The organism is Leifsonia sp. Y862, from assembly GCF_057669585.1.
In genome coordinates this window covers 399,247-455,812 of sequence record NZ_JBYHFR010000003.1, presented here as the reverse complement: position 1 = coordinate 455,812, position 56,566 = coordinate 399,247, and the positions used below count along the sequence as shown (strand labels likewise).

Here is a 56,566-nt window from a genome sequence, read left to right as displayed (position 1 = left end):
ACACCCTGCAGCACGATCACCACGGGCAGCAGGCCCTGCGGGAGCCAGCCACCGTTGTCGGCGAGGATCGAGATTCCGGTCGGGCCGACATCCGTTGGGAAATTGAAGGAGAGAAACACAATGCCGACGATGAGGAATGCGACGAGGGCCGTGACCTTGATGATGGCGAACCAGAATTCCATCTCGCCGAAGACCTTCACAGAGACCAGGTTCAAGCCCAGCACGAGGGTGAGCGCGATGAGGGCAAGCACCCACTGCGGCACCGAGGTGAAGAACGACCAGTAGTGCACGTAGAGCGCCACCGCCGTGACGTCGACAATGGCCGTCATCGCCCAGTTGAGGAAGTACATCCATCCAGCGATGAAGGCGGCCTTCTCGCCGAGAAATTCCCTGGCGTATGAGACAAATGAACCGGATGACGGGCGGTGCAGCACCAGCTCGCCGAGGGCGCGCAGGATGAGATAGGCGAAGAATCCGCAGAGCGCGTAGCTGAAGACCAGGCCGGGACCCGCGATGGCGAGCCGCCCGCCGGCGCCCAAGAAGAGCCCGGTGCCGATGGCGCCGCCGATGGCGATCATCTGCAGCTGCCTGGATTTCAGTGCCGTGTGGTAGCCAGCCTGTTCGGACGAGAAGTCCTGCACTGCCATGATCTCGTCACCGAGATGCTCCCTGGGGTTCTCGAGGAGTTCGGCAGCGTCGTGCGGGTCGGGCTCAGGAAGGTGTGGATCGAATTGTTCGTCGTCTGGGCGGCCCGGCCCCGGCGGATTCTGGTCAGCCATGTGCCCTCCGATGCTGGGTCTGGTGGCGGAACGTCAGATCACGAGACTACGCCCGGCCAAGAGCGGCGGCCAGAGGTGTGGCCGCCGCTGAGCATCGACATCCAGCATCCGTTATGTGATCACTCGACCGGATCGAAAACCGGTGCCGGTTCGGAGTCGACGGCCAGGCCCTGTCCCCCCGGCGCCAGGTCGACCCGCACCAGTTCGCCGTCGTGCACTGTTCCGGAGAGGAGCGCCATCGCCAGCTTGTCGTCGATCTCTTTCTGCATGAGTCGACGCAGTGGACGCGCACCGTAGATGGGGTCGTAGCCGCGCTCGGCGAGCCAGGCCCTGGCATCCGGTGTCACCGCGAGCTGCAACCGGCGGTCGGCGAGCCGAACCTGGAGGCGCTCGATGTACAGCTCAACGATCTGGCCGAGGTCCTCCATCGACAGCGGCGAGAACATCACGATGTCATCGAGTCGGTTGACGAACTCCGGCTTGAACGCCTGGCGCACCAGCTGCTGCACCGAGTCCTCGCGCTCGGCCTGCGTCAGCGATGGGTCGACCATGAACTGCGAACCCAGGTTGGACGTGAGGATGAGGATGGTGTTGCGGAAGTCGACGGTGCGGCCCTGGCCATCGGTCAGACGGCCGTCATCGAGCACCTGCAGGAGCACGTCGAAGACCTCTGGATGCGCCTTCTCCACTTCGTCGAAGAGCACCACGGAGTACGGTCGGCGGCGCACAGCCTCGGTGAGCTGGCCGCCCTGCTCGTAACCGACATAGCCGGGAGGAGCGCCGACGAGGCGGGAAACGGCGAACTTCTCGCCGTACTCGCTCATGTCGATGCGGATCATGGCCTTCTCGTCGTCGAACAGGAAGTCGGCGAGCGCCTTGGCCAGCTCCGTCTTCCCAACGCCGGTCGGGCCGAGGAACAGGAACGACCCCGTTGGACGGTCGGCGTCTGCGATGCCGGCACGGCTGCGGCGCACCGCGTCGGCGACGGCGTGCACCGCCGCCTTCTGGCCGATCAGGCGGTGGCCGAGTTCAGCTTCCAGGTTGACGAGCTTCTCGCTTTCGCCCTGCAGCAGCCGACCAACGGGGATGCCGGTCCACGCTGCGATCACAGCAGCGATGTCTTCGGCAGTCACCTGGTCGTTGACCATGAGCGGTCCGCTCGCTTCGGCCCGCTCGGCATCCTGCAGCTCGCGCTCGATGACGGGGATCTCGCCATACAACAGGCGTGATGCCTGCTCGAGGTTACCTTCGCGCTGCGCACGCTCTGCGCGACTGCGGGCGTTGTCGAGCTTTTCTTTCAGCTCACCAATGCGGTTGAGGGATGCGCGTTCCTTGTCCCAGCGGGCCTGCAGCTCGGCAAGCGTCTCCTGGCGCGTCTTGAGGTCTTCGCGCAGCTTGACGAGGCGCTCCTTGGAGGCGTCGTCCTTTTCTTTCTTGAGCGCCAGCTCCTCGAGCTTGAGCCGATCGACGCTTCGACGGAGTTCGTCGATCTCCACAGGGGCGGAGTCGATCTCCATACGCAGTCGGCTGGCGGCTTCGTCAATGAGGTCGATCGCCTTGTCGGGCAGCTGGCGTGACGGAATGTACCGATTCGACAGCGCGGCCGCGGCGACAAGCGCTTGGTCGGCGATCGCCACCTTGTGGTGGGCTTCGTAGCGCTCCTTCAACCCGCGCAGGATGGCGATGGTGTCTTCCACAGACGGCTCACCGACGTAGACCTGCTGGAAGCGGCGCTCAAGCGCGGCATCCTTCTCAATGAATTCGCGGTACTCGTTGAGCGTCGTGGCACCGATCAGGCGCAACTCACCCCGTGCCAGCATCGGCTTCAACATGTTGGATGCCGCGACGGAACCCTCGCCGCCGCCCGCGCCCATCAGCGTGTGCAGCTCGTCGACGAAGGTGATGATCTCGCCTTCTGCGTCGTTGATCTCCTTGAGCACGGCCTTCAGCCGCTCTTCGAATTCACCGCGGTACTTGGCACCGGCGACGAGGGCGGCGAGGTCGAGTGAGACCAGCTGCTTGCCCTTGAGCGAATCGGCGACGTCGCCGGCGACGATGCGCTGCGCGAGCCCCTCGACGACCGCAGTCTTTCCGACGCCCGGCTCTCCGATGAGCACCGGATTGTTCTTGGTTCGGCGTGTCAGCACCTGGCTCACCCGGCGAATCTCGGCGTCACGGCCGATCACCGGGTCGAGCTTGCCGCTCTTGGCGACATCGGTCAGATTGATGCCGTACAGCTCCAGGGCGGACTTGGCCTCTTCCTGGGGTGGTTGTTGTCCTGCTTGCATCGAACTTCCCTCCAAAGTTGAGTCTGCTGGACTCAATTTTAGCCGCAGCACCGACATACTGCCAAGGGAGCCGCCGAAAGCGGATGCCCCGTGCAGGACTGCGCATTGCACACCAACGGCCGCCAACGCCACAGCGGCGCCACCCGAGAACCGAGTGACGCCGCTGGACGAACTGCGAACCCTACTTGGCCGCCCGCTGCAACACGATCAGACCGGTGGGGAACCTGTCCCTCGCTGAGACATAGACCGTGCCGAGCTTCGGATCCACCGACACCCCGTAGACCTTGTTGCCGTAGGCGGTCGCCGTGTAGTCGTGGATGGTGCTGAGATCCGTCGACGACAGGATCAGCACGCCGCTCGCCTCGAACGCGTCGCTCTGGTGGCCCAGGTATAGACGGTGAGCCACCGGATCGACGGCGATCGACCGCAGGTCAGGGGCAGCGGATGTCGCCACCTCGGCGACCACCGCGTAACTCGCGTCGTCGTATGCCCGGACTGATGCGGTGGCATCAGTGACGTCCGAGTTGCTGACGAAGATCCGCTTGGCGTGCTGGTCGTACGCAACACCGTGTGACTTCCAGTTCGCACCGGTTGTCGTCACCGTGGTGATGAGCGCGCCCGTCGTGGCGTTGAGCACGTCGAACCCGGTGGCACGGGTTGTGCCGAAGACCCGATTGCCGGCCAGGTCGACATCCATGCCGCGCACGTTGCCGCTGAAGGCGAACGGCCCGCGGAGCACCGCGTCGGTCTTCACATCGATCACCACAAACGACGCTCCATAAGCCACGTAGAGCTCACCCTTCGCCGAGTCAAGGGCGACATCGCGCACCCCTTCAGCCGTTCCGCCCGGGATGAGGTGGGTGGCGACGAGGGTGTCGGTGACCGGGTCGATCTCGAGCACCCGAGCCGGGCGCTGCTCGTTTCCGACGAACACGTGACCGGTCACCGAGTCGACGACCGAGCCGACAGGCTTCACGTCGAGGTCCGCGTTCGACTCCATCGACGGGATCACCTTCAGTGACGATGCCGTGTACGTCAGGCCGACCGGCGGAGTTGTCGCCGGGTCGGTCGGTGCGGGCGTCGGCGTGGGTTCAATTGTCGGGGTCGGGGTCGGCGTTGGCGTTGGCGTTGGCGTTGGCGTCGGCGTGGGTGTGGGCGTGCTTCCACCCTTCGTGACGCGCTTGCTCACCGTCACCGCAGCAGCCGTGAGCTCTGATCCGGGCGGATTGAGCCTGAAGTCCCGGTTGGAGACGAACACGCGCTGGTGCTCCTCGTCGACGGAGATCCCATAGCCGTCCTTGCCGTAGGCCGGATCGTTCATATCGGCCAGCATCGCCCCGGTGTGCACATCATGCACCGAGAACCCACCGGTTCCCGCCGCGGTGCCGGTGTACCCGACATATACGAGGCCGTGGGTCGAGTCAACGTCAAGCTGACGCGGATTGGCCCTGGTCGTCTTCTCCCACAGCGTGGTGAAGCTATTCTTCAGATCAAACGCAGCGATGTTGATGGCATCGGGGACGTCCTCGAAATAGGCGGCCGTCACGATGTCGTTCTCGGGGTCAGCGGCCACGTAGTACGCACCGACTGTGCCGTTGATGACACCGATGGATTCACCGGTGAGCGCGTTCAGCACCTCGATGCCCCTGGACGGCACTGCGCCATAGACATAGCCGTTGACCGGGTCGACATCGATCGACCTGTTGGACTCGATGAACGGGAACGGGCCGCGCACGATCTGGCCGAAGGTGGCATCCGCAATCGACACGACAACCCAGTTGCGGTTCTGCTGCCCCACGTAGAGCAGCTGGTTCTTGTCATCGATACCCAGGTCACGGATGTTCTCCGGCAGGGTGATCTCTCGCGTCACAGTGTCGGTGTCTGGGTTCATCTCGAAGATCTTGCGTGAGTTCTGGTCGCCCAGATACAGCAGGTCCTTGCTCTCCGAGTACGCGGAACCGGCCGGGAGTTGGGCGGTTCCCTTCGCCACCGAGGTGAGGCTGGCCTCCTTCGCGTAGTCGTAACTGTCATCGAGCACACGCTCGCTGATCGTCACGGCAACCGGGGTGAGTTCTGATCCCGGCGGGTTCAACCGGAAGTCGCGGTTCGACACGAAGACCCGCTGGCTCTCTTCGTCGACCGAGATCCCGTAGCCGTCCTTTCCATATGACGGGTCTGCGAAGTCGCCGAGCACTGTCCCGGTCTTCGGGTCGTGCACCGAGAATCCGCCGGATCCGACAGCGGTGCCGGTGTAACCGACATAGAGCAGGCCGTTCGTCGAGTCGTAGTCGAGCTGACGCGGGTTCGCCCTGCTGGTGGTTGACCAGACTGAGGCAAAGTCGTGGTCGACATCGAAGGTCTCGATGTTGGTCGCGTCTGCCGCATCGCTGAAGTACACGGTCGAGACGCGGCCGCCTTCAGGGTCTGCCGCGACGTAGTAGGCGTCGGCAGTGCCGCTCACGACACCGATCGACTCGCCTGTTTCAGCGTTGAGCACCTCGATGCCCCTCGACGGAACCGCCCCATAGACATAACCACGCACCGGGTCGATGTCGATCGACCTGTTGGACTCGATGAACGGGAACGGGCCGCGCACGATCTGGCCGAAGGTGGCATCCGCAATCGACACGACAACCCAGTTGCGATTCTGCTGGCCGACGTAGAGCAGTTGCTTCGCGTCATCGATGCCCAGGTCACGGATGTTCTCCGGCAGGGTGATCTCGCGCGTCACCGCGTCGGAGTCTGGATCGACTTCGAAGATCTTTCGCGAGTTCTGGTCACCCAGGTACAGCAGGTCTTTACTCTCGGAGTATGCAGAACCGGCCGGGAGCGTGGCGTTGGTCTTGTTGACCGACTCCACACCGCCGATGACGGTGTAGTCGACGGTCTTTGCCGGGGTCTCAGGATCGGTGGTGCCGGGATCCGGGTTCGGGTTGCAGCCCAGGCACGGACCGGCATCGCCCGGCTTGATGACCTGCGGCACCGTGTCGTCAGTCACTGCCTTGCCTGAGGCGTTCTTGACGATGGTCAGCCCGTCATAGTATTCGCCGTCGGCCGTGCGCGACTCGTAGCGCAGCTCGTCTCCCGACACATCGATCAGTTGGTAGAGCTCGATGCCGCCACCGAGCTTCTTGAGGTGTGCGTCGTTCGAGGTCCACAGGCGCGGACCTGCGCCCGAGTACATCTTCGAGCCCACGACAGAGACCGCGTAGACCGGCCCGTTGTAGTTGAGCTCGGAGTTCCAGTCGGCCGGGTTGCCCTGTTCTGCGGCGTTGGTGTTTCCTCTGCCGTAGTTGTGGTCGTGGCCCTGCAGCACGAGGTCGACGTTGTTCGATTCGAACAGCGGCAGCCACGCTTCGCGGATCGCCCGGTTGTTGCGCCCCTCGTCCAGCGAGAAGACGGGGTGGTGGAAGAACACCACCGTCCACTTGTTCGGGTTGTTCTCGAGGGTCGACTTGAGCCAGGCGGTCTGCACGGCGAGCGCGGGGGCATCCGTGATGTTGCTGTTCAGCGAGATGAACCGCACACCCTGGTAGTCGTTGTAATAGACGGTGCCGTCGAGCAGCGCTTCGATCTCGGCAGAACCCGTCGGTCCGTTCTGGGGGTAGGAGAACTGGGCCTGCCACTGCTTCGAGAGCTGTTCACCCTCATACTCGTGGTTTCCGGCTGCGGCCAGGAAGTTCTGCGTGCCGAAGTTGTAGCCGGCGGCATCGAAGACTTCACCCCACTGGGTGTCATCGTTGGCGTCGTCGATCAGGTCGCCGGCCTGCAGCACGATGCTCGCGTCAGGGCGATCCCTGAACGCATTGCGGATGACGCGCGAGGCGTCGGACTTGATGCCGTTCTGCACGTCGCCCAGGTAGATGAATGAAAAGTCCTCCGCCGTCGCTGCCGCAGTGGTGAAGTGCTGCCACTCGCTGAAGTTGGTGCCGTCACCCACCCGGTACATGTACTGGGTGGCCGCCTTCAGGCCGGTGAAATTCACGCTGTGGAACAGCTCTGAGTAGCCGAGGGATGTCGAGACAGTTTCGCTCTTCGACGCATTCACCGTCGAATAGTCGGTGCGATACGGCTCGGCGGTCGCGACCCGGATCTGCGCCTGGGCCGTGGTGACCCCCATACTGGTGCGCCAGGTCACTGCCTGCGAGTTGGACAGGTCGCCGGCCGGAGTGAGGACTATTCGGTCCGGAATCCGGGATGGAGCGTGTGCGACCGAAGCGGGAACCGTCGCGGCCGAAGCCGGTGCGACATCTCCCAGCACGGGTGTGGCCAGCGCGCCGGCCACCGCCATCGCCGTGAGCACGGCGATGAGTCGGGGTCGTCGGCTGCGCCGTGATGACGGATGCGTCATGGTGAAACGGCCTTTCCTGGAGCTGGACGGTGTGGCTACGGGTAGGGAAACGGTCGCTGCGTTGCCGGGCAGACGGATCATGCGCGGTCACCGGCTGCGGGGCGACGGATGCGACGTGACACGATGAGCGCCATCATTCCCGCGAGCAGGGTGAGCCCGGCGATGGCGAGAGAGACGCCGAACCAGGCGAATCCGGTGCTGGCGAGGTCCCGCACCCCGATGCTTGCCGCACCGACGGGCAGCACGGTGATCGACGCCGTCACCACCACGCCTGACTCGAGTCCACGCGCGATAACCGTGTGCTCACCGGGCGTGATTCCGGCGGGGATGTGGGCGGCGAAGCTGAAGTTGCCCGTGTCATCCGCGGTCGGGTAGCCGAGAACCACCGGGTCCGAGTGCAGGATCACCTCGATGTCTTCGTTCGCTGCGAAGCCAGATCCCTTCATCTGAAGCGTGCCGCCTGCCGCGATGCCCGTTGCAGAGAGCTGGAGAGGACCTGCTGCCGGAGCGGTCGGGGTCGAGGTGGGGGTTGCCGTCGGAGACGAGGTGGGAGTTGCCGTCGGCTGCGTCGTGGGAGTTGCCGTCGGCACCGTCGTGGGTGGGGTGGTCGGCTCAGGCGTCGTGGGTGGGGTGGTCGTTGGTGGCGTCGTCGGCTCAGGCGTGGTGGGTGGCGTGGTCGGCGTACTTCCTGGCACGACGACATCCGGTCGTGCAGGGGCATTGATCGTTTCCCGCGTCGATCCGGGCCCGGATGCCCGGGCGACGGTCTCATCGGTCACGAGCTTGGCGCCGTCGTCCGACTTGGTGATGGTGAACGCGTCGAACAGCTCGCCCGTCACTTTGTGGCTCTCGACGTGGATCTCGTTCGCCGTCACATCGACCGTCTGGTACATCTGGGTATCGCGGTTCATGCTGCGCAGGTTCGCGCCGTTGGTGATCCAGTTGTTGGTGGCAGGGTCGTCAGGGATGTACATCTTCGGGCCGGCAACGGTGACCATGTACACCGGACCGGTCTGGCTGGTTGCCGGATCAGCACCCGCCGGCAGGTTCTGCTCGTTGGCAAACAGGTTTCCGCGGCCGTATGCATGGTCGTGGCCCTGCAGCACGAGGTCGACGTTGTGTGCCTCAAAAATGGGCAGCCACGCCTCCCTGATGGTCTTGTTGTCGCGGCCAGAGGTCACAGAGAAGACGGGCTGGTGAAAGGAGACGACCGACCACTTATTGGGATTCTCGGCCAGCACTCGGTCGAGCCAGTCTGTCTGTGCCTTCAGGTCGGCCGGGTTGATCTGCGAGGCGTTCAGCGAGATGAAGCGCACGCCCTGGTAGTCGGTGAAGTAGGTGTTTTCGCTGAACTGCGCTTTGATCTGCGGGGTGTCTGCCGGGCCGTTCTCGGGGAACTCGAACTGGGCCTTCCAGTATCTGGTCAGCTGCGGCCCCGGGTAGTACTCGTGGTTGCCCGGCGTTGCCATCACGTTGAGGTAGGCGTTTTCGTAACCGGCTGCTGAGAACCACTCTCCCCACTCGGCATCTGCGACATCGGTGTCGATGAGGTCGCCGAGGTGCACGACTGCCTTCGCGTATGGACGCGCCTCGTACGCCGCCCTGAACGCGCGAGAGGCGTATGACTTCACGTCGTTCTGCGCATCGCCCTGCACCAGGAAGGAGAACGGCGCGATGCCGGCCGCCGCTGACTCGAACTCGAACCACTCGCTCCATGTCTCGCCGTCACCGACTCGGTAGACGTAGCTGGTCGATTCACTCAAGCCGGTGAGTACAGCGGTGTGGTACTTGATCGTGTAGCCCAGGTCGGTGGCGAATTCCGTGGTCGACGTTGCGGTGAACGTCGACGCCGGGGTGATCGGTCCGTCGGTCATCGCGGCGAGCTGTGCCTGCGGAGCCGTTACGTCGGTCGAGGTGCGCCACGACACGTTCTGGCTCGTCGCGGGAGTCGTCGTCGGGGTCAGAATCACCCGGTCTGGGATGGCAGAGGCGAGGTGAATCGTCGCCGGATTGACCGGGGGCGGAGCCAGGCCGCCCGCCGCGTATGCAATGCCACCGCCGACGGAGGTGAGGGCGAGCGCCGCCACAATCCCGCAGGCCAGTACGGCAGTGCGCTTCTGTGGTGATTTCACCATGTTTATCAATCGATCGCCGATCATGCCTCTGAAAGCCCCTTTTGAGTGGTGTGGTTCATGAGTGCGCTTGTCCTGCCGTACACATTCCGGAACCCGATTTCAGGCGCGACAGATCGGCCGACTGAGACGGGAGGAATGAGTGTGCTGCGAAACGCGACGCGAGCGCGCAGTCAGACGCGACAGTTCGGCGGCCGACAAGGTCAAGCTATCGCGACGCTTCATCGCATCCGGGTTGGTTGGCAGGAACTTCAACAGAAGTTCATAGAAGCCCAACAGGATTCAGGTCGCCGTTACTGCTCCTGAACGCGGGCGTCACTTCGTGTCTATCTGCGGAATGGGCCGACCCACATCGGGCAGGCCGTCGCCGTCGCGCAACTAGTTGATGGAGCACGCAACCGCCCTAGGCTTGCACCGTGGACCACTCGACGCCAAACGACTGCACAGCCCTGGGGCGCTGCCCATGCTGAGCGCATTCTTCAGCGGTATTGGCTTGCTGCTGCGCGGCTTCGGTTTCTGGGGGCGCCGGCCACGCGCCATGATGCTCGGCCTGATCCCAGCGGCCATCGTGTTCGCACTGGTGCTGGCTGCACTGATCGCCCTCGGATTCAACCTGCAGGCGATCGTGGACTGGCTCACTCCCTTCGACGAGAGCTGGCCGCGCCCGTGGCAGAACATTGTCACCACGGCAACCTCGGCCGTGCTTTTCGGTGCAGCCATAGTGCTGTCGGCCGTCACATTCACCGCCCTCACGCTCGCCGTCGGCGACCCCTTCTATGAGCGGATCTGGCGCGCGGCCGAAGACGCGGCCGGCGGCCCCATTCCCGAGGAGGGAGCCGGCTTTTGGCGGGCGGTGCGCAGTTCGCTCTGGCTGCTCTGCCTTGGCGTGGTCACCGCGCTCGGGGTCGGGGTCGTCGGGTTCGTGCCGCTCGTCGGCGGAGTGCTCGCGCCCGTCCTTGGCGTCACTCTCTCCGGGCGATTGCTCGCCGTTGAGCTGAGCTCGCGGGCTTTTGAGGCACGCGGAATACCGAGTGCGACTCAGCGGATGCTGCGCCGCGGCATCCGCTGGCAGTTGCTCGGCTTCGGGGTTGGAACCCAGTTGCTGTTCATGATTCCGTTCGGCGCCGTTTTCAGCATGCCAGCCGCCGTTGCCGGATCGACGTTCCTCGCTCGCCTGGCGCTCGACACCGCACGCGTGGCGGGTGCGACGGCAGTGGGCCAGGCACCAGCAGCGGCGCCGCGCGCCACCCTTCAGGAGCCCCTTCAGGAGCCGCGAAACCTGTAAGGAACGGCTGAGAGCACTCTCAGGGCAAACCCCATATCGTCGGATACCGGCCATGTGCTTTTCACCTCTGGCTCTTAAACTCCACGGTGTGGCCGCTGGTTGCCACAGTCGTCGGCTGAAAGGCACGCTATGTCCGCTTTCTTCGATCGTGTCGACCGAAGGATCAATGGTTCCCTCTCCGCGGAGCAGCGCACCTGGCTGCACACGCCGCGCGGTCTTGTCTTCGGATTCACCGCCGTTCATGTTGTCTTCCTGGTTGCCCTGCTGCCGGTCATCCTCACCGGGCACGAACTCGGCGACCTGGTGCTCTACCGAACCTGGGCCGAACAGGGCCTGAACCTTGGCGTCTGGCAAGGCATCAACACGGAGTGGGTGTATCCCATCGGGGCGCTGGTTCCCATCGTCTTTGCGGCACTCGGCGGGCCGTACCTGTACCAACTGCTCTGGTTTCTGCTCACGACGGCGCTGAATGCCGTCGCCGTCGCCGCGCTCACGAATTGGGGGCGCAGCGTCCGCGGCTACACGGCGGCCTGGTGGTGGCTGGGCTTCACCTTCGTGCTCAGCCCGGTCGGCCTGCTTCGACTGGAAGGCCTCACCGCCCCGCTCGTCATCCTGGCCCTGGTCCTCGTGGCCAGGCGCCCTGTCGTGGCCAGCGTGATTCTCACCATCGCCACCTGGATCAAGGTATGGCCGGCGGCCGTCATCCTCGCCGTCGTCGTCGCGTCGAAGCACCGCCTCACGGTCATTGCGACCGCGATCGCCGTCACCATCCCGATTGTCGGGTTTGTGTGGGCGGCAGGCGGCATCCGTTTCATTGCCGGCTTCGTCACGATGCAGTCCGGCCGTTCGCTGCAGCTGGAAGCGCCCATCGCCACGCCGTGGGTGTGGCTGGCCGCCTTCGGGCAGCGGGACACGTATATCTATCAGAACTACGCCATGGCGACGCGGGAGATCGCGGGGCCAGGAGCGAATGCCGTCGCGGCCGCCATGACGCCACTCATGTTCGTTGCGATCGCCGGGATCTTCGTGCTCATGGTGCTGGCCGCCAGGCGCACGGCCGCGCGGTCTGAGCTGCTGCTGCTCGGTGCCCTCGCGCTCTCGGGGGCCTTCGTCGTGTTCAACAAGGTCGGGTCGCCGCAGTACATGCTCTGGATTGCGCCGATCGTCGCCGTCGGCATCACCCAGAACTGGCGCCGCTGGCGCACCCCCGCCTACCTGATGTTGGCGATTGGCGTGCTGACCACGCTCATCTTCCCCGTCTTCTACCTGCCGTTGGTCGACGGCGACCCCTTCGCGGTGGTGCTGCTCACGGTGCGGAACGCGCTTCTAATCGCCGTCTTCGTCTGGTCGGGCGGGAAGATCTGGCGGCTGATCACGGCTTCCACACCCACATCCGCACCGGTGATGGCGCAGCAATCACCGCAGATGACTAGGCGCGCTTCGACACCGTGACGGTGAACTTCGTGTTGCGGCCCACCTGGTGCGTCGGCCCAACGATGCGCGTGAGCGGTGACCGATAGCCGAGATGGCTGTTCCACACGGTCCACAGTTCGCCCCCTGGCCGCAGCACCCTGGCCGCGTCCTCAAACAGCTTGAGCGCAATGCCGGCGTGCACCGATGAGCCAATGTGAAACGGCGGATTCAGCACAATCAGGTCAGCGGATGCGTCAGGCTGGCTACTCAGCGCGTCATCCTGCACGACCTCCACGCGCTCAGACACACCGTTCGCCGCAGCGGTCGCCTGTGCCGACAGCACGGCGGCTGCCGACTGGTCGCTGGCGATCACGTGAACGTCAGGACGTGCCCGCGCAATGGACACGGCCAGTACGCCGGTTCCGCAACCGAGATCGATGACGGATGCCGCATCAGACGTCATCCGGTCGATGAACTCGAGCAGGTAGCGCGTTCCAATGTCGATGGACGTGCCGGCGAAGGCGGCGCCGTGCGCGCAGACCGTGAGGTCGAGGTCGGCGTGGTACTCGCGGTGCGGCCACGCGGAGGGAGCAGCATCCGTCGTGGTGGTGGCGGCGGCGGCCTCGTCGTCGGCGGCGGTCGCGGGGCTCAGCGGGTCACTCGCGATGAGCACGCGGGACTTCTGCCTGGCCAGCGACGCCGTGACGCTGCCGAGATGCCGGGCAAGCACGGTGTTCATGGCCGGGGTCATATGCTTGAGGCGTCCGCCGGCGAAGACACGCACGTCTGGAGCGGCGAACCTGGCGATCGATTCGGCGATCTCGTCGAGCGCCCCCAGACTGCGCGGTAGCTGGAGCAGCACGACGCGGGCGCCTCTGAGCAGGGCGGCGTCCAGAGGGAGTGAGCGGTAGGCATCCGTCAGCGTGGCTGCAGCGGCGTTGGCCGCGAGGGCACGTTCGCCGGAGAGACCGTCCTGGTGCACCCGGATGCCGGTGGCACCGTGCAGCGCTGCGGCACCGAGGGTGAGCGCGCCGTAGTGGTCTTCGAGCACCACGACCTCGCCGCTGGCGGCATCCGCCAGCGCGGCGGCGGCCTCATCGAGGATCAGCCGGTCGCTGGCGTCGAACGCAAAGAGGTTGTCTGCTTCGACGTCTGGCCATCGGCGGAGCTGCTCGAACGAGAATTCTGTCACTTACGCAACGGTACCCGAGCCGGGCGCCGTTGCTGATGCCCCGAGCGTGCCTCGACACCCGAAGCACCCGCTGCGCGGGTCCAACGCAGCTTTGCGGGTGTTGTAACTACAGCGCGGCTGCGTTCGACCCGCGTGGCTCGATTTCGAGAGGCGGCCTCGTTCCTCGGGCGCTCCTCAATCAACGAAAGAGGAGCGAGTTCGCAGATGCTACCTGTGGTCGAGCGGGCGCCAGATCGCCACGGCGTTCGACCGCCGCGTGCGCGTGCCGGCCCGCATCGAGATGACGTCGCCCGCTGAGCCCGCCGCGAACACGCGCCGACCAGGGCGGTTGAGCAGTTCGTCGGCCAATGCCGATTCGAGCTCACCCACCCTGGCCCGCAGACCGTTCACTTCGTCTTCCAGGTTGAGAATCCGCCGGATGCCTTCCAGACTCACGCCCTCGCCACTCAACTGGGCGATCTCGCGCAGTTTCGCGACATCGCGCATGGAGTATCGGCGCGACTTACCGAGCGTGCGGCCTGGGCTCACCAGCCCGATCCGGTCGTACTGGCGCAGGGTCTGCGGATGCATCCCGGCCAGTTCGGCCGCCGTCGAAATCACGAATACCGGCGAATTCTCGTCCACGTCAGCCTCTGGCCCTCGCCAGGAGATCCTCTCGAGGATTCTCCTTCGGCAGAGCCTCGACGAAGGCAGCGAGTTTCTCCTCTGCCTCCTTCGACAGGTGTGATGGCACGGCAACCTGAACCACCGCGAGGAGATCTCCGGTGCCCTTTGCAGAACTGACACCGCGGCCCTTGACCCGCAGCACCCGACCGCTCGGCGTGCCGGGAGCAACCCGCAACTTCACGGGGTCCCCGCCGAGGGTGGGCACTTCGATGGTTGCGCCGAGTGCAGCCTCAGCGAACGTCACGGGAACGGCCACCCGAAGGTTCAGCCCGTCACGTTCGAACACGGGATGCTTGCGCACATTGACGGTCAAGATGAGGTCTCCGTTCTCGCCGCCATCCGGACTCGGCTGGCCCTTGCCACGCAGCTTGATCTTCTGACCGTCGGCAACGCCAGCCGGAATCTTCACCTTGAGCGGGTGACCATCCTGCGTCTGCAGGGTGATGGTGTCACCCTTGGTCGCCGTGATGAAATCAACCGTTGCGGATGCCACAACGTCGCGTCCGCGACTCGGCCCGCCATAGCCACGGAATCCGCCGCTGGCGTTTCCGTAGCCGGGGTTGCCGCCGCCGAACATGCCACCGAGGATGTCGTCAAAACCACCCTGCTGGAACGAATAGCTCTGTCGCCCGCCGGTGCCGCCGCCGAACATTCCGCCGAAGACATCGTCGAAACCGCCCTGCTGGCCGCCACCGCCACCAGGGGCAGTGAAGCGTGCTCCACTGCCCATGGCGCGAACCGCGTCGTATTCCTTGCGCTGTTCTGGATCGGAGAGCACGGAGTGCGCCTCGCTGATCTCCTTGAACTTCGCTTCGGCTGTCGCATCTCCCGAATTGGAGTCCGGGTGATACTTACGCGCGAGCTTGCGGTAGACCTTCTTCAACTCGGCCGGGGTGACGTCTTTCGAGACCCCAAGAACCTTGTAGAAGTCTTTGTCGAACCAGTCCTGGCTAGCCATCGCTCGGCACCTGGACCACGACCTTGGCCGCGCGAAGCAGAGTGGAACCGAGGCGGTAACCCGTCTCAGCGACATCCGCTACGGTCTCAGTGCTTACGTCAGCGCCTGGCAGCTGGAAGATCGCCTCGTGGATGGTGGGGTCGAATGGCTCCCCCACTTCACCGAACGAGGTGAGTCCGAGCTTCTCGACGCTGCTGCGCAACTTCGCGGCGATGGTGGCGAATGCCGAATCGCCCTCGAGGTCACCGTGCTTCTCAGCGCGGTGCAGGTCATCGAGTACCGGCAGCAGTACCTTCACGACGTCGCCTACAATGCGCTCCCGCTCAACCTCACGGTTAGCTTCGGTGCGCTTGCGGTAGTTGGCGTACTCAGCCGTGATGCGCTTGAGGTCGGCAAGGTGCTCGTTCGAGGGATCTGCAGCCTCGATGTTCGCCGCGTCCAGGATGTCCTGAACCGTCAACTCGTCTTCTTCGATCCCGTCGGCCGTCGCCTCGGGGGCGCCAGACTCTGGCGCCCCTTCGGCCAACGACTCATCCACGGGCTCGTTCACGGGCTCGTGCTCGTGCTCATGGCTGTTGTCAGTCATTACTTCTTCGCTTCGTCTTCGTCTTCAACAACTTCGGCGTCAACCACGTCCTCGTCGGAGGAAGCGGATGTCGGCTGCTCGCCTGCATCGCCGGCGGGAGCCGAAGCGCCCTCAGCCTGGCTGGCAGCGTAGATCGCTTCGCCGAGCTTGCCCTGGCTCTCGTTCAGCTTGTCGAACGCGGTCTTGACTGCGTCATCGTCGTCACCGGCGAGCGCCGACTTGAGCGAGTCGACATCAGCCTGGACCTCAGACTTGACGTCTGCGGGCAGCTTGTCGTCGTTGTCCTTGATGAGCTTGTCGATCGAGTACGCGAGCTGCTCGGCGCCGTTCCGAACTTCAGCGGCCTCACGGCGACGCTTGTCTTCTGCAGCGTTCTCTTCACCCTCGCGAACCATGCGCTCGATGTCTTCCTTCGCCAGCGCGGTGCCGCCGGTGATGGTCATCGACTGCTCCTTGCCGGTGCCCTTGTCCTTGGCGGACACGTGCACGATGCCGTTGGCGTCGAGGTCGAAGGTGACCTCGATCTGCGGGATGCCGCGCGGAGCCGGTGCGATACCGGTCAGCTCGAAGGTGCCGAGGTTCTTGTTGTCACGCGTGAATTCGCGCTCACCCTGGAACACCTGGATCGCCACGGACGGCTGGTTGTCATCCGCTGTGGTGAACGTCTCGCTGCGCTTGGTCGGGATGGCCGTGTTGCGCTCGATGAGCTTGGTCATGATGCCGCCCTTGGTCTCGATACCGAGAGACAGCGGGGTGACGTCGATGAGCAGAACGTCCTTGCGCTCGCCCTTCAGCACGCCGGCCTGGAGTGCGGCGCCGACGGCGACGACCTCGTCAGGGTTGACGCCCTTGTTGGGGTCCTGTCCACCGGTCTCCTGCTTCACGAGCTCTGAGACGGCGGGCATACGGGTCGATCCACCAACGAGAACGACGTGTGAGATGTCGCCGACCTTGATGCCGGCTTCACGGATGACGTCCTGGAACGGCTTCTTGGTGCGGTCGAGCAGGTCCTGGGTCATCTGCTCGAACTGTGCGCGCGTGAGCGTCTCGTCGAGGTTGGCGGGGCCGTTCTCGGTGAGCGACAGGTACGGCAGCTGGATGCTGGTCGACATGCTGCTGGAGAGTTCCTTCTTGGCCTGCTCCGCGGCTTCCTTCAAACGCTGCTTGGCGATCTTGTCGTTCGAGACGTCAACGCCGGTGGTTTCCTTGAACTTCTTGATCAGGTAGTCAACGATGCGCTGGTCCCAGTCGTCTCCACCGAGGCGGTTGTCACCGGAGGTGGCGCGAACCTGGATGGTCGAGAAGTCGTCGTCCTTGCCCACTTCGAGGAGGGAGACGTCGAACGTTCCACCACCGAGGTCGAAGACCAGGATGAGCTCGTCTTCCTTGCCCTTGTCGAGGCCGTATGCGAGGGCTGCAGCGGTCGGCTCGTTGATGATGCGCAGAACGTTGAGGCCCGCGATCTCACCGGCTTCCTTGGTGGCCTGGCGCTCAGCGTCGTTGAAGTAAGCGGGAACGGTGATGACGGCATCCGTCACCTTGTCGCCGAGGTACTGCTCAGCGTCGCGCTTCAGCTTGGCGAGGATACGTGCCGAGATCTCCTGCGGGGTGTACTTCTTGTCGTCGATGGCGACGGTCCAGTCGGTGCCCATGTGGCGCTTCACGGAGGAGATGGTGCGGTCGACGTTGGTGACGTTCTGACGCTTGGCGGTCTCGCCAACGAGCACCTCGCCGTCCTTGGTGAATGCGACGACAGACGGGGTGGTGCGAAGGCCTTCGGCGTTCGCGATGACGGTGGGTTCTCCACCCTCAAGAACGGCAACCACCGAGTTGGTGGTTCCGAGGTCGATACCTACTGCACGTGACATATGTGCGTCTCCTTCATTGCTTTCGGTTGTGGTGCTGTATTTCAAACTTGTGCGGCGCTTCAAGACTTGAGCGCTGCTGGCTCAAGTATTCCATCGCGGAGATTTTGTTGTCAAGACGGCCAACTGAAAGTTGAGTGTGAATGGCTCAACTTTGAGCGAATGCCGGTCAGAGGTGTTTTCTGCCGGTTCCTGGTACGGGGGCCAGCGATCGTCCCTATGCTGTGCACATGCAGCGATCTCGAGGCATTCTGACCACGCTCCTTCTCGTTACCGCCACCGCGCTCACGCTCAGCGCGTGCGGTGCGACGCCCGACGTCCCTCCAACGTCGAGTGCCACGGCTCCGTCGCCAGCCCCTGCCAATACCCCTGTGTTCTTGGGCCCTGGCACACCCGTGCCCACCGGGGCTGCGGCGCCCACCTGCGACACCGCGCTCGAGCCGGCCGCGTACGACGATTTCGCGGCATCCGGCCTGACGCCGAAGGAGTTCACGCAGTGGTGGAGCACCGACCTGCAGTTCATCCTCGACGACGGCGGCATGGTCTGCCTCTGGGGCAACATGGGAGACGTGATGGTCGTCTTCGGGCAGCTCGCCATGTCTGACGCCGAGTGGGACACCTTCAGGGCGTCGCTCCTCGACACCGGATATGTCAGCGACGACGCGTCATTCTCTGGCTACTTCAATGAGCCGGACACCGATCCGAACTACGTCGACGGTGGCTTCGTGCATCACGACGGCCAGCTGTACTACGCCAGCTTCCCCGACATGCTCGAGTGGGTGCCCGGGCTCCCGTCCTGACTCTGCTTCGGCGGCTTTCCGCGCCGGGTTTCCGCGCCGCGTTCCTTCGCCTCGTTTCTGCGCCTCGTTCTCCCCATAATTGGGGCCAGCTCTAGCCCGCGCCGCGCTGCGCAGCGCCGCTAGCCTGTGCCTACATACCTACATAAGGGGACTTCAACGATGTTTGCCGCAGCACGCGCCACGCCTGCCCGTTTCCAGCACACACCAGTCGGACGGACAGCGGCAACTCTTACCGTCACCGCAGCACTGCTCGCGTTCGGTTTCACCGCTGCCCCTGCGCAGGCTGCATCGGCTGCCACCACGGTCACCGATGCCGCTGGCCTGATCGCGGCATTCGCCGCGGGTGGAACGGTGACCCTCGGCGATGACATTGACGTTCCGTCAACGGGCCCCGCCCTGAAAGTGGTCGCCGGACACCCGGTGACGCTCGACCTGAACGGGCAGGAGCTGTCGGCAGCCGGCGCGCTTTACCTGGCCGGGGTCGGGGTGCCCGCGGGTACAGAGTTGGTCATCGGCGACAGCGGAACCGGCGGTTCGCTCGACGCCACCGGCGGCGAGTTCGCCGCCGGGATTGGTGGCGATGCCGGAGTAGCCGGCGGAACCATCACCATCAACGGGGGAACCGTCACCACCCGCGGAACATCTGACTCCTCTGGCCTCACCGGCGGCGCCGGAATCGGCGGCGGCTTCCTCGGAGCCGGCGGAACGACCACGATCAGCGGGGGAACTGTCACGGCGCAGGGCGGTGACTCGGCGGCCGGAATCGGCGGCGGCTACGGCGGTAGCGGCGGAACGACCACGATCAGCGGAGGCACCATCACCGCATCGGGCGGAGATCTGGGCGCGGGAATCGGCGGTGGCAACGGCGGACCCACCGGCGGAACCACCACCATCACCGGCGGCACCATCACAGCGCAGGCAGGCACGTACGGCTCCGGAATCGGCGGCGGCTGGGCCGGCACGGGCGGAACCACCGCCATCACCGGCGGCGTGGTGACGGCCAACGGCGGCATGGAAGGCACAGCCATCGGTGGCGGACACCTTGCCGACGGCGGCGCATTGACCATCGGAAGCGGCGCGCAGGTCACGGTCTCCGCGTCATCCGCTCCCGGCTCGTTCCTGATCGGCGGCGGCGACAGCACAGCTGCATTCGGTTCGCTCTCGAACAACGGAACCCTGACAATCACGCCCGGCAGCACCCTGAGCATTCCGGCAGGCACCACCGTGCAAAACTCCGGCACCATCGTGAACAATGGCGCGATCGGCGGGGCAGGGACGATCACCAATACCGGTGCGATCGTCAACACCGGCTCCATCGGCTTGACGGGCAACATCGACTCCAACAGCTTTGAGCTCACCTTCGACACCACGGGCGGCTCCGGCGCTACGCCAGCGGCCGTCCCTCCGCTGCGCGTATATGCCAGCACGCTTGCCGCGGCCCAGCTCACCCTTCCGACGCTGGCCGCGCCCCTGCACTACGGGTTCAGCTGGTCAACGGATGCCGCGCGCACCACCGCCATGACGCCGACGACGGTCCTGACCCGCGACCTCACCCTGTATGCCACGTGGACCCTCGACCGCCATGTGATCAGCTTCGACGCGCAGGGCGGCAGCGCCGTCGCATCCGTCACCACCGACTACGGCACGACGATCGCCGCGCCTGGCGCGCCGACTCGCACAGGGTTCACCCTCAACGGTTGGTACACGGCCGCGACCGGCGGCACGAAGTGGAACTTCGCGGGCACCGTGACCGGCGACGTTGTCCTCTACGCCCAGTGGACCGCCGTCGCAGTAGTCACGCCGCCCACGAGCACCCCAACGCCGACCGTCACACCCAGGGTCACGCCGGCGTCAGTCGACCCGAAACTGGCATCCACCGGTTTCGACGGCGGTGCGGCAGGGCTCGGAGCGCTCATTCTCCTCATCGCAGGGCTCGCCGGAGTCCTCGTGCGCCGGCGCCGCGCCAGCGCGGTCTAAGCGCCACATTTGGGCCTCGTCATCACACGAAGGCGAGGCCCCGGACGTCCGTCCGATCGGCTAGCGGCCGATTGTGTCCAACTCGGCGACGTCGTCTGCCGAGAGCGTAATCCCTGCGCCAGCGATGTTCTCGCGCAGGTGCGTGACCGACGATGTTCCGGGAATCAGCAGGATGTTTGGTGACCGCTGCAGCAGCCACGCCAGGGCGACCGACATCGGCGTCGTGCCCAATCGCGACGCCACGGCTGAGAGCGCTTCGGACTGCAGTGGGCTGAAGCCACCGAGCGGGAAGAAGGGCACGTAGGCAACGCCCTCGCCCGCGAGCATGTCGATCAGCTCGTCATCATGGCGGTGGGCGAGGTTGTACATGTTCTGCACGCACACGATCGGCCCGATCGCCATGGCCTCTGCCACCTGCTCAGCCGTCGCGTTGCTCACGCCGAGATGCCGGATCAGGCCCTCCTCCTGCAGCTCGACGAGCGCTTCGAACGACTCGGCGATCGAACCAGCCTCTGGCCCCTCAGCGTTGCCGAGCCGGAGGTTGACGAGGTCGAGCGTTTCGAGGCCGAGTGCTTCGAGGTTCTCATGCACAGCACGGCGCAGGTCTTCGGGTCGACGGGCCGCAGGCCAGCCGCCCTGCTCGTCGCGGTTCGCACCGACCTTGGTCACAATGTGAAGGGATTCGGGGTACGGGTGCAGCGCTTCGCGGATGAGCTGGTTGGTAATGCGCGGCCCGTAGGCGTCGCTCGTGTCGATGTGTGTGATTCCGAGTTCTACGGCCTCACGGAGCACGGCGAGTGCTCCATCGATGTCAGCGGGCGGGCCCATGACCCAGGGGCCGGCGAGCTGCATAGCGCCGTATCCGAAACGCGAGACCGTCAGGTCGCCGAGAGACCAGGTGCCGCCGGGAAGTGTGGTTGAAAGCGTGGTCAAGTTTTTGCCTTTCCGTGGAATGGGGCTGGTGCCGAATGGCTCCTTGCCCCAGTATGAGGAAGTAACTTCCCGTCGGGAAGTAGGCACTTTCAGGTGCGTTAGTTACCCGCGGGTGGAAGGAACCATCGATGGCAACCATGACCGCCGCCGCACAAAAGGCGCAGAACAAGACGAACTACGACGCCTTCCTGGCCGTCTGCCCGAGCCAGAAGCTGCTGGACCGGATCTCCGACAAATGGGTCACGCTGATACTCACCGCGCTCGGAAGCGGCCCCGACTGCATCGGCGAGGCCGGGCCGATGCGCTATTCGGAGTTGTCCCGCACGCTGGCCGGAGTCAGCCCGAAGATGCTCACCCAGACGCTCCGGTCGCTGGAGCGCGACGGATTAGTCAGCCGCACCGCGACACCGACGGTTCCCGTCACGGTCACCTACGAACTGACAGATCTTGGACTGTCGTTGCACCAGATGATCCGCGGACTCAAATCGTGGGCGGAGACGCACATGGATGAGGTGCTTTCCAACCGCGAGTCCTACGCCAGCTAGCTAGCACTCCACCACGTTGACGGCGAGGCCGCCGAGCGCGGTCTCCTTGTACTTCGAGCTCATGTCCTTGCCGGTCTCCCGCATGGTCACGATCACCTCGTCGAGTGACACCCGGTGCGTTCCGTCTCCCCAGAGCGCCATCTTCGCGGCGTTGATGGCCTTCCCGGCCGCGATCGCGTTGCGCTCGATGCACGGGATCTGCACGAGGCCTCCGATGGGATCGCAGGTGAGGCCCAAGTTGTGCTCCATCGCAATCTCGGCCGCGTTCTCCACCTGCTCTGGCGTGCCGCCGAGCACCTCGGCCAGGCCGGCGGCGGCCATCGACGACGCAGACCCCACCTCGCCCTGGCAGCCGACTTCCGCCCCTGAGATCGACGCCTGCTCCTTATAAAGGACTCCGACGGCACCGGCGGCGAGCAGGAAGCGCACGACGGCGGCGTCCTTCACCTCCTGGCTGGCGGTATCCATGCCGGGCGCATAGTGCGTGGCATAGAACATGACCGCGGGAATGATGCCGGCTGCTCCGTTGGTGGGCGCGGTGACCACCCTGCCGCCCGTTGCGTTCTCCTCATTCACGGCGAGCGCCACGAGGTTCACCCATTCCTGCCAGAACTTCGGGTCGCGGTTCGGGTCTTCGACGAGCAGACGCTGGTACCAGGCCGGCGCGCGGCGGCGCACATTCAGCCCGCCTGGCAGCGTTCCGGTGCGCGCGATGCTGGAGTTCTTACACTCCTCCATCACGTCGCGGATGTGCAGCAGCCCGGCCGTCACCTCGGGCTCAGTGCGGCTGGCGAGTTCGTTCTGCAGCATGACACCGCTGAAGTTCAGCTCCTGCTCCCGGCAGTGCGCGAGCAGCTCGGCCGCGGTCCGGAAGGGCAGCGGGAGGTCCTGCTTCGACGCAGCCAGTTGCTCGGCCTTGGTCTGCTCCTCCCCCTCGCGCACGATGAACCCGCCACCGACGGAGAAGAAGGTGGCCGCGTGCACAACAGCGCCAGCGGCATCCGTCACCTCAAATTTCATGCCGTTCGTATGGCGAGCCAGCACGGTGAGCGGATGCAGCACCATGTCGCTTTCGGCATACGGCAGTGAGCGGATGCCGGCGAGCACGAGCGCGCCGTCGGCCGCGATCCTGACCAGGCTGGCTTCGACCTCTTCCGGCAGGATCAGCTCTGGATGGCGACCTTCGAGGCCGAGCATCACGGCCGTCATGGTGCCGTGCCCACGGCCGGTTGCGGCCAGGGAACCGTACAGGTCAACGCGAAGTCCTACTGCCCTCTCGGCGAGACCGCGCTCGGCCAACTCGGCGGCGAACACGGCGGCTGCCCGCATCGGCCCGACGGTGTGCGAACTCGAGGGTCCGATTCCGACGGAGAAGAGGTCGAAAACTCCTACAGCCATGAGCTGCTCGAGACGAAGAGGGAGCGGAAGCGGGATGGGGTCACGAGGAACTCCGATGGTCAGGCCGCGCAGGGCGCGGGCAATCGTTGAGTCCTCCCCGCTCTGTATCGGACCTGAGAGTTTCCGCGCCGACCCTGGCTGGGCTGACGCTTGCACCGTCGGTGGGTCAGGCAGATGGTGGAAGCCTGGCCACTTTTCAGAGGTGCCTACCGCAGCGGTACAGGGGCCTGAGAGATTCCTGGGGAGGATTTGCTCCTACGGCGCCTGCCGAAAACTGCCGGCAGAACTCTCCCGCAGCGGATGACTGGCGTGTGAAATTGTGGGTTGTCAAAACCATACCTGAGTTCCCTCCACTGCGGCCGGTGAGGCCGGTAAGGCCGGGGCCACGGGAGGGGTCCCCGTTCGGGTCACCTTCCCCAATTGTTCACCGCTCGCCAGTAGCCTGAACTCATGAACGAGCACTCCAAGCCGGAGCCCACGAATTCGCCCCGCAACTTTCCGCCGTCGCACCTGACCAGGCCAGACGGAGCCGCCGCGACGATCGGCGTGGATAACGCCCAGGTCGAGTCGGTCGCCGCCCAGAAAGCGCGCAAGGGCAGAGTGCTCTCCTGGAGCTTGTGGGACTGGGGCGGAGCGGCCTTCAACGCGGTCGTCACCACGTTCGTCTTCACGGTCTACCTCACCGGCGAATCCTTCGGCGGAGAGGCGTTCGTCTCCAGCCAGCTCGGCTGGACGCTCGCGGCCGCTGGCCTGATCGTTGCGCTCCTCGCGCCCATCACCGGGCAGCGTTCCGATGTTTCCGGGCGTCGCAAGTTCTGGCTGGCCATCAACACGTACGTCGTCGTTGCCGTCACCGCGCTGATGTTCTTCGTCGAGCCCTCCCCCTCCTACCTGTGGCTGGGGCTGCTGCTGCTCGCCGTCGGTACCGTCTTCTTCGAGTTCGCGTCGGTCAACTACAACGCCATGCTCGTGAACGTCTCCACCCCGCGCTCCATCGGCAAGGTGAGCGGATTCGGTTGGTCGATGGGCTACTTCGGCGGCATCGTGCTGCTGCTGATCGTGTACTTCGGCTTCATCAACCCTGAGGTCGGCCTGTTCGGCGTCACCAACGAGAACGGCATGGCGGTACGCGTCTCGATGCTCATCGCGGCCGTCTGGTTCGGGTTGTTCGCCCTCCCAGTGCTGCTCGCCGTGCCGGAATACCACGCGCCGGCCAAGGTTGCCCGTGACAAGGTGGGATTCTTCGCCTCGTATGCTCGGCTGGGCCGCGACATTGCAGCGCTCTGGAAGACCAGTCGGCAGACGGTCTTCTTCCTCATTGCCAGCGCGGTGTTCCGTGACGGATTGGTAGGCGTCTTCTCCTTCGGGGGAATCCTGGCCGCTGGCACCTTCGGGTTCACAGCCGGTGAGGTCATCATCTTCGCCATCGCCGCGAACGTGGTCGCCGGTGTCGCCACCGTGTCGATCGGGTTGCTCGACGACAAGATCGGGCCGAAGCCCGTCATCGTCGCGTCGCTGATCGGCTTGATCGTCTGCGGATCTGCCGTGTTCCTCCTGCACGACGGAGGCCAGATTGTCTTCTGGACCTTCGGTCTTGCACTCTGCCTCTTCGTCGGACCCGCGCAGTCCGCCAGCCGCTCGTTCCTGGCCCGTGTCATCCCTTCCGGCCGGGAGGGCGAGGTCTTCGGCCTCTACGCCACAACGGGCAAGGCTGCCACCTTCCTGGCGCCGACGGCGTTCGCCCTGTTCGTCACGTTCGGCGGCGCGCAGTACTGGGGCATCCTCGGCATCGTCCTGGTGATCGCCGTGGGCCTCGCCCTCTTGATCCCGGTCAAGTCGAAGCAGGAGCAGATCCGCTAGCCGCAACCCACGGCATCCGCTTGGCGTAGCTCGATTTCGGGACAGTCTCCGCCGGTCGAGGAGGCCGCCAGGCCGTCTCGAGACCCCTTGGTGGGCCGTCGGCGCACCCACGCAGTCGCAGCGCGGGTCGAACGCAGCTGTGCGGGTGTTGCAGCTGCCGCATAGCTGCGTTCGATGCGCGTAGCTCGATTTCGAGACACTCGCTGGCGCTCGCTCCTCAATCAGCGGGGAGGGCGCGGCTCCTCAATCAGCGGGGTCGCCCGCAAAGGTAGGATCTTTGCATGGCGGTCACCGACGAAGCGATCCTGAAGATCAAAGACATGATTCTCTCCGGCGAACTCTCGCCAGGCGACCGGCTGCCCCCGGAGAAAGAACTCAGCGAGGGGCTCGGGCTGAGCCGCAGCTCATTGCGTGAAGCGGTGAAGGCGCTCGAGGTGATTCGGGTGCTCGACGTGCGACGCGGCGACGGCACCTACGTCACCAGCCTCGAACCTCGCCTGCTGCTTGAGGCCATGTCATTCGTGGTCGACCTGCATGACGACTCGTCCATCCTGGAGCTGTTTGCCGTTCGCCGCATTCTGGAACCGGCTGCCGTCGCACTCGCGGCCACACACATAACAGCGGATGTCGTGCGCGACCTCCGCACCCAGATTGAGTCGGTCAACGAGAAGACGAGCGTCGAGGGCCTCGTGGCACACGACCTGGAGTTCCACGGCGCCATCGTGGCGACGTCGGGCAACTCGTACCTGTCGAGTCTCATCGATTCGCTGTCGAGCAACACCGTGCGCGCGCGCATCTGGCGCGGCCTCACCCAGGAGCACTCCGTCGAACGCACCCTCGACGAGCACAAGGCCATAGTCGACGCTCTCGAACGCGGGGATGCCGGGCTGGCCCAGGCGCTCACGACCGTGCACATCTCCGGCGTCGAGCAGTGGCTGCGTGACGCGGCCACAGCATCGTCATAGCGAGCAGCTTTCGAACGCGCAGAATCGCCGAGGTCAGGTCGACCTCGGCGCTTCTGCGGATCCGCTACCAGGCCACGGGGCCGTAGTCGTCGGTGAAGGTTCCGGTGGGTCCGTCTGCCGCGATCGTCGCCATGCGCACCGCTGATGCCGCGCCCTCCGCAGGAGTGCGGACGCCGTGGAAATTGTTCAGGTCGGTTGCAACGAAGCCAGGGCAGACCGCGTTCACGAGGATATGGTCTCCGACGAGGTCGCGGGCGTACATCATGGTGACGGCGGTCAGCGCAGTCTTCGAGGCGACGTATCCAAGGCCGATCGGGTCTGTATTGGCGAAGTCGGAGATCGATGCGAGCGAGCCCGCGCTGCTTGAGACGTTCACGATGCGAGGTGCGGACGAACGGCGGAGCAACGGCAGGAAAGCACTCGTGACGGTGATGACGCCGAAAACGTTCGTCTCGAACACATAGCGGACGTGATCGACGTCAGCGGATCGTGGCAATTGACCAGCGAAGTCGGCGCCGGGCATGTGGCTGACACCAGCGTTGTTGATCAGCGCGTCGAGGCGGCCGAACTGAGCCTGGACCTCGGCAGCTGCGGCTGCCGCCGAAGTCGGATCTGTGACGTCGAGAGCTACCGCGGTGACGTTGCCGCCGCCAGCGCGCAGCTCGGCAGCTGTTGCTTCGCCCCGTTCGAGGCTGCGTGCGCCGATTACTACGGTGTGACCGAGCTCGGCGAGCTTGGCGGCGATCTCGCGACCAATGCCTTTGTTGCCACCGGTGACGAGGGCGATCATTGTGTCATTCATGGGTATTCCTTCTGTGCCGGGGCGCGTGCCATGGCGGTGAGTGGTTGTGTCGGAGGCCGGTCTTTTCGGGCCGTGTCCAGCCTGATGACACGGGCGTGGATTGTGAATAACGAGGAGTCCTGTTTTCTTGCTCTATAGTCCAGTGCATGTCCACAGATCGGTTGTCGGAAATCCTGGATCTCATCGAGGTCACAAGCGTCGTGTCCGGCGGCTCGGTAGTACGCGGGCGCTGGCAGACGGACAGCAGCATCAACGATGACCTCAAGTTCATCGCCGTCGTCCACGGGCATGCCTGGCTGAGCACCGATGGCCTGGACAAACCCATCAAGCTGGCATCAGGTGATGTGGCGGTTCTGAACGGGCGATCCTGGCTGGCATTGGAGGGTGGAACCGGCGACGAGACACCGGTTCGCGTTGAGCCGCCATCGGCGGGGTCCGTGATCTCGCCTGATGAGGCGAACGCTGACGGCGCGGATGTCCTCATCGGCGGACGGGTGGACTTGAACCCAACTGGCCGAGAGCTCCTACTCCAGGCTTTGCCCCCTGTCCTGCACATCGGTCGTTCGAGTGCCGTCGGGCCTCAACTTCGCGGACACATTCAACGGCTGTTCGAGGAGATGACCGCCAACCGCATTGGCTCTGACTTCGCGATCCGCCAGTACGGCCAACTACTCGTGCTCGATGTGGTTCGCGGCTTCATGAGCGACTCGAACATGCCGGCCGGATGGCTCAGGGTGCTCTCCGACACGCGGCTTGGGCCCGCACTGGCACTGATCCACGAGCAACCGGCCAAGGGATGGAGCTTGGAGGATTTGGCCCGTGCCGCATCCATGTCTCGATCCAGCTTCGCAGAACGGTTCCGTCACGCCGCAGGCACCCCGCCGCTGTCGTACCTCATCAGTTGGCGAATGCTCCTCGCCCAGCGAGAACTGCGATCTGCGGATACACGAATCGGTTCGCTCGCACTCGAGCTGGGCTACTCGTCCGAGAGTGCCTTCAGCACCGCATTCAAGCGACACGTTGGCGAGTCCCCGTCGAGCTACCGCTCTCGGGCCCACACCGACCAGCAGCGGCGGGCTTTCGAGCACGTGCACTGAGCACCTGTGCGGGGCACGACGAAGCGCCGAGGTCATGTTGACCTCGGCGCTTCGTCGTGCGTGGTGACCCCTCAGCGAGCGAGTCTCAGGCGTTACTCGTAGATGACAGCCTTGATCTTGTCGCTGTCGATGTTCGTCTTGTCGTACCAGTAGAAGCCGGTGTCGATCGTCTTTGCGACCTTCTCGCCGTTGATTGCTGCAACGGCAGCCTTGACGGTCTCGTAGCCGATGCCGACCGGGTTCTGCGTGATCGCGCCGGCCATCAGGCCGTCGTTGATCGCGTCGATCTGGGCCTTGCCGGAGTCGAAGCCGACGATGGTGAGCTTGCCGGAGAGGTCGAGTTCCTTGACGGCCTGCACGACGCCGATGGCCGAGCCCTCGTTCGAGCCGTAGATGCCCTTGAGGTCGGGGTTTGCGGCGATGATCGCCTTCGCGAGGTCAGCGGACTTGGCCTGGTCGCCGGCGCCGTACTGCACGTCGACGATCTCGATCTTCGGCTCGTTCTTCTCCATGTACTCGACGAAGCCATCGCGGCGGTCAACACCGGTGACCGAAGTCTGGTCGTGGACGACGAGCGCAACCTTGCCCTCGTGGCCGATGAGGTCGGCCATCTGCTTGGCGGCCTCGCCGGCTGCGGCCTTGTTGTCGGTCGATGCCGTGGTCACGGGGATGTCACTGTCGACACCGGAGTCGAAGGCAACGACGGGGATGCCGGAGTCCTTGGCCTGCTGCAGCAGGGGGCCGGCGGCCTGGCTGTCGAGGGCGGCGAATCCGATGGCGGCCGGCTGCTTGTCGAGAGCAGTCTGCAGCATCTGGATCTGCTGGTCGACATCCGCTTCGGTGTCGGGGCCCTCAAACGTGATGGTGACGTCGAATTCTTCGGCGGCCTGCTCTGCGCCCTGCTTGACGGCCTGCCAGAACTGGTGCTGGAAGCCCTTCGACACGATGGCGATGTACGGCTTGTCGCCGTCTCCGCCAGCGGCGCCGGACGCTTCCGCCGAGCAGCCGGTGAGCGCTGCGGCGACGGCCGTGATGCCGACCATTGCTGTGATTAGTCTCTTGTTCATCGGGACAAACTCCTTTGTTCGATCACTCAGATTGCGTGGGAAGTGCGTTGATATAAGAGGTGCGAGGTGCGAGGTGCGAGGTGCGGGTAGAAGCGCGGAGACGCGCAGGCGAAAACGGGATGACGCGCGGGCGTTAGTTTCCCCTGCGACGCAGCATGTCGAGGTAGACCGCGAGCAGGATGACGCAGCCGACGGCCACCGACTGCCATTCCTGCGGGATCGACATGATGCGGAGGCCATTGGTGAGCACGGCCATGATCAGGGCACCGATGACGGTTCCGACGATCGAGCCCTTGCCGCCGGCCAGCGACGTGCCGCCGATGACGACGGCCGCGATGGCCTCGAGCTCGAGGCCCATTCCACCGGTGGGCTGCGCAGAGCTGAGCCGGGATGCCGCCAGCACACCGGCAACGCCCACGAACACGCCGGAGACCGTGTAGATGACGATCTTCCACTTGTTCACGTTGACGCCCGACAGCGCGGTCGCGGCCTCGTTGCTGCCGATCGAGTACGTATAACGGCCGAAGATCGTGCGTGACAACAACACGGCGGCAATCACGATCATCAGGATGAAGATAGCCACGCCCAGCGGGAAACGGATGCCGGGGATGATCGACAGGTTCATGATCGACTGGAAGTCGGGCGTTTCCTTGAAGTAGATCGGCTTCGTGCCGCTGATGACGAGGGCGAGGCCCGCGGCGACCAGCATCATCGCCAGGGTGGCAATGAACGGCGGAATCTTGAGGATCGCGACGTTGACGCCGTTCACGAACCCGATCAGCGCGCCGAAGGCAACGGCGCCAAGCACACCGGCCCAGAGCGGCCAGCCCCAGTAGGTGAGGAAGACGCCGGCCATCACGCCGCAGAGGATCATTCCCGTGCCGATGGAGAGGTCGATACCGCCGGTGATGATCACGAACGTGGTGCCGAGGGCCAGGATGCCGGTGACCGTTGCGGCCACCAGGATACTGGTGATGTTCGAGGCGGTGAAGAAGTGCGGGCTCGCGAAGGCGAAGAACGCGACGATGATGATGAGGCTGGCGAAGGCCAACAGCTGCTGCAGCTGGCCGCGGAGCTGGCCGAGAATTCGCGGCGGTGAGATCCGTGCTGCATCGGACGTGATCGAGGTCATGCGTTTACCGTTCCTTCGGAGCTCATTCGGGTCGCGTAGTCCATGATGTTTTCCTGGGTCGCGTCAGCATTGTTCAGAATCGTGGTGAGGCGTCCCTCGCACATCACCGCAATGCGGTGTGACATGCGAAGTACCTCTGGCAGCTCGGAGGAGATCATGATGATCGCCTTCCCCTGTGCGGCGAGCGACTCCAGCAGGGCGTAGATCTCATCTTTCGCACCCACGTCGATGCCGCGGGTTGGTTCATCGAAGATCAGCACATCGCAGTCCTTGACGAGCCACTTCGCGATGACGACCTTCTGCTGGTTGCCACCAGAGAGGTTCTTCACCAGCTGCGCCGTAGACGGTGTCTTGATCGACAGGGCTGAGACATAGTCGGATGCCGTCGACTGGATGTCCGCCGCCTTCATGAACCCGAATGCCCTCGTGAACTTCGGCAGCGAACTCAGCACGATGTTCTCTTTCACATCGCGATCGAGCAGCACCCCCAAAGCCTTCCGGTCCTCTGAGAGGTAGCCGATGCCGAGGCTGGCTGCCACGGCTGGGTTGCCGATCTGCACGGTGGCGCCGCTCAATGCGATGGTGCCCGCGGACTTCGGGTCTGCACCGACGATGGCCCGCGCGACCTCGGTGCGACCGGCGCCCATGAGCCCGGCGAAACCGAGGATCTCGCCGCGGCGCAGGTCGAAGGTCACGTCGTTGAGCAGGTGCTTGGTGCTGAGGCCGGTGACCGAGAGAACGACCTCGCCAACGGCATCCGTTGACTGCGGACGCGCCTCTCCCGTGATCTCGCGACCGACCATCAACGAGATGACCTCGCTCATGGGGGTGGCCTGGGCGTCGACGGTGTCGATGTACTGGCCATCACGCAGCACCGTGATGCGGTCGGAGATGACCCTCAGCTCGTCCATGCGGTGCGAGATGTAGATGACGCCGGTGTCCGGGCTCTTGAAGCGGTGGATCAGCTCGAACAGGGTCTCGACTTCGGCGTCATTCAGCGCCGCGGTGGGCTCGTCCATGATGAGCACCTTCGCGTTGAACGACAGCGCCTTGGCGATCTCGACCATCTGCTGCCTGGCCACGGTGAGTTCACCGACGGGTTGACGCGGGTCGAGCGCCAGCCCGAGCCGGTCGAAGAGTTCCTGGGCCTTGGCGTTCAGGTCGCGCTCGCTCAGGAAGAACCCGCCGATGCGCGGCTCCCTCCCGATGAAGATGTTCTGCGCGACGGTGAGGTCGTTGGCCAGGTTGAATTCCTGGTGGATGATGCTGATGCCGAGTTCCTGGGCGTGACGCGGGCCCTCGATCGAGAGCTTCTGGCCGTTCAGGAAGAACTCGCCCTCGTCAGGCGTGTAGATGCCGGAGAGCAGCTTCATGAGCGTCGACTTGCCGGCGCCGTTCTCGCCGACCAGGGCGAGTACCTCATCGTGACGCAGGTCGAGCCGCACGTCTTGCAGGGCTTTCACGCCGGGGAAGCTCTTGCTTGCGCCAACGATCTCCAGGAGGGGTGCGCGGCCGGTCATCCGTCGCTCCGCACTGAGGTGCGAACCGAGTCATGACCGACGACGCCCTTGCGCAGCAGCGCGTTTCCGTACTTCCGGGTCTCCCCGGTGCGCACGATCAAGAAAGCGGATGCCGCCACCTCGTAGTACCTAAACCTGTCGACGAATCGAACGTCGGCCTCAGTGGCGGAGGCCGCAGCGATGAGTTCGTGCTGCACAGGGAGCACCTCCCCATCGGCGCTCGTCATGAGATCGAGCCCAGGGGCATCGTCGAGCGGGATGACCGTGCGGATCGCGTCGAGCACGTCTGGCGTGCTGAGCATCGGCAAATCGACAACGCGACTGCCGAGGCGGTGGGCCGGGAAATGAGCATCGGCGACCACGACGGCGTCTGAGTGGCCCATGGCATCCAGGTGGAGCAACAGCTCCCCCGTTAAGATCGGATGTATACCGTCGAGCAATGGGATCTCTCTTCCTTGAGTGAAGCGTCTTGGTCATACTAGGTATGGCTGTTCCGGTGTGTCAATCTCAGGGGCACCGGGATTGATAACGGTTATACATCAGATCTTTGTGGGGTGTCCCGCTGGGGCGAGTCGATAGGTGTCGATTGCGTTCTGCGTGAGGATCTGCTGCTGTTCCGCGGGGCTGAGCTCGCCGATCAGCCCGCTCAGCACGCGCCAGGTTGGCAGGTAGCCACCGGCCGGCACCGTCATGGGCCAGTCGCCACCGTAGAGCAGTCGGCTCGGGCCAAAGGACTCCAGCGCGATGCCCCAGACGCCTCGGACGGCGTCTGTGCTGAACTCCGCGTTCGCGGTACCGAGCCCCGACACCTTCGCCACGACGTTCGGCCTGGTCGCCAGCACGCGGAGCTGCCGCTCCCACTCTTCGACCTCGGCCGTGCCCCGCGGCGGTTTGCCGAGGTGGTCGATCACCAGGGTGAGGTCGGGCAGCGCGTCGGCGAGATCGAGCGCGGCACCCAGGTGCCTCGGCCAGGCATCCGGCACGTCGAAAGCGAGATCGCGCTCGGCGAGCAGGCCAAGGGATGTGCGCACGCTCGGCATGGCGAGGAAGTCATCGCGCGGGTCGTCGTGCACCAGGTGACGCACACCGACGAACTCCGGATGCTGCTGCCAGCGGTCAAGCGCCGCCTCGGCTACCGCAGGGTCGTCGAGCTGCACCCAACCGACCACTCCGGCCACCCAGTCGTGGGCAGCAGCGACCGAGAACATGAATTCGGTGTCGCGCAGCGAATCTTCGGCCTGCACGAGAATGGCCGCGTCGACCCCGGCCGCGTCAAGCTCTGCCCTCGCCTGCACCGGGGTGAAATCGGCATAGAGCGCACCCAGCTCTGGCGTGAGCCAGGCATAGTCGCTGACCTCCCTATCCCAGAGGTGCAGGTGCGCGTCGATTGTCATGCTGGGATGAGTCCTCTGTCGGCCAGTGCGCTCCACAGCTCTGCGGGCACGCTCTCCTGCATCCGTTCGGCGTTCTGCGTGATCTGCTCAGGGCGGCTGCCGCCGACCACGACGGTGCGCACCGCGCTGTCCCTGAGGGAGTACTGCAGTGCGGCCGTCGGCAGCGAGACGCCGAACTCGTGGCACACGGCGGCGATGGCCTGCACGCGGGCGAGCAGCTCTGCAGGCACGCTGCCGTATTCGTAGCGGGCATCCGTGCCAGGGCTGTCGGCGGCGAGCAGGCCGGAGTTGAAGACGGAGGCGTTCACGATGCCGACCCCGTTGGCCGCGCAGGCCGGAACGACGTCGGTGAGGGCCGGCTGCTCGGCGAGCGTGTACCGGCCGGCCACCATGAGCAGGTCGACCAGGCCGGTGTTGGCCGACGCGAGCAGGGCATCCGTTGTCATCGAGCCAACGCCGATCGCGTCGACGACGCCTTCGTCGCGCAGGGCGGCAAGCGCTGGGATGCCCTCGTTGATGCCCTTGGCTAGGTCGTAGCGCTCCGGGTCATGCAGAAACAGGATGTCGAACCGGTCGAGGCCCATGCGCTCCCGCGACTCGCCGACGCTCTGGCGGATGCCGTCGGCCGAGGCATCCCAGACCCGCTTCACGTCGGCGGGCACCACGAAGCTGTTGTCGAGGTCGAGGGTGCCTGCGCCCTCGGGGTTCGGGCGCAGCAGGCGGCCGACCTTGGTGGAGACGAGGTACTCGTCACGCGGCTTCGTGGCCAGGAACGCGCCGAGGCGTCGTTCAGACAGCCCGAGGCCGTAGTGCGGAGCGGTGTCGAAGTAGCGCACACCGGCATCCCACGCGGCGTGCAGGATGTCGCTCGCCGCGTCATCCGTCAGTTCGCGGTACATGTTGCCGAGGTTCGCGGCGCCGTAGCCGAGGCGCGGAAAAGTGAGCTCGGGCATCTCAGACAACTCTGGCACGGGCGGAGAACTCATACTCTGCGCGGCTGGCTGCGAGCATTTCGGTGCCTGCACCCGGTGTGGTCGGGGCCTGGTACGCGCCGCCCCGCATGACGACGGGGGTCACGAAGTGCTCGTGGAGGTGGTCGACGAACTCGATCACGCGCCCCTCACTGCTGCCAGAAACGGCGACGAAATCGAACATGGACAGGTGCTGCACGGCCTCGCACAGGCCGACGCCGCCGGCGTGCGGGCACACCGGCACGCCGAATTTGGCGGCCAGAAGCAGAATAGCGATGTTCTCGTTGACCCCGCCGACGCGCGTGGCGTCGATCTGCAGCACCTGCAGCGCGTCGGCCTGCAGAAACTGCTTGAACATGACGCGGTTGGCCATGTGCTCGCCGGTGGCGACCGGGATGGGGGCGACGCCGCGGGCGATGGCGGCGTGAGCCAGCAGGTCATCGGGGTTGGTCGGTTCTTCGATCCAGGCCACGTCGAACTCGGCGAGGTGACTCATCCACTCAATGGCCTCGGCCACGCCCCAGCGCTGGTTGGCGTCTGTGCCGATGCGGATGTCGGGGCCGACGACGTCACGGGCCAGTCGCATGCGACGGATGTCGTCCTCGAGGTTTCCGCCCACCTTGAGCTTGATCATGCCGAAGCCCTGCTCGACGGCTTCCTTCGCGAGCCTCGCCAGCTTCTCGTCGCTGTAGCCGAGCCAGCCGGGCGTCGTCGTGTACGCCGAGTAACCGGAGGCCAGCAGCTCTGCCTCGCGCGCGGCGCGTCCCGGTTCTGCGGCGCGCAGGATCTCGAGGGCGTCTTCGGGGGTGAGGGCATCGGTGAGGTAGCGGAAATCGACCAGTTCAACGAGCTCCTCAGGGCTCATCCGGCCGAGTAGCTGCCAGAGCGGCAGGCCGGCGCGCTTGGCCTTCAAGTCCCAGAGGGCGTTGACCACGGCGCCGATGGCCATGTGCATCACGCCCTTTTCAGGGCCGAGCCAGCGCAGCTGCGAGTCCCAGACGAATTCACGCCAGGTGGCGCCCATCGTGGCCAGCAGCTCCTCGGCGTTCCGGCCGACGACGTGGCCGGCCAGCGCCTGAATGGCGGCGACCTGAACGTCGTTGCCGCGGCCAATCGTGAAAACGAAACCGTGTCCTTCGAGCCCGTCATTGGCATCCGTCACGATCCGCACGTAAGCGGCCGAATAGTCGGGGTCGAGGTTCATGGCATCAGAACCGTCAAGCGACGTGGACGTGGGGAAGCGGACGTCGCTGGTTTCCAGCGCGATGACAGTGCTCACAGTTGGTTCTCACTCACAGGGTTGTCTCACTCGCAAGGTTTCGTCTTGCTTGGGCATCCCGAGCATAAACATCGGATGTATAGGATGTCAATCAGCAAGACAACGTCGTTCTCGGCCACGATTCGCGGTTCAGCGACGATATAGTTCTGATGTTCCGGCAGTGTGAGCAGTGATTCCGCAGAGAGAGATGAACCATGAAATTCGCCCGCCTCGGCCCCATTGGCCAGGAAATTCCCGCCGTGCTGGTGGACGACACGTACTTCGATATTTCGGAGATCACCGCCGACATCACCGGTGACTTCCTGGCGTCTGGCCGAGCGGATTCCGTGCGTGCGGCGATCGAGGCCGGCTCACTGCCCGCCATCGCGAATGCCGACTCCCTGCGCATCGGCGCCCCGATCGTGCGGCCGAGCGCCGTCATCTGCATCGGCATGAACTACGCGGCGCACGCGGCGGAATCTGGCTCGCTGCCGCCGGAGATCCCGATCATGTTCCTGAAGACGCCCAACACGGTCGTCGGGCCAAACGACTCAGTCGAGATCCCCAAGGGCAGCACGAAGACAGACTGGGAGGTGGAGCTCGGCATCGTGATCGGCAAGCGTGCCTCCTACCTCGACTCCCCCGCCGACAGCATCGACCACATCGCTGGTTTCGTCGCGGCCAACGACGTGTCGGAGCGCGACTTCCAGATGGCGCTCTCCGGTGGCCAGTGGTCGAAGGGCAAGTGCGCCCCCGGCTTCAACCCGACGGGGCCGTGGCTGGTCACGCCCGATGAGGTCGACTACCAGAACCTCACCCTGAACAGCTGGGTCAACGGTGAGATCCGCCAGGATTCGACCACGGCCGACCAGATCTTCGACGTGAACTTCGTGATCTGGCACCTCAGCCAGTACCTCACGCTGGAGCCGGGCGACCTGGTTCTCACGGGCACCCCTGAGGGCGTCGCGCTCTCCGGCCGCTTCCCCTACCTCTCCGCAGGCGATGTCTGCGAGATCGAAATCGAAGGACTCGGCCGCCAGCGCCAGGACTTCACCGCGTACGAAGGAGTACACAAATGAGCCAGGAATTTGAGAACCTCGTCGCGGTCGTGACCGGCGGGGCATCCGGCATCGGTGCGGCCATCGCCGCGCGCCTGCATGAGGGTGGGGCATCCGTTGCCGTGCTCGACCTGCAGCCAGGCGCAGCGGATGCCGCCCACTTCGCCGTCGAGGCGAACGTGGCCGACACCGCCTCGGTGCGTGCCGCCATCGCCGCCGTGGCCGAGAAGTTCGGCCGCATCGACATCGTGATCAACAACGCCGGCATCGGCGCCATCGGCACGATCGCCGACAACGACGATGCGGAATGGGCCCGGGTGCTCAGCATCAACGTGACGGGCATCGCCCGCACGACCGCCGCGGCGCTGCCGTGGTTGCTCGCGTCGCCGTCCGCCGCCGTGGTGAACACCTCGTCAATCGCCGCGACGGCCGGCTTGCCCGCACGGGCGCTGTACACCGCATCGAAGGGCGCCGTCTTGTCACTCACCCGCGCGATGGCCGCCGATCACCTGCGGGAGGGCATCCGCGTCAATTGCGTGAACCCCGGCACGGCAGACACCCCGTGGGTCGGGCGCCTGCTCGACGCGGCCGACGACCCCGCCGCGGAGCGCGCTGCGTTGAACGCACGCCAGCCGCACGGTCGTCTGGTGACGCCCGAGGAAGTCGCCGAAGCGGTGGCGTACTTGGCCAGCCCGCGTTCAGGGTCGACAACGGGCACGTCGATTGCCGTCGACGGCGGAATGCAGAACCTGCGGTTGCGCCCGGAGTAGGCTCTGGGTCTATTGCCCCCAAACCGGAAGGCGCCCATGAGCACGACCCTGGATCGTCGCATCGGCGTCGTGCTGCCCCGCGACATCCCCGCCGCGCAGATCATTCCGTTTGCGCAGAAAGCCGACCGGCTGGGCTTCGATGAGCTGTGGATTGTGGAGGATTGCTTCTTCAGGGGCGGGATTGCCCAGGCCGCCGTGGCACTCGCATCGACAACGCGCATTCACGTCGGTGTCGGGATCCTGCCGGCCGCAGCGCGGAACCCCGCGTTCGCGACACTGGAGATTGCGACGCTCGCCGAGCTCTTTCCCGGCAGGATCACCGTCGGCATCGGGCACGGGATGCCGGCGTGGATGCGACAGGTCGGCGCCATGCCGGCCAGCCCGTTGACCATGTTGGAGGAGTCGGTCACCGCGACCAGGGCGTTGCTGGCCGGTGAGACCGTCACGGTCTCCGGCCGCTACGTCTCGCTCGATGAGGTCGTCCTGGCCTCACCGCCCCGCGTCGTGCCGCCGATCCTGACCGGCGTGCGCGGGCCGCGATCGCTGGCGCTGTCTGGCCGTTCGGCCGACGGGACCATCCTCGCTGAGCCGGTCACACCGGAGTACCTGGCTGCGGCGCTCGCCCACATCGCCGCCGCAGGCGAGCACAGAATCGTGGCGTACAACGTGGCAGCGATCGATGACGACGTCGCTGTCGCGCGCCAGGCAGCCCGCGCTGGCCTCGAGTGGATCGGCGACCCTGACTGGGCGCCGCACATCGTGCCGCTGCACTTCGCCGCCGAATTCGCGCAGCTACGGGCCGGCTCATCCTCGCGCACCGAGTTCGCACAGCGGATGCCAGACGAGTGGGTGGACGCGCTGTCGTTGGCCGGCACCCCGGCCCGTATTCGGGAACGCATCGCCGAGCTGCAGGATGCGGGCGCACACAGCGTCGTGCTCCTCCCCGTGACCATAGATCCGCTGGCGGAGCTGGACTCATTGGCGCGGGTGCTCTGACCCGTTTCGAGACGCGACCTCGTTCCTCGGGCGCTCCTCAACCACCGGAGTCCGTTGGTTGAGGAGGCCGCCAGGCCGTCTCGAAACCAAGTCAGCTAATGCGCACGGCCTCGTTGTGCCCGATGAGCGCGAAGGTGACGCCGTCGTCCTCCGATACCCAGCCGTCCCAGCGGTAGGAGTCAGGGGTGATTGAGGTGAAGTTCCAGCGGATGGCCTTGCCGTCTGTGCGGGTGCCGTCCTGTCGGATGCCGTGCCGGTATGGCGTGGCGATGAGGTGTGAGTACTCGCCAGACAGCGGCGAGAAGTAACTCACGCGCCACACTCCAGCGTGGGCGTCGTAGACGCGCACGGCGGTGGCGACGGTTTCGAACCCAGACGGATGCGTCGTGCTCGCGACAACCTCGACGTAAGGACCGCGTGAACCCAGACACGTAGCTCGTTCAATCGTCATGTATCAGGGCGGTTCGCCCGGATTGGGCAAACGGCACTAAAGCCAGCAGCGTGCCGTTCAACAACCCGGCGGTCGGCACGCTGCAACCCCACATACGCTTTCAGTCAGCATGAGACTCCCGCGGAGTCAGAATCGCTTCGTTAATGATATATCGCTGACATTACAACGACATATCGCCGATAATAATGATTATGTCAATAGATCTCTGGCGTATTCGCACTATCTACGAATCGTCTGTTGAGTCGATTTCCTAAATGCCCGAGATGCGGCGCTGGAACCACTCCCATTGGGCGCCAACGCACGAGCCGAGGATCGTCACCAGAGTGCCGCCGTCATCCGGCCCAGAGGTCGGGGTGAGGCTGACGCTGGCCGGAATCGGCCCGGCCTGCGACAGGTAGGTGTAGCCGCCCGCAACGCCGGCGTTCCTGCCGAGGACTCCGTGGCATGGTTACGAGCAAACTAAGCGGCGAGGGCAGTCGAGACTCCGTGGCAGCCGGCGATTCGCGCGACGAGTGAACCTCGCCCGCTAAAGGGCCACTCATCGGGCACTTGAGGTCCCCGCTCAGGCCGTAGCCCGGCGTCCGGCCCACGACGGCGCCACCATCGCCGCGACCACTATCGCCGCAACCGCCGCCGTCAGCACCCCGTACACCGCCCAGTCGATCGCCAGCGAGAAGCCACCGAGAATGCCGTAGGCGACACCGAGCAACGCGGGTAGTACGGACACGGTTCCGATGACCAGGGCCGCGAGCACCACGAACATCGACTCGATACCGATCATCGAGTTCAGCTGGCGACGGGTGGCTCCGATGCGGCGTAAGAGGGCGAACTCCGACCTGCGCGCGCCCGTCAGCATCACGAGGGTGTTGGCGGCAGCGATGGCGATGAAGAAGATGAGTACGAACAGCAGCACCGCTCCGAGCTGTTGCGACGAGGCCGCGCCGGCCACCGCCTCATCCGCGTACTCGTCGACGGTCATCGTCTCCAGTCCGGGGAGGTTGACACGAGAGCCCTGCGTGAAGACTGCGTCGGCGACAACTGGCGTCGTCGGCAGGCTTCGTCCGTCGATGATGTAGTCGCCGAAACCGAGGCCGCGCTCGTAGACCGCGACGATCGTCGCGTCGAGCAGAGCATCACCGAAGCGAAGGGAAACGGTGTCGCCGAGCTGGATGCTCGTGCCGAAGCCCGATCCATTGCTCGCGGCGATCGTGCCGGGTTCGGCCAGATCGTCGAGCGAGCCGGACGTCACATCTGGGTCGATCAGGCCCGCGGGGCTGCCGGTCAGGGCGCTCACGCCGGAGGCCTCCCATGTGGCCAGCCCGTCCATATCCCGCGTGAGTACGTCTGCAGGCACTGCCGAGCTCGCGACGAGGGAGTCGACTCCGGGCGCGGACGCGATTTCAGCCAGTTGATCGGCGGTCACGCCGTCTGGCGAGGTGATGACGAGATCCGATCCCAGTCCTTCGCGTAGGTGCATGGCTGCGCCCTGCACGAGGCTGCTGTTGACGCCGGTCTGCACTGTTCCCAAGGCGAGAAACAGAGCGAGCGGGACGATGGCAGCGGTTAGTCGGCGGGAGAAGCCCCGGGCATTGACGACAGCCAGCATGAGCGAAGCGGAGCGCGACGACCGGAATACGCGTGCCGCCCGACGAGCCGCGAAGGCGACGATCGCCGGGCCGGCGAGGGCCGCGGCGCTGATCAGCAGGAACGCGGATGTCGATCCGGCAGCGCTGCCCATCACGCCCGGCATCACGAACGGAATGCCGGCGACCACGATTCCGGCGGCCAGCAGAACGACCGCAGCAAGGCCACGCGCAGGAGAGAGGTGCGCCGACTCGGCATCCGAACCACGGACGGCCGCCGTGGGGCTGACGCTGGTGACCTTGCGGGCAGCCAGACGGGCGGCGAGCAGGGCGGTCGGAAACAGCAGCAGTAGTGCGCCGATGACGGGCAGCGGCGAGACGACGAGGGGGAGGCCGACAGGGATGATGCCGCCCGACTCGAGCACGGGAGTCAGCAGGTTCGCTGCCCCAAGCCCGGGTAGCGCGCCGAGCGGCGCCGCGATTGCGAAGACGATCGAAACCTCGGCGGTCACCATCGAGCGCACCTGCGAGGCGGTGGCTCCGACAGCCCGCAGTAGCGCGAACTGCTCGTGCCGTTGACGCAAAGCCGACGCGAAGGTGGAGGCGACCACGAGCACGACCACGAGAATGGCGGTGCCGGCGAAGGAGCCGGCAACGGCCGACAGCAGCGGCGCGTCAGAGCGTAGGCCGGTCTCCATAAGCACTCCGTTGGCCGAGAGTAGGGCGGCTGCGAACATGACGATGAGAAAGCTGCCGATGAAGCTGCCGCGGTAGGCGCGAACTGCTGAGCGGGCGAAAGACCACATGGTGTTACCGGCCCAACTCGATCAGGCGGGCCGCGATCTGGGCGCTGGTGGGGGCAATGATCTCGCCGGCCAGGCGTCCGTCGGCCAGGAAGCGCACGTCATCCGATGCCGCCGCGACGACAGGGTCGTGCGTGACGACCACCAGGGTCTGCGCGAAGCGCTTGGCAGTGCTGCGCAGTACCTCGAGCACCTGCTCGCCGGTTCGGCGGTCGAGCGCACCGGTCGGCTCGTCCGCGAAGACGACCGTGGGCCGGGTGATCAGGGCGCGTGCGATGGCGACGCGCTGGGCCTGGCCCCCCGAGAGCTCGCTCGGCAGCCGGTCGCTCATGCCGGTGAGTCCGACCGAATCGAGTAGCGACTGCTGCCACTGCTCGTCGGGGCGGCGACCGTCGAGCAGCATCGGCAGCTGGATGTTCTCGCCGACGGTCAGGTGCCCGATGAGGTTGTACGACTGAAACACGAAGCCGATGTGGCGGCGGCGAAAGCGCGTGACGGTATCCGATGACAACTCGGTGATGTCGGTGTCGCCGATCAGCACGTGGCCACTCGTGGGCGTGTCCAGGCCGGCCGCGATGTTGAGGAAGGTCGACTTGCCCGAACCCGACGGGCCCATGATCGATGTGAATGACCCGGCTGCGATCGATAAGGAGACGCCCTGCAGCGCCGTGATCTGCTCCGGCCCGTTGGGGTAGGTCTTGGTGAGGTGAATGAGGCGCACGGCGGTATCGACCGTGGTGGCGTTGATCGTCGAGGTCATGGCTGGCCTTTCTATCGAGGGTGCCGATGAGCACCTTCAATCGAGAGTAGGAACACCGGCCTGGCTCTTCTACGTGCCTTCGGATGAACTGCGGCGCTTACAACTTTGGATGCAGTTTGCACCCTTCGATGGTTCTCCGGAGGTGCATCCTTTCAACTCTCGAGGGATAGGTCGGTGCCTTCTACCGTCGAAATGTGGCCGTTTCGCGCCACGGCAACGATGAGAGGACAGGTCATGAAGGTAGTCACACAACAGAGGGGGCTCAGGGGTGTCATCAAGCGGCATCCCCTCGTGAGCTTCTTCGTGCTCGCAAACGCGCTCAGCTGGAGCGCCTGGATGCCCTTCATCCTCTCGAATAACGGGCTGGGCGTCTGGGACTACACCTTCGAGCTCGGCCAGTTGACCGGGATGCTGCCTGGCGCCTACCTGGGGCCCATCACCTCGGCCCTGATCGTCACAGCGGTCACGGGGGGTGTGGCCGGGCTTCGCCAGTGGGGGGCACGCCTGTGGCGCTGGCGGGTTCGCTGGCACTGGTATGCCATCGCCCTGCTCGGCGTGCCGGCCGCGCTGATTCTCACCGGTCTGGTGGTGTCGGGCGGTCAGGTCATGCCGCCGTCCCTGACGGTGCTCGCTGCCTACGTTCCGATGCTCATCGTGCAGATGCTCACCACCGGCCTCGCCGAGGAACCGGGATGGCGCGACTTCGCCCTGCCCCGCCTGCAGGACAGATTCGGCCCGATGCGCTCTGCTTTCATCTTGGGCCCGATGTGGGCGCTGTGGCACATGCCGCTGTTCCTCACCGAATGGGGCGGCTACCCGGATGCCGACTGGACACGGCCCGTGAGCTTCGCCGTCTTCTGCATCGGCTTCAACGTCGTCATGGCCTGGATATTCAACAGAACAGGTCAGAGCCTCCCGCTCGCCATGTTGGCGCACGTGGGCGTGAACACCTTCATGTCGGTCGTCTGGAGCGAGATGTTCCCGACCGTCAGCGAGAGCGTCACCTCCAACGCGCTGGCGGTCAGCGCGGTGATCGCCGCCATCATCGTGATCGTGGCAACGCGGGGACGGCTCGGCTATCTCAAGGAGCCGTCAGGGAAGATCGACGAAGCGGTTCTGGTACGCCCAGACGACCGCCTGAAGGCGGGAGCGGACGCCTAACTTGGGCAGCATGCGGGCGAGGTGCGACTTCACTGTCGACAGCTCGACCACCAGGGCCTGCGCGATCTCCTCGTTGGACAGGCCCTGGGCGAGCAGCACCAGAACCTCCTGCTCTCGGCCGGTGAGCATGTCGCTAGTCAGCGATGTGGTCACCGGCCGCAGGCTGCGCCGCTGCACGAATTCCCGCATGATGCGGCGGGTGAGGGTCTGGTCGATGGTGCCGATGCCGGCGGCCACCTGGCGAATCGCGTTCGTGATCGTGTCCGGATCGGCATCTTTCAGCAGAAACCCAGAAACCCCCGCCTCGAGAGCTCCGAAGACGTAGTCGTCGAGGTCGAACGTGGTGAGAATCAACACGGGAATCGGGAACTCGGCATCGGGCCCGCATAACTCACGTGCAGCGGCGATACCGTCCAGGCCGGGCATCCGGATGTCGAGGCACGCCACATCAGGACGCAGCTGCCTCGCCATCGCCAACGCCTCGATGCCATCGGCTGCCTGGCCCACCACCTCCAGGTCGGCTTCCATGTTAACGAGTGCCGACAGGCCGCCTCTCACGAGGGGCTGATCATCGGCGATGAGGACGCGGATCATGCTTCTTCTCGTTTTACGGTCAGACGAACATCCCAGCCGGATTCATCGGTGGGGCCGTGCTGTAGCTCGGCGCCGATGAGGTCGGCGCGCTCCTGCATGCCGACGAGGCCGAACCCGCCACCTGGCCCCAGGTCGAGTGCGTGGGATCTGTCGTTGGCGATCAGCGCCACGAGCGCGTCAGGCGCGCGGTCGTCGATCCGCACCACGCAGTGCGCGCCCGGCGCGTGCGCGACCACGTTGGCGAGAGCCTCCTGAACGGTGCGGTACACGACCAGCTGCGCGAGCGGGCCGATACCGGTCCCGAGGGTCTTCTTGCCGGTGAGCACCTCGTACTCGAGTGGCAGCCCGGACTTCTTGCGCAGCGCGATCAGATCGCCCACCGAAGCCAGCGTCTCGACAGCGCGGCTGCTGTCGGCATCCTCGCGCAGCAGGCCGATCACCCGTCTGAGGTCGTCCAACACCATCGTGCTCTGGGCGCGTACCTGCTGCGCCGAGGTCTTCGCGGCCTCCGGGTCGGTATCGACCTGGCGGTAGATTGCGGATGAGAGCAGCGCGATACCCGACATGTGGTGCGCGGCGATGTCGTGCAGCTCGCGCGACATGGCCATGCGCTCCCTCGAGACCGCAGCCTGGATGAGGGCGTCGCGCTCGCGCTTCAGCGCGAGCGTCTCGTTGCCGCGGCTGACTCGGGCGTCTCGACGGGCGGCGAAGTACAGCGCGATCACGAGTGGCCCGACGACGACGACGAGGGCCTGCAGCGCAGCCATCCCCACGGTTGCGACGTCCAAGGGCGCTCCCGCACGCACATCGTTGACGACCTGCGAGAAGGCTACGAGCACGATGGTGACCGGCAACACCGCGGAAAGGTGCCGCAGCGTTTCGCGCAGCACGGCGAGGAAGACAGCGAACGTGATGCCGAGAGCGGTGAGGTTGAAGGTGGAGGCCGGCGCGGCGAACGCGAGAACCAGCGGCGCGGTGGCCACGGCCACGAGCACGAGCCGCGGCGACCGTTTCGCCCACAGCAAGGCGGTCGCCTGAACCGCGAAGACGGCGACGAGCACCCACCACCCGAAGGCCGCGGGTGAAAGCGGCATGACACCCACTTCGGGCTCAGCCGCCTGCAGCAGCGGCAGGAGCAGCAAGCCACTAAACGCTATCCCTGCAAATACCAGGGCCGGCGCGACTTCGCCGAGGCTGAGGCGCTGAGGATGCTGCGGTGTGGTCTGCACTCCACCGATTATCGCAGCATCGGCGCCGTCTGAGCGTGCGATCGTGCGCCAGACGACGTCCCGAGACCCTTGGGCCGGGGCGCCGAGCTCATCTCCTCCGGCCTCGAAAAATAGACCCAGCACAAAAACGGCGCGCAACCGAGGATGTCCTCGGTTCCGCGCCGCAGGTCTGGATCAGATCGTGCGCGGTGCCTTTGCTAGGTTGGCCTCAAGCTCAGCGATGTTCTGTCGCGTGCCATAGGCTGGGCGGTCGCGCTCGACGCGCCAGCTCTCGGCGAGTGGACCGATGTTCACGGTGTCGAAACCGAATTCGTCATAAAGCTTCGTGACGAAGTCAGAGGCATCCGCAAAGTCGGACGATGTAGCGAGCGCACGCCGTGCCGGGTCACCGGTCGGGAATGAGTCAGCAGTGATGTCGGCGGCCGTGATGTGGTTGAAGCCCTTCGCTACGCGCGAAGTCGGCAGGTGCTCCTGCAGCATGCCGGTAACGGTTGCCTCACCGTTGTCGAGGGCCTCGATGTGGCCGTCGCGTTCGAAGTAGTAGTTGTTGGTGTCGATGACGATCTTTCCGGCGAGCGGCTGGACAGGCACGTCCGCATAGACCTTGAGCGGCACGGTCACGACCGCGACGTCGGCCGCCTGTGCCGCCTGTGCTGCGGTTCCGGCGGTCGCCCTCGGGCCGAGTTCGGCGACGAGGGCCGCGAGTGTCTCGGGGCCACGGGAATTGCTGATCACGACGTCGTAGCCGCTCTCGATCGCCTTGCGGGCGACCTGGCTGCCAATGTTTCCTGCACCGATGATTCCGATAGTTGTCATGCTCGTGGCAACGGGCCCGGCGTCGAAAATGTTCCCGATGCCAGGAGGCCGGCGTGGTGGAGGCCTTCAGGATCCTGACTCGTCCCCGCCGGAAGCGCCGCTTCAGGCCCTGTACCCCAATCTCGATAGGGTCTCTAGATCAATATTCAAAATGGGCACGGTGAGTAGAAGCCGAGTGAACCGATCTCTGATCGGGTTGGCGCTTGTCGCGGCCGCCATTACGGCGCTGATCGTAGCGAGCACTCTATGATCACCTGCCCCGGCAGCGCTGTGCCCTCCACGTTTGAATTCTCAACCTGGCTGATAGATGAAGCACGGCTCAGCAGACCGCGTGGTCCAAGCACATGCGCCCTGCTCACGCCTAAATAGGCCAACTGTGTTCCCGGCCAGGGGACAGCGAGGTCGTTGATGCCGTCTTAGAACACCTTCACTTGAACCGTTTGCTGCGCTTAAATTTCGGCCTGGTATCGAGACTTTCACTCTCAGGCACCGCCAAACTGATCGTGAAGCATTCAGCTGAGCCAGGCGGCACGCGCATCGGAAATGTCCTAACCGTGCAGGCTCCGTAGCTGGTCAGTTTTTCTGGTACTTCTCGCGTATCGCGGCCTCGACAACGCTGCGGATCGTTCCGCGGTCCTCCGCGGCTGACGCTGCGTCGATGAGGTCGAGAACATCCGGAGCCAGCCGGGTGCTGAACGGCACCGTGACCTCGCGGCGTGGGCGGCCGCGCCGCGGTGCGGCGCCGGCCGTAGCCGTGGGGGCCTGAGATGCCACAGGGGCTGGCTGCGGGGTCGGTGCGTTCTGGCGATAGTCCACCGGGTCTACGCGTTCGTCAGGGGCCGCCTGCGGCTTGCGGCGGCGGCTGAGGTCTGGTCGGTCCTGCTGCTGGTCGCTCATCGAATCACCTGTTTCACGATCTGTGTGTACGCGTCCAAGACAGGCGCGCCTTTCCTGTAGTTGCCGTACCACTCCCCCGTAAGCCGAACCTCTTGAATAATCGCCCGTTCGGGAACTAGGGATGCGGGCGCACACAGCGTGGTGCTCCTCCCCGTGACCATAGATCCGCTGGCGGAGCTGGACTCATTGGCGCGGGTGCTCTGACGGGTTTCGAGACGCGACCTCGTTCCTCGGGCGCTCCTCAACCACCGGAGCCCGTCGGTTGAGGAGGCCGCCAGGCCGTCTCGAAACCAAATCAGCTGATGCGCACGGCCTCGTTGTGCTCGATGAGCGCGAAGGTGACGCCGTCGTCCTCCGATACCCAGCCGTCCCAGCGGTAGGAGTCGGGGGTGATCGAGGTGAAGTTCCAGCGGATGGCCTTGCCGTCTGTGCGGGTGCCGTCCTGTCGGATGCCGTGCCGGTATGGCGTGGCGATGAGGTGTGAGTACTCGCCCGACAGCGGCGAGAAGTAGCTCACGCGCCACACTCCGGCGTGGGCGTCGTAGACGCGCACAGCGGTGGCAACGGTTTCGAACCCAGACGGATGCGTCGTGCTCGCGACAACCTCGACGTCTTGAACGGCGCGCCCGTCGAGAATGAAGTCAACGATCCAGGTGAACTCGCGCTCAGACCACTCCCCCGTTTCCTCGTTCAAGCGAGACCCCTTGGCCGCCCAGCTACCCACGAGTTGCCCGAATCGCTGCATGCGACCGGGGTAGTCGGGGGTGGGGCCAGACGCGATGAGTGCGTCGGCCAGGGGGGACAGCGGGGCGGGGGTCATGAGCTGATTTTACCGGGGCTGTGTTGCATCCGTATTAAGTAGCTCTCCACGTGAGGTATTGAGGTCGCGTGGCACAGCTTCTACCGTGGACTGTACGGAAGCAAACGGGCTGCACTGGAGCCGCTCAGATCATCAGCCGAACAAGCCAGCGTTCGGCGGCGAGGTTCTGGAGGGCACGCCATGCTCACCGCAAAGGTAGACACACTGTGCGACAACTGCGGGCTGCGCACGACGCATCCGACGCAGTCCAATGCGTTCAGGTCCATGAAGGCACACGAGGACGAAACGGCACACGACTCGCAGCTGTTCAGCACCCCGTACAGCAGCGGATGGGTCCGCTACCGCGGCCCGCGCTACCTGGCAGATGTGAAGTGATCAGCGCGTGACGTGAGCAGCGCGTGACGTGAACAGCGCCCGCTGAGCCAGGGTTCACGCGGGTGGCCCCGGTTCTCCGCGATCCGGCAGATCCTCGACATCCGCTTTCGACAGCGGGTCGTGCTCGACGATCTCTTCGACGTCGTCGGTGGAGACGCCGTCGGGCTCGGCATTCTCGGCGAGCAGGGTGCGCTCGTTCGCGTGCCGAGGCACATCGCTCGCCTTCGGTGGCACCGGCGGCACTCCGCTCGGTGGCGGGGCAGGGCGCCGGAACCGGCGCATCCACTTGGGCGCGGATCCGAGGATTCCGTGCTCTGCGTGCTCCTCGACTTCGAGCCCGTAGTAGGTGCCGATGTGGTCGACGAACTGTGCGCGGCGCGCCCGCTCGTATGCCCGGCGTTCGCGACTAAACGCGACAATCGTCGACCAGCAGATCATCAGCATGATGATGCTGAACGGCAGCGCAATGATGATGGCCACGGTTTGCAGGGCCAGCAGCCCGCCGGAGAGCAGCAGCGAAATGGCCAGCACCGCCGTGATCACGGTGAAGAAGGTGCGGGTGAACTTGCTCGGGTTGAGCTTTCCGCCGGTGGCCAGCATGCCCATCACGAGGGCGCCGGAGTCGGCGGAGGTCACGAAGAAGATGCCGATGAGCACGATCGCGCCCACGATGAGCACCGGAGCCCCCGGAACGTTCGCCAGCATCTGGAAGAGGGCGGTCTCGACGTTCACGTTGCCGTCGGCGTCGAGCAGCGAGCCGGGGTCGGCCACCTCCATGGCCAGGGCCGATCCGCCGAGCACGGCGAACCAGAGAATGCCGAGGAGCGTCGGCACAAGAATGACACCGGCCACGAACTCGCGCACTGTGCGGCCTTTGGACACGCGGGCGATGAAGATGCCGACGAACGGCGCCCAGGAAATCCACCATCCCCAGTAGAAGGAGGTCCACGACGCTTGCCAGGCCTCCCCCTCTGCGCCCGTGAAAGCGTTGGTGTTGAATGCCAGCCCAATGAAGTTCTGCACGTAGTTACCGATCGACTGCACGAATTCGCGCAGCAAGAACGTGGTTGGCCCGGCGACGAGCAGGTACAGCAGCAGCGCGGCCGCCAGAATGAGGTTGAAGTTCGAGAGCCATTTCATGCCTTTGTTGACGCCTGAGAGCACCGAGAAGAGCACGAAGATGGAGATGACAATGATGATGATGATCTCCGAGGTTTGACTCGGGGCGAGAATCCCGGCCGCGTCGAGGCCTGCGCTGATCTGCAGCACGCCAAGCCCGAGTGACGTCGCGACGCCGAACAGCGTGCCGACCAGCGCAATCACGTCGATGGCGTTACCCCAGCCGCCCTTCACATGCTTGCCGAGTAGTGGCTCGAGGGCCCAGCGGATGGAGATGGGCCGCTTGCGCCGGTGAATCGCGTACGCCAGTCCAAGACCGACAACCACGTAGATCGACCAGGCGTGCACGCCCCAGTGCAGATAGGTCTGGCTCAGTGCCTGTTGTGCGAGCTGTGCGGAGGTTCCGGTGACCCCTGGGCGCGGACTGACGTAGTGGCTGAGCGGTTCGCTGACGCCGTAGAACACCAGCCCGATGCCCATACCGGCCGCGAAGAGCAGGGAGAACCAGGTCAGCACCGAGAACTCCGGTTTATCGTCGTCGTGGCCCAGCTTGATGTCGCCGAACCTGCTGAATCCGCCGAACAGGCTGAACCCCACGAAGAATGCGGTGATCAGCACGTAATACCAGTTGAACGTATCGACGATGCCACTTTGAATTGCACCGAATATGGTTTCGGCAACCCCGGGCGCGATGAGGGCGAAGGCTGCAACCAGGGTCACGATTACAGCCGCCGGCCAGAACACCCAGCGTTCGACCGTCGAGCTTTTCGTCTTCTCGGCCATGCATTCAGCGTAGGCACGGTGCCCGAATCAGGACACCCTTAGGGCCGGATCGTGGCTCGTTGGCGAGCCGAATTGCGGTTCTGGCGACAGCCAGATTCAAGCACTAGGAGGCGCTGGGCTCCGTGACGAGGTCGCGTGACTCTGAGACATCCGTTCGGTGGAAATTCAGGTGGGATCGCGAGGCGGTCGGGCCGCGTTGGCCCTGGTAGCGGGAGCTGTAGTCCTGCGAACCGTAGGGCTTTTCGGCCGGCGACGAGAGGCGGAAGAAGCACATCTGGCCGATTTTCATGCCAGGCCAGAGCTTGATCGGCAGGGTGGCGACGTTGCTCAATTCGAGCGTGACGTGACCGGTGAAGCCGGGGTCGATGAAGCCGGCGGTGGAGTGGGTCAGCAGGCCGAGGCGACCGAGTGAGCTCTTGCCTTCGAGGCGGGCGGCGATGTCGTCTGGCAGGCTCACCTGTTCGTAGGTGGAGCCGAGCACGAATTCGCCGGGGTGCAGGATGAACGGTTCATCGGCCTTGGCCTCAATGAGGCGAGTGAGCTCCGGCTGGTCTTCAGCCGGGTCGATGAACGGATACTTGTGGTTGTCGAACAGGCGGAAGAACCGGTCGAGTCGCACGTCGATACTCGACGGCTGGATCATGCCTGGTTCGTAGGGCTCCAAACCAATTCGTCCAGCACCGAGTTCTGACTTAATATCACCATCCGAGAGAAGCACTGTGCCAGCCTACCGGCGGTGAGTTGATATGCTGGCACGGATCCGGTTCACAGCAGGTGAACGGTGCACGCGGATGTAGTTCAATGGTAGAACTTCAGCTTCCCAAGCTGATAGCGCGGGTTCGATTCCCGTCATCCGCTCCCTTTGTCACAGGCCCGTTGAAACTGTGAGTTCACACGCAAGTTGGGCCTTCTCGCTGAGCGGATGAGACCTCCGCTTGCAGCATGAGCCTGAGGTCGCTGACAGCGCTACGAGGTTATGCGACGTAGTTATGAGACTCGCTGCGCCACGAGATCCCGGTGATTTTGCAAAAGTGCTGGTCGTGAGGGTGAGATGTCTCATTTCCCTAGGGCGGTTTCAAACGGCGGAAACTCGCGGCGCGGCGAGTGTGACTGTTGCCGTTCGATGGCGGCGTTATGTTGCCGCTAGATGGCGAGAGCGAAGGAACGAAGGAGCGAAAATCGACGCATTGCGTGCTGGCAGTCGTGCGTCAGCAGGCAGTTTGGCGCAGCCTCGTAGGCATGAGCTCGCCGGAGGTCACGAGAGGTGAAGCTGTCCCATGAGGGTGTCGAGCAGATGCACCGGATCCGCTCGCCCGTCGGTCGCGAGCCAGGCGCGGGTCGCAGAATCGACGCAGGCGAGCCCCGCTGCTAGCAGCGCACGCGCGCGATCAGCATCTGCAACTTCCGGCGAGGGAGAAAGTTGCGGGAGTCGTGCGGCGACTTCGGAAAGCAGTAGATCCTCCCAATCTTGTCGCTTTTGCGCGCTCCGGGCCTGGATCGATGGGCTCGTCATGATCAGTCGCGTGAGATCGAACGAGTCCGCCGGCGCGAACACGGACTGCTCGACGAGCTGCCGAAACGCGATTCTGAGCGACTCCCACACGCTTTCGTCCGTCGGCCGGGATACGAGGGCGTCGCGAACGGGGCCGCCGGCGTCACGCAGGCGCGATAGGACGACGTCCTCCTTCGTCTCGAAGTACCGGAAGAACGACCGCGGGGAGATCCCGGACTCGTTCGCGATCTCAGCAGTCGTAACCGCGTCGAATCCCCTCTCCAAAAACAGCCGCATCGCCGTCGACGCGACTTCGTCACGCATCCGCTCTCTCGTGCGCTCCCGCAGTGAACCCTCAGCACCCATGACCCCAGAATAGCATTCGCCGCCTAAGTGGCATACACTGCCACATGAGCATTCGCTGACAGATTGGATCCACAATGAAGCCCATCAGGCATGCCGCAGAGACCGTGCTGGTCACAGGCGCAAGTAGCGGGATCGGAGCAGCCTTCGCCCGCCGGCTCGCGGCGAAGGGCTCGAACCTGGTCCTGGTCGCCCGACGCCAGGATCGCCTCGACGCCCTCGCCGACGAAATTCGAGTGCGGCACAAGGTGGCGGTCAGCACGATCGTGCTCGACCTCGCCGCGGAAGCACCGGGCGAGAGCCTCCTTCGAGAGGTCGCCCTGCGCGGTCTGGTCGTCACCAGTGTGGTTAACAACGCAGGTGTGGGGCTCTGGTCGAAGTTCGCCGACTCGGATCCGGCACAGCTACGTCACAACGTTGCTGTGAACTCCGCCGCAGTCATGGACATCAGCCGCGCGTTCCTGCCCGGCATGCTCGCGAACGGTTCCGGGTACCTCTTGAACGTGACCAGTCTCGCCGCATATTCGTCGATACCCATGCAGGGTGTCTACTCGGCCACGAAGGCGTTCGTGCTGAGCTTCACCGAGGCCCTCTGGGCCGAGACCCGCGGCACGGGTATCCGCGTTCTGGCCTTGGCGCCGGGGATCACGACGTCCGAGTTCTTTGACGGCCTCACCGACGACCCCGCCGCCCAAGCCGGCCGCGCGCAGACCCCTGAACAGGTTGTCGACATTGGGTTCCGCGTCCTCGAACGTCGAGACCCGCCGCCTAGCTGGGTGTCCGGTCACATGAACCACGCCATCGCCCTCTCAACCCGCTACCTCACCAGACGGCGCGCAGTCCTCACCACGGGAGCAATCACTATGCGCAGCGCCTGACGGCAGCCCGCTCATAACCAGCACTCAAGCCCACCCGGGCCCCGTCGATGACTGGAGGCCTGACCGTCTTCAGGAATGGGCGTGGTCGACTACGCGATGATCATTGCGGGTGGATTCGTGCTCCTCGCCACGCTCATTCTTGTGCCCATGGCGGATCGAAAGCTCCGGGACGAGACCGCCTGATGCCCTCGCCGCAATTTGACGATCTGCTTCTCAGCCCAAAGCGGTTTCGGATCTGTGCGATTCTTCTGGCGGCCGATGAGGTTGCGTTCTCTCTGGTGCGCGAGGATCTCAAAGTGACTGATTCAGCACTCAGCAAGAACCTGCGGATTCTGCAGGAGCACGGCTACCTCGTGATCTCGAACACGACCAAGAACTCCAAGGCCGTCACGTGGCTTTCGCTCACGGCAGTTGGAAGAAATAGAATGTTGGAGCACGTTAGAGCCCTCTTGAGCTATCTTGGATGACGGTCGCCAGTGCCTTTCCTCCGCCAACGGATTCCGCTTTCGGGCAGCGCTGACATTCAAGCCCGCGCGGGTCACCCGCCACATTCCGATTCATATGTGGAGTGTCTCGAAACCTAAGTGTGTCGAATCACATGGGATACGAGACGCTGACTACTCGCTCTGAGCCAGGGCCAGCAATCGGGTTGGTGCTCAAAAATAGCGATCACTGAACGCCGCCGTAAAGCGCGGAAAGTCTCAGGTCGAAGACCTGCCGATTGCACCTAGCGTCCCCGCAACGGTCACCCGCACCAGGCGCAGGGATCCGGGCCCAGGCGCTGCGCGCCGTGCTCCACGTCGTCGCTCGGGCTGGGTTCTCCTGCGTCTCACCGGGCCGGCAGCACCCCTACGCCTCCGACCAAGCCGGGGTGCTACCTCGTGCCTGCCGGTGAGGCCCGAAGAACACGGGCACTCACCGGCCGACCGACGCGACCACGAGACGGCTCGTGTCTTCGAGCTTCGGTCGAGGGACATCGACGTGGCGGTCCGGGACCAGGTGAGCGGGATCGGGCTCGAATCCGCTCACCACGCGAGGCAGCGGTGCCCGCTCAACGTGCGAGTCTCCTCCACCGTGGATGGTCTGACTGTCTCAGGACTCCAATGAGGCCAGATAGCCGCCGGCGACGCCGCGCACGGCGGAGTCGGTGAGTTTCCTGATCTGGTCGGCGGGAACCGCGATGCCTGGGTTGTCGAGGGCCCAGCGGGGTGTGGCGTCCTTGGGGGGCTTGCCGGCGAAGTACGGCTGGACGTAGACCGGTCTGTTGGGTTCGCTGCGCCAGCTGTCCGCGAGGGTGCCGATGTACACGGCGTCGTAGCCCAGGGTGTCCAGCAGCGCGGTCACCCGCGTCTTGGCGACGGCGTCGTCGCCGGCGATGGGCAAGCCGCTGCGGTCGGGATCGCCTGCGGGCCGCCCCCGGCTGCCGAGGCTGATGTAGGCGATGCTGTTGAACGCCTTGACCAGGAGGGAGCCGGCCAGGTGCTGCTGCACCAGCTGGCTCGAGGTCAGCTCGTTCGAGTCGAGCACCGGGATCCTGCCGTCGCGTTGCGGGTAGTAGTTCGTCGCGTCTATCACGATCTTGCCCGCCAACGCCTCCGCCGGAAGCGACTCATAACCGTTGAGCGGGATGGCGACCACCACGATGCCCCCCTCCCGCGCGGCGTCCGCGGGGGTGCCGGCACGGGCGTGCTCACCGAGTTCTGCGACGAGTCCGGCGAGCGTGTCGGGGCCGCGGGAGTTGCTCAGCACGACGTCCAGTCCTGCAGCAACGGCCAGGCGGGCCACCGTCGTGCCGATGATGCCGGCCCCGATCAATCCGAGTGTTTTGGTAGGCTCGCTCGTCAATCGCGCTCGTGACGCCGGCGCGATCCGCACCGACATCACCGGCACGGACGTGTTCCTGCTGATCTGCGCGCCCGTGCACACGACGGAGTTCCTTGCAGATCCTCCACCGGATGTCTGGCGACGTTACCTCGGCATCATCTTCGACGGGATGCGCCCGGAGGGGGCGACTCCGCTGCCACGGCCGGCACCCAGCTGGCCCTGACCTCCGTCACCCGAGTCCTCGCGTTCACCATTGATGAGCTGCCGTCGCTCTCGTCGAGGTGAGCGGCACCGCCGAAACCCAGCAGTTCGTCGCAGCCGCCGGAGGAACCTCCGCTTCCTTCACCGTGGACGGCACGGTCGCTGCCTGCGCGAGTGACTGCGATCGTAGGGCTTCGAGCCAGACGTCTGCGTTGGGCGCAGCAGACAGCCGACTCTTGACGAGGCGTCATCCCGTATGAAATCGACGACGCGAGGTCTCTTCCGTTCGACATGCGTCCGCCGCTAGGATCTGGCCATGACCGTCAAGACCGCTCGAATCGCCCTCGCCGTCACGGCCGCCTTGGCCATGATGACTCTCACTGGATGCGCTGCGTCCGGTTCAACATTCACTGGAACCTGGGGCGAGGATGCTGCCGGGGAGCCGTCGCTGACGATCGAAGCCGACGGGACGTTTTCCGGCACAGACGGATGCAACCCACTCACAGGCGAAGGCACCGTCTCTGGCGACACCTTCACGTTCGGCCCGTTCGCATCCACCCTGCAAGCCTGCGAAGGGGTTACCCCCTGGCTCAACCTTGCTTCCACCGCCGAGGTCGACGGCGACACCCTCACTGTCTACCGCACCGATGGTGAGGAAATCGGCAGCCTCGACAAGCGCTAGCTCTTCCATCGCCCTTCTGACCCGACGATTGCTTCGTCAGTGGCCGCGTTGAGCGGCGCGGTGACCTGCTCACTCCCTGGCTGCAGCAGCTTCCCTGAGCGGATGTCGATGACGGCGCCGCACGATCCGCCCTCGTTTTTCGTCGCCAGCAGCGGCAGGGTTCCGTCGCTGGTCGGCGCCCGGCCGATAAGGTTCAGCCGCGCGGCAGCACACCAACGAGCGCCGAGGTGAAGGAGAACCGCAAAGCGTCACGCAGCTCGAGGTTGAGCGCGCCGAGGGCGGGCTCGTCCGCATAGGCGGCGAGGAGGCTGGGCGGCGGCGGGACGTAGGCCGACAGGGCGCCAGCCGAGACGAGGCTCATCAGGCAGAACAGTTGCGCGCCGTCGCCGACCTCCGGCACATGGCGGCGCACGAGCTCGGTCATGACCGCGAGCTTGGCGAGGGAAGCCCGTTTGTGCCGTTTGACGACCTCAACCGAGACATTGTGCTCCAGAACGCCGCCCTGCGCGCCGAGAAGGTCGCAGAGCACCACTCGGCTCGCCAGCGACTGGCTGAGGATCTCAGCCAGCTGACGCGCCCGCACTTCCGGTGCCGCGTGTGGCTCGATGCCCGCGGCCAGCTCGTCCGCCAGCTCGGCGAGCCAGCTTCCCAGGAAGTCGTCCAGCAGTTCGAGCAGCACAGCCTCGCGCGACTCGAAGTACCGCAGCACGTTCGACTTGGCCAGGCCCACCCGCCGACTGAGTTCGTTGAGGCTCACCGCGGCCACGGGCATCTCGTCGAGCATGGCCGCTGCTGTGTCCAGGATCGCCCTGCGGCGGATCTCCCGCTGCTCCTCGCTTCGTGCGCGTTGGAATGTCACACCATGAGCCTAGCTTAAAGACCGCCGGTCCTTTGACATTAGACCGCTGGTCCCTTATGGTGAGGTCATAACAGACCGACAGTATTTTAGGAGAGCATCATGAGCAACGACTGGACAGAGCAACACATCCCCGATCAGCACGGCAGGGTGGCGATCGTGACCGGTGCCAACTCCGGGCTGGGCTTCGAGACCGCCCGCATGCTCGCCGAGCGCGGGGCGGCGGTGGTCCTGGCCGTTCGCGATGTCGAGAAGGGGAAGCAGGCAGCCGATCGCATTATCGGCGACGTCACCGTCCAGGCCCTCGATCTGAGCTCGCTCGACTCGATCCGATCCGCGGCGGCCGACCTCCGCGCCGCCCACCCGCGCATTGACCTTCTGGTCAACAACGCCGGCGTGATGTACACCCCGAAGCGAACAACGACCGACGGCTTCGAGCTGCAGTTCGGCACCAACCACCTCGGCCACTTCGCCCTCACCGGCCTGCTGCTCGACCGGCTCCTGCCCGTCCCCGGCTCCCGCGTCGTCACGGTCAGCAGTAACGGCCACCGCATCCGGGCCGCCATCCACTTCGACGACCTGCAGTGGGAGCGCTCGTACAGCCGCGCCGGCGCGTATGGCCAGGCCAAACTGGCCAACCTGATGTTCACGTACGAACTGCAGCGCCGGCTCGCGTCGCACGGCACGACAGTCGCGGTGGCCGCCCATCCCGGCGTGGCCAACACCGCCCTCACCCGCGATACACCCGCCGCGATCCGGGTGCCCCTCACCTGGTTCGCGCCGCTGCTCAGCCAGAAGCCCGAAATGGGCGCCTTGCCAAC

51 protein-coding genes, 1 tRNA gene and 1 riboswitch (2 of these 53 running past the window's edge) are annotated in these 56,566 nt (G+C 65.1%); of the genes, 20 read left to right on the top strand and 32 right to left on the bottom strand.

All coding sequences use genetic code 11. The annotated features are described in order from the left end of the window. The 4 genes from AC25Z0_RS16410 to AC25Z0_RS16395 form a co-directional block, all read right to left on the bottom strand. A protein-coding gene (locus AC25Z0_RS16410) for an amino acid permease (protein ID WP_488133925.1) crosses the window boundary here: on the bottom strand, positions 1-647 show its beginning. Its footprint begins 907 nt before the window's first position; the window shows 647 of its 1,554 coding nt (coding positions 1-647); its start codon is at positions 645-647; its stop codon lies beyond the left edge, outside the window. A 251-nt stretch (positions 648-898) separates the two neighbouring features. Continuing rightward, on the bottom strand, positions 899-3,067 hold the full coding sequence (locus tag AC25Z0_RS16405; protein WP_488133877.1) for an ATP-dependent Clp protease ATP-binding subunit: 2,169 nt from the start codon (positions 3,065-3,067) through the stop codon (positions 899-901). A gap of 181 nt (positions 3,068-3,248) precedes the next feature. Continuing rightward, positions 3,249-7,418, bottom strand: a complete 4,170-nt coding sequence (locus AC25Z0_RS16400; protein ID WP_488133876.1) for a metallophosphoesterase — start codon at positions 7,416-7,418, stop codon at positions 3,249-3,251. 77 nt (positions 7,419-7,495) lie between these two features. Next, positions 7,496-9,553, bottom strand: coding sequence for a purple acid phosphatase family protein (locus AC25Z0_RS16395; protein WP_488133875.1), 2,058 nt, complete (start codon positions 9,551-9,553; stop codon positions 7,496-7,498). Between the two features lie 460 nt (positions 9,554-10,013). Here AC25Z0_RS16395 and AC25Z0_RS16390 point away from each other — a divergent pair, with 460 nt between their 5' ends. Then, a complete protein-coding gene (locus tag AC25Z0_RS16390) occupies positions 10,014-10,835 on the top strand; it encodes an EI24 domain-containing protein (RefSeq protein WP_488133874.1) in 822 nt (273 codons plus the stop codon). 129 nt (positions 10,836-10,964) lie between these two features. Beyond that, a complete protein-coding gene (locus tag AC25Z0_RS16385; RefSeq protein ID WP_488133873.1) occupies positions 10,965-12,287 on the top strand; it encodes a glycosyltransferase 87 family protein in 1,323 nt (440 codons plus the stop codon). Here AC25Z0_RS16385 and AC25Z0_RS16380 read toward each other — a convergent pair. From AC25Z0_RS16380 to dnaK, 5 genes are all read right to left on the bottom strand, one after another. Further along, positions 12,265-13,440 (bottom strand): class I SAM-dependent methyltransferase, encoded by a 1,176-nt coding sequence (locus AC25Z0_RS16380; protein ID WP_488133872.1) that lies wholly within the window; start codon positions 13,438-13,440, stop codon positions 12,265-12,267. The genes AC25Z0_RS16385 and AC25Z0_RS16380 overlap by 23 nt on opposite strands. A gap of 207 nt (positions 13,441-13,647) precedes the next feature. After that, on the bottom strand, positions 13,648-14,064 hold the full coding sequence (locus AC25Z0_RS16375) for a heat shock protein transcriptional repressor HspR (RefSeq protein ID WP_488121158.1): 417 nt from the start codon (positions 14,062-14,064) through the stop codon (positions 13,648-13,650). 1 nt (position 14,065) lies between these two features. Further along, positions 14,066-15,064 carry a DnaJ C-terminal domain-containing protein gene (locus AC25Z0_RS16370; protein WP_488121157.1) on the bottom strand — a complete coding sequence of 333 codons (999 nt, stop codon included), beginning with the start codon at positions 15,062-15,064 and terminating at the stop codon, positions 14,066-14,068. After that, positions 15,057-15,650: a nucleotide exchange factor GrpE gene (locus AC25Z0_RS16365; RefSeq protein ID WP_488121156.1), complete on the bottom strand. Its 594-nt coding sequence runs from the start codon at positions 15,648-15,650 to the stop codon at positions 15,057-15,059. Before AC25Z0_RS16365 ends, AC25Z0_RS16370 begins: the two co-directional genes overlap by 8 nt. Beyond that, the gene (dnaK, locus tag AC25Z0_RS16360) at positions 15,650-17,518 is read right to left on the bottom strand and encodes a molecular chaperone DnaK (RefSeq protein ID WP_488121155.1); all 1,869 of its coding nucleotides are present in this window, start codon (positions 17,516-17,518) and stop codon (positions 15,650-15,652) included. Before dnaK ends, AC25Z0_RS16365 begins: the two co-directional genes overlap by 1 nt. A 227-nt stretch (positions 17,519-17,745) precedes the next feature. On the opposite strand from dnaK, the gene AC25Z0_RS16355 reads away from it, so the two are divergent. Continuing rightward, positions 17,746-18,315 (top strand): hypothetical protein, encoded by a 570-nt coding sequence (locus tag AC25Z0_RS16355; protein WP_488133871.1) that lies wholly within the window; start codon positions 17,746-17,748, stop codon positions 18,313-18,315. Positions 18,316-18,474: 159 nt separating this feature from the next. Then, positions 18,475-20,292: an InlB B-repeat-containing protein gene (locus AC25Z0_RS16350; RefSeq protein WP_488133870.1), complete on the top strand. Its 1,818-nt coding sequence runs from the start codon at positions 18,475-18,477 to the stop codon at positions 20,290-20,292. 60 nt (positions 20,293-20,352) lie between these two features. Here AC25Z0_RS16350 and AC25Z0_RS16345 read toward each other — a convergent pair whose 3' ends face one another. After that, positions 20,353-21,225, bottom strand: coding sequence for an aldo/keto reductase family oxidoreductase (locus AC25Z0_RS16345; protein WP_488121152.1), 873 nt, complete (start codon positions 21,223-21,225; stop codon positions 20,353-20,355). 128 nt (positions 21,226-21,353) lie between these two features. Here AC25Z0_RS16345 and AC25Z0_RS16340 point away from each other — a divergent pair, with 128 nt between their 5' ends. Then, positions 21,354-21,770: a winged helix-turn-helix transcriptional regulator gene (locus AC25Z0_RS16340; RefSeq protein ID WP_488121151.1), complete on the top strand. Its 417-nt coding sequence runs from the start codon at positions 21,354-21,356 to the stop codon at positions 21,768-21,770. Here AC25Z0_RS16340 and AC25Z0_RS16335 read toward each other — a convergent pair whose 3' ends face one another. Beyond that, complete coding sequence (locus AC25Z0_RS16335) at positions 21,771-23,168, bottom strand: L-serine ammonia-lyase (RefSeq protein ID WP_488133869.1); 1,398 nt, start codon at positions 23,166-23,168, stop codon at positions 21,771-21,773. It abuts the gene before it with no gap. A 205-nt stretch (positions 23,169-23,373) separates the two neighbouring features. Further along, a riboswitch (glycine riboswitch) is annotated at positions 23,374-23,472 on the bottom strand. 146 nt (positions 23,473-23,618) lie between these two features. On the opposite strand from AC25Z0_RS16335, the gene AC25Z0_RS16330 reads away from it, so the two are divergent. Together AC25Z0_RS16330 and AC25Z0_RS16325 are read left to right on the top strand one after the other, a co-directional pair. Further along, positions 23,619-25,028, top strand: coding sequence for an MFS transporter (locus AC25Z0_RS16330; RefSeq protein WP_488133868.1), 1,410 nt, complete (start codon positions 23,619-23,621; stop codon positions 25,026-25,028). A gap of 281 nt (positions 25,029-25,309) precedes the next feature. After that, positions 25,310-25,993, top strand: coding sequence for a FadR/GntR family transcriptional regulator (locus AC25Z0_RS16325; protein ID WP_488121148.1), 684 nt, complete (start codon positions 25,310-25,312; stop codon positions 25,991-25,993). A gap of 64 nt (positions 25,994-26,057) precedes the next feature. Here AC25Z0_RS16325 and AC25Z0_RS16320 read toward each other — a convergent pair whose 3' ends face one another. Next, positions 26,058-26,795 (bottom strand): SDR family oxidoreductase, encoded by a 738-nt coding sequence (locus AC25Z0_RS16320; RefSeq protein ID WP_488121147.1) that lies wholly within the window; start codon positions 26,793-26,795, stop codon positions 26,058-26,060. Positions 26,796-26,941: 146 nt separating this feature from the next. Here AC25Z0_RS16320 and AC25Z0_RS16315 point away from each other — a divergent pair, with 146 nt between their 5' ends. After that, positions 26,942-27,892: an AraC family transcriptional regulator gene (locus tag AC25Z0_RS16315; protein ID WP_488133867.1), complete on the top strand. Its 951-nt coding sequence runs from the start codon at positions 26,942-26,944 to the stop codon at positions 27,890-27,892. Positions 27,893-27,984: 92 nt separating this feature from the next. Here AC25Z0_RS16315 and AC25Z0_RS16310 read toward each other — a convergent pair whose 3' ends face one another. From AC25Z0_RS16310 to AC25Z0_RS16280, 7 genes are all read right to left on the bottom strand, one after another. Further along, complete coding sequence (locus tag AC25Z0_RS16310; RefSeq protein ID WP_488133866.1) at positions 27,985-28,959, bottom strand: substrate-binding domain-containing protein; 975 nt, start codon at positions 28,957-28,959, stop codon at positions 27,985-27,987. A gap of 133 nt (positions 28,960-29,092) precedes the next feature. Beyond that, on the bottom strand, positions 29,093-30,091 hold the full coding sequence (locus AC25Z0_RS16305) for an ABC transporter permease (protein WP_488121144.1): 999 nt from the start codon (positions 30,089-30,091) through the stop codon (positions 29,093-29,095). After that, positions 30,088-31,611 (bottom strand): sugar ABC transporter ATP-binding protein, encoded by a 1,524-nt coding sequence (locus AC25Z0_RS16300; protein ID WP_488133865.1) that lies wholly within the window; start codon positions 31,609-31,611, stop codon positions 30,088-30,090. The genes AC25Z0_RS16305 and AC25Z0_RS16300 overlap by 4 nt, the downstream gene beginning before the upstream one ends. Beyond that, positions 31,608-32,051 (bottom strand): RbsD/FucU family protein, encoded by a 444-nt coding sequence (locus AC25Z0_RS16295; RefSeq protein WP_488133864.1) that lies wholly within the window; start codon positions 32,049-32,051, stop codon positions 31,608-31,610. Before AC25Z0_RS16295 ends, AC25Z0_RS16300 begins: the two co-directional genes overlap by 4 nt. Positions 32,052-32,150: 99 nt before the next feature. Beyond that, the gene (locus AC25Z0_RS16290) at positions 32,151-33,005 is read right to left on the bottom strand and encodes an amidohydrolase family protein (protein WP_488133863.1); all 855 of its coding nucleotides are present in this window, start codon (positions 33,003-33,005) and stop codon (positions 32,151-32,153) included. After that, positions 33,002-33,958, bottom strand: coding sequence for an aldo/keto reductase (locus AC25Z0_RS16285; RefSeq protein ID WP_488133862.1), 957 nt, complete (start codon positions 33,956-33,958; stop codon positions 33,002-33,004). Before AC25Z0_RS16285 ends, AC25Z0_RS16290 begins: the two co-directional genes overlap by 4 nt. 1 nt (position 33,959) lies before the next feature. Continuing rightward, positions 33,960-35,255: an L-fuconate dehydratase gene (locus tag AC25Z0_RS16280; protein WP_488133861.1), complete on the bottom strand. Its 1,296-nt coding sequence runs from the start codon at positions 35,253-35,255 to the stop codon at positions 33,960-33,962. Positions 35,256-35,449: 194 nt separating this feature from the next. Here AC25Z0_RS16280 and AC25Z0_RS16275 point away from each other — a divergent pair, with 194 nt between their 5' ends. The 3 genes from AC25Z0_RS16275 to AC25Z0_RS16265 are packed head-to-tail and all read left to right on the top strand — an operon-like array spanning position 35,450 to position 38,058. After that, positions 35,450-36,313, top strand: coding sequence for a fumarylacetoacetate hydrolase family protein (locus AC25Z0_RS16275; protein ID WP_488133860.1), 864 nt, complete (start codon positions 35,450-35,452; stop codon positions 36,311-36,313). Beyond that, on the top strand, positions 36,310-37,062 hold the full coding sequence (locus AC25Z0_RS16270) for an SDR family NAD(P)-dependent oxidoreductase (protein WP_488121137.1): 753 nt from the start codon (positions 36,310-36,312) through the stop codon (positions 37,060-37,062). The genes AC25Z0_RS16275 and AC25Z0_RS16270 overlap by 4 nt, the downstream gene beginning before the upstream one ends. Positions 37,063-37,098: 36 nt before the next feature. Beyond that, positions 37,099-38,058 carry an LLM class flavin-dependent oxidoreductase gene (locus tag AC25Z0_RS16265; protein ID WP_488133859.1) on the top strand — a complete coding sequence of 320 codons (960 nt, stop codon included), beginning with the start codon at positions 37,099-37,101 and terminating at the stop codon, positions 38,056-38,058. Between the two features lie 91 nt (positions 38,059-38,149). Here AC25Z0_RS16265 and AC25Z0_RS16260 read toward each other — a convergent pair whose 3' ends face one another. After that, complete coding sequence (locus AC25Z0_RS16260) at positions 38,150-38,509, bottom strand: hypothetical protein (RefSeq protein WP_488121135.1); 360 nt, start codon at positions 38,507-38,509, stop codon at positions 38,150-38,152. A 254-nt stretch (positions 38,510-38,763) separates the two neighbouring features. Between AC25Z0_RS16260 and AC25Z0_RS16255 the strand changes: the two genes are divergently transcribed. After that, the gene (locus tag AC25Z0_RS16255) at positions 38,764-38,907 is read left to right on the top strand and encodes a hypothetical protein (protein ID WP_488121134.1); all 144 of its coding nucleotides are present in this window, start codon (positions 38,764-38,766) and stop codon (positions 38,905-38,907) included. A gap of 164 nt (positions 38,908-39,071) precedes the next feature. Here AC25Z0_RS16255 and AC25Z0_RS16250 read toward each other — a convergent pair whose 3' ends face one another. Together AC25Z0_RS16250 and AC25Z0_RS16245 are read right to left on the bottom strand one after the other, a co-directional pair. Beyond that, positions 39,072-40,898: an FtsX-like permease family protein gene (locus tag AC25Z0_RS16250; protein ID WP_488121133.1), complete on the bottom strand. Its 1,827-nt coding sequence runs from the start codon at positions 40,896-40,898 to the stop codon at positions 39,072-39,074. A gap of 4 nt (positions 40,899-40,902) precedes the next feature. Continuing rightward, positions 40,903-41,655: an ABC transporter ATP-binding protein gene (locus AC25Z0_RS16245; RefSeq protein ID WP_488121132.1), complete on the bottom strand. Its 753-nt coding sequence runs from the start codon at positions 41,653-41,655 to the stop codon at positions 40,903-40,905. Between the two features lie 234 nt (positions 41,656-41,889). Between AC25Z0_RS16245 and AC25Z0_RS16240 the strand changes: the two genes are divergently transcribed. Then, positions 41,890-42,816 carry a CPBP family glutamic-type intramembrane protease gene (locus tag AC25Z0_RS16240; RefSeq protein ID WP_488121131.1) on the top strand — a complete coding sequence of 309 codons (927 nt, stop codon included), beginning with the start codon at positions 41,890-41,892 and terminating at the stop codon, positions 42,814-42,816. Here AC25Z0_RS16240 and AC25Z0_RS16235 read toward each other — a convergent pair. From AC25Z0_RS16235 to AC25Z0_RS16215, 5 genes are all read right to left on the bottom strand, one after another. After that, a complete protein-coding gene (locus AC25Z0_RS16235; RefSeq protein WP_488133858.1) occupies positions 42,748-43,410 on the bottom strand; it encodes a response regulator in 663 nt (220 codons plus the stop codon). The genes AC25Z0_RS16240 and AC25Z0_RS16235 overlap by 69 nt on opposite strands. Next, positions 43,407-44,639 carry a sensor histidine kinase gene (locus AC25Z0_RS16230; protein ID WP_488133857.1) on the bottom strand — a complete coding sequence of 411 codons (1,233 nt, stop codon included), beginning with the start codon at positions 44,637-44,639 and terminating at the stop codon, positions 43,407-43,409. The genes AC25Z0_RS16235 and AC25Z0_RS16230 overlap by 4 nt, the downstream gene beginning before the upstream one ends. Before the next feature lie 174 nt (positions 44,640-44,813). After that, positions 44,814-45,455, bottom strand: coding sequence for an NADPH-dependent F420 reductase (locus tag AC25Z0_RS16225; RefSeq protein WP_488121128.1), 642 nt, complete (start codon positions 45,453-45,455; stop codon positions 44,814-44,816). Positions 45,456-46,028: 573 nt separating this feature from the next. Further along, positions 46,029-46,352: a hypothetical protein gene (locus AC25Z0_RS16220; protein WP_488133856.1), complete on the bottom strand. Its 324-nt coding sequence runs from the start codon at positions 46,350-46,352 to the stop codon at positions 46,029-46,031. Positions 46,353-46,647: 295 nt separating this feature from the next. Then, positions 46,648-47,172, bottom strand: coding sequence for a hypothetical protein (locus tag AC25Z0_RS16215; protein ID WP_488121126.1), 525 nt, complete (start codon positions 47,170-47,172; stop codon positions 46,648-46,650). A gap of 180 nt (positions 47,173-47,352) precedes the next feature. Between AC25Z0_RS16215 and AC25Z0_RS16210 the strand changes: the two genes are divergently transcribed. Continuing rightward, positions 47,353-47,547: a hypothetical protein gene (locus AC25Z0_RS16210; protein ID WP_488121125.1), complete on the top strand. Its 195-nt coding sequence runs from the start codon at positions 47,353-47,355 to the stop codon at positions 47,545-47,547. Positions 47,548-47,601: 54 nt separating this feature from the next. On the opposite strand, the gene AC25Z0_RS16205 is transcribed toward AC25Z0_RS16210, so the two are convergent. Both AC25Z0_RS16205 and dcd read right to left on the bottom strand, forming a co-directional pair. Further along, positions 47,602-49,449 (bottom strand): BCCT family transporter, encoded by a 1,848-nt coding sequence (locus tag AC25Z0_RS16205; protein ID WP_488133855.1) that lies wholly within the window; start codon positions 49,447-49,449, stop codon positions 47,602-47,604. A 103-nt stretch (positions 49,450-49,552) separates the two neighbouring features. Then, entirely contained in the window at positions 49,553-50,167 is a 615-nt protein-coding gene (gene dcd, locus AC25Z0_RS16200; RefSeq protein WP_488133854.1) for a dCTP deaminase, read from the bottom strand. A 69-nt stretch (positions 50,168-50,236) separates the two neighbouring features. On the opposite strand from dcd, the gene AC25Z0_RS16195 reads away from it, so the two are divergent. After that, positions 50,237-50,307: transfer RNA gene (locus AC25Z0_RS16195), tRNA-Gly, on the top strand. A 397-nt stretch (positions 50,308-50,704) separates the two neighbouring features. Here the strand turns inward: AC25Z0_RS16195 and AC25Z0_RS16190 are convergent. Further along, positions 50,705-51,307 carry a TetR/AcrR family transcriptional regulator gene (locus AC25Z0_RS16190; RefSeq protein WP_488121122.1) on the bottom strand — a complete coding sequence of 201 codons (603 nt, stop codon included), beginning with the start codon at positions 51,305-51,307 and terminating at the stop codon, positions 50,705-50,707. A gap of 74 nt (positions 51,308-51,381) precedes the next feature. Here AC25Z0_RS16190 and AC25Z0_RS16185 point away from each other — a divergent pair, with 74 nt between their 5' ends. After that, positions 51,382-52,182 (top strand): SDR family NAD(P)-dependent oxidoreductase, encoded by an 801-nt coding sequence (locus AC25Z0_RS16185; protein WP_488121121.1) that lies wholly within the window; start codon positions 51,382-51,384, stop codon positions 52,180-52,182. Positions 52,183-52,364: 182 nt separating this feature from the next. Further along, the gene (locus AC25Z0_RS16180) at positions 52,365-52,649 is read left to right on the top strand and encodes a transcriptional regulator (protein WP_488121120.1); all 285 of its coding nucleotides are present in this window, start codon (positions 52,365-52,367) and stop codon (positions 52,647-52,649) included. A 625-nt stretch (positions 52,650-53,274) separates the two neighbouring features. Here AC25Z0_RS16180 and AC25Z0_RS16175 read toward each other — a convergent pair. Beyond that, positions 53,275-53,997: an NADPH-dependent F420 reductase gene (locus AC25Z0_RS16175; protein WP_488121119.1), complete on the bottom strand. Its 723-nt coding sequence runs from the start codon at positions 53,995-53,997 to the stop codon at positions 53,275-53,277. On the opposite strand from AC25Z0_RS16175, the gene AC25Z0_RS16170 reads away from it, so the two are divergent. Beyond that, entirely contained in the window at positions 53,978-54,229 is a 252-nt protein-coding gene (locus AC25Z0_RS16170; RefSeq protein WP_488121118.1) for an SbtR family transcriptional regulator, read from the top strand. The two genes, AC25Z0_RS16175 and AC25Z0_RS16170, sit on opposite strands and share 20 nt — an antisense overlap. A 294-nt stretch (positions 54,230-54,523) precedes the next feature. Then, positions 54,524-54,889, top strand: coding sequence for an META domain-containing protein (locus AC25Z0_RS16165; RefSeq protein WP_488121117.1), 366 nt, complete (start codon positions 54,524-54,526; stop codon positions 54,887-54,889). A gap of 193 nt (positions 54,890-55,082) precedes the next feature. Here AC25Z0_RS16165 and AC25Z0_RS16160 read toward each other — a convergent pair whose 3' ends face one another. Next, positions 55,083-55,748, bottom strand: a complete 666-nt coding sequence (locus AC25Z0_RS16160; protein ID WP_488121116.1) for a TetR/AcrR family transcriptional regulator — start codon at positions 55,746-55,748, stop codon at positions 55,083-55,085. Between the two features lie 99 nt (positions 55,749-55,847). Between AC25Z0_RS16160 and AC25Z0_RS16155 the strand changes: the two genes are divergently transcribed. Continuing rightward, on the top strand, positions 55,848-56,566 hold the 5' portion of the coding sequence (locus tag AC25Z0_RS16155; protein ID WP_488121115.1) for an SDR family NAD(P)-dependent oxidoreductase. It continues 193 nt past the right edge of the window; only the first 719 of its 912 coding nucleotides appear in the window; its start codon is at positions 55,848-55,850; its stop codon lies beyond the right edge, outside the window.

Coding starts and splice junctions, on each gene's coding strand:
- AC25Z0_RS16405 (WP_488133877.1), bottom strand. CDS start 3,067: ATGCAAGCAGGACAACAACCACCCCAGGAAGAGGCCAAGTCCGCCCTG.
- AC25Z0_RS16400 (WP_488133876.1), bottom strand. CDS start 7,418: ATGACGCATCCGTCATCACGGCGCAGCCGACGACCCCGACTCATCGCC.
- AC25Z0_RS16395 (WP_488133875.1), bottom strand. CDS start 9,553: ATGGTGAAATCACCACAGAAGCGCACTGCCGTACTGGCCTGCGGGATT.
- AC25Z0_RS16390 (WP_488133874.1), top strand. CDS start 10,014: ATGCTGAGCGCATTCTTCAGCGGTATTGGCTTGCTGCTGCGCGGCTTC.
- AC25Z0_RS16385 (WP_488133873.1), top strand. CDS start 10,965: ATGTCCGCTTTCTTCGATCGTGTCGACCGAAGGATCAATGGTTCCCTC.
- AC25Z0_RS16370 (WP_488121157.1), bottom strand. CDS start 15,064: ATGGCTAGCCAGGACTGGTTCGACAAAGACTTCTACAAGGTTCTTGGG.
- AC25Z0_RS16365 (WP_488121156.1), bottom strand. CDS start 15,650: ATGACTGACAACAGCCATGAGCACGAGCACGAGCCCGTGAACGAGCCC.
- dnaK (WP_488121155.1), bottom strand. CDS start 17,518: ATGTCACGTGCAGTAGGTATCGACCTCGGAACCACCAACTCGGTGGTT.
- AC25Z0_RS16355 (WP_488133871.1), top strand. CDS start 17,746: ATGCAGCGATCTCGAGGCATTCTGACCACGCTCCTTCTCGTTACCGCC.
- AC25Z0_RS16350 (WP_488133870.1), top strand. CDS start 18,475: ATGTTTGCCGCAGCACGCGCCACGCCTGCCCGTTTCCAGCACACACCA.
- AC25Z0_RS16340 (WP_488121151.1), top strand. CDS start 21,354: ATGGCAACCATGACCGCCGCCGCACAAAAGGCGCAGAACAAGACGAAC.
- AC25Z0_RS16335 (WP_488133869.1), bottom strand. CDS start 23,168: ATGGCTGTAGGAGTTTTCGACCTCTTCTCCGTCGGAATCGGACCCTCG.
- AC25Z0_RS16330 (WP_488133868.1), top strand. CDS start 23,619: ATGAACGAGCACTCCAAGCCGGAGCCCACGAATTCGCCCCGCAACTTT.
- AC25Z0_RS16325 (WP_488121148.1), top strand. CDS start 25,310: ATGGCGGTCACCGACGAAGCGATCCTGAAGATCAAAGACATGATTCTC.
- AC25Z0_RS16320 (WP_488121147.1), bottom strand. CDS start 26,795: ATGAATGACACAATGATCGCCCTCGTCACCGGTGGCAACAAAGGCATT.
- AC25Z0_RS16315 (WP_488133867.1), top strand. CDS start 26,942: ATGTCCACAGATCGGTTGTCGGAAATCCTGGATCTCATCGAGGTCACA.
- AC25Z0_RS16310 (WP_488133866.1), bottom strand. CDS start 28,959: ATGAACAAGAGACTAATCACAGCAATGGTCGGCATCACGGCCGTCGCC.
- AC25Z0_RS16305 (WP_488121144.1), bottom strand. CDS start 30,091: ATGACCTCGATCACGTCCGATGCAGCACGGATCTCACCGCCGCGAATT.
- AC25Z0_RS16300 (WP_488133865.1), bottom strand. CDS start 31,611: ATGACCGGCCGCGCACCCCTCCTGGAGATCGTTGGCGCAAGCAAGAGC.
- AC25Z0_RS16290 (WP_488133863.1), bottom strand. CDS start 33,005: ATGACAATCGACGCGCACCTGCACCTCTGGGATAGGGAGGTCAGCGAC.
- AC25Z0_RS16285 (WP_488133862.1), bottom strand. CDS start 33,958: ATGCCCGAGCTCACTTTTCCGCGCCTCGGCTACGGCGCCGCGAACCTC.
- AC25Z0_RS16275 (WP_488133860.1), top strand. CDS start 35,450: ATGAAATTCGCCCGCCTCGGCCCCATTGGCCAGGAAATTCCCGCCGTG.
- AC25Z0_RS16270 (WP_488121137.1), top strand. CDS start 36,310: ATGAGCCAGGAATTTGAGAACCTCGTCGCGGTCGTGACCGGCGGGGCA.
- AC25Z0_RS16265 (WP_488133859.1), top strand. CDS start 37,099: ATGAGCACGACCCTGGATCGTCGCATCGGCGTCGTGCTGCCCCGCGAC.
- AC25Z0_RS16260 (WP_488121135.1), bottom strand. CDS start 38,509: ATGACGATTGAACGAGCTACGTGTCTGGGTTCACGCGGTCCTTACGTC.
- AC25Z0_RS16255 (WP_488121134.1), top strand. CDS start 38,764: ATGCCCGAGATGCGGCGCTGGAACCACTCCCATTGGGCGCCAACGCAC.
- AC25Z0_RS16250 (WP_488121133.1), bottom strand. CDS start 40,898: ATGTGGTCTTTCGCCCGCTCAGCAGTTCGCGCCTACCGCGGCAGCTTC.
- AC25Z0_RS16245 (WP_488121132.1), bottom strand. CDS start 41,655: ATGACCTCGACGATCAACGCCACCACGGTCGATACCGCCGTGCGCCTC.
- AC25Z0_RS16240 (WP_488121131.1), top strand. CDS start 41,890: ATGAAGGTAGTCACACAACAGAGGGGGCTCAGGGGTGTCATCAAGCGG.
- AC25Z0_RS16235 (WP_488133858.1), bottom strand. CDS start 43,410: ATGATCCGCGTCCTCATCGCCGATGATCAGCCCCTCGTGAGAGGCGGC.
- AC25Z0_RS16225 (WP_488121128.1), bottom strand. CDS start 45,455: ATGACAACTATCGGAATCATCGGTGCAGGAAACATTGGCAGCCAGGTC.
- AC25Z0_RS16220 (WP_488133856.1), bottom strand. CDS start 46,352: ATGAGCGACCAGCAGCAGGACCGACCAGACCTCAGCCGCCGCCGCAAG.
- AC25Z0_RS16215 (WP_488121126.1), bottom strand. CDS start 47,172: ATGACCCCCGCCCCGCTGTCCCCCCTGGCCGACGCACTCATCGCGTCT.
- AC25Z0_RS16210 (WP_488121125.1), top strand. CDS start 47,353: ATGCTCACCGCAAAGGTAGACACACTGTGCGACAACTGCGGGCTGCGC.
- AC25Z0_RS16205 (WP_488133855.1), bottom strand. CDS start 49,449: ATGGCCGAGAAGACGAAAAGCTCGACGGTCGAACGCTGGGTGTTCTGG.
- AC25Z0_RS16190 (WP_488121122.1), bottom strand. CDS start 51,307: ATGGGTGCTGAGGGTTCACTGCGGGAGCGCACGAGAGAGCGGATGCGT.
- AC25Z0_RS16185 (WP_488121121.1), top strand. CDS start 51,382: ATGAAGCCCATCAGGCATGCCGCAGAGACCGTGCTGGTCACAGGCGCA.
- AC25Z0_RS16180 (WP_488121120.1), top strand. CDS start 52,365: ATGCCCTCGCCGCAATTTGACGATCTGCTTCTCAGCCCAAAGCGGTTT.
- AC25Z0_RS16170 (WP_488121118.1), top strand. CDS start 53,978: ATGATGCCGGCCCCGATCAATCCGAGTGTTTTGGTAGGCTCGCTCGTC.
- AC25Z0_RS16165 (WP_488121117.1), top strand. CDS start 54,524: ATGACCGTCAAGACCGCTCGAATCGCCCTCGCCGTCACGGCCGCCTTG.